We start from the raw sequence: 57,671 nt of genomic DNA on the forward strand, positions 1-57,671 counted from the left end.
CGGCTGAAATGCCCCGGATCCCGCGCCTCAAACGCCGGCGGGGCTGGATTTGGCCGGCACGCGGAGCGCAGCGTGTGCTGGATTGCCCGGAGGTAACTTCAGCCATCCCCAGCCCCGCCGGCGTTTGAGGCGCGGGGGCCCGGGGGCTGGCCCCCGGCAACGGCGCCGCGCACGGCAACGGGTCCGGGGCGGAGCCCCGGGGAACGGGCGAAGGGCGGGTAGGGGACCCAGCCCCGCAGGGCCCACTCAGTCGCACCCGCCCACCGGGCCCCACGCCGGGACGGCAGTGGCGGCAACCCCGCCCAGCCACTGCCGGACGGAGTCCGGCGCAGCGGGGCGATGCCCGCGTAGCGGTGCGAGCTGCGCGTCAAGAAGGAGTGACATGGAGGGATTCAGTCCGTACGCTGCTGAATATGGATATGCACACTGTCGTGGTGGGAACGTCCGGGACCACCGCCGAAGACGTGATCGCCGTCGCCCGCGGCAACGCCCGCGTCGAGCTCTCCGGCGAGGCCGTCGCCGCGCTCGGACGGGCCCGCGAGATCGTGGAAGCGCTCGCCGCGAAGCCCGAGCCCGTCTACGGGGTGTCCACCGGGTTCGGGGCGCTCGCCTCCCGGCACATCAGCCCCGAGCTGCGCGCGCAGCTCCAGCGCAACATCGTCCGCTCGCACGCCGCCGGCATGGGCCCGCGCGTCGAGCGCGAGGTCGTGCGCGCGCTGATGTTCCTGCGGCTGAAGACCGTCGCCTCCGGGCACACCGGCGTCCGGCCGTCCGTCGCGCAGACGATGGCCGACGTGCTCAACGCCGGGATCACCCCGGTCGTGCACGAGTACGGCTCGCTGGGGTGCTCGGGCGACCTCGCCCCGCTCTCGCACTGCGCGCTCGCGCTGATGGGCGAGGGTGACGCGGAGGGTCCCGACGGGACCGTGCGGCCCGCCGGGGAGCTGCTCGCCGAGGCCGGGATCGCCCCCGTCGAGCTCCGCGAGAAGGAGGGCCTCGCCCTCCTCAACGGCACCGACGGCATGCTCGGCATGCTGGTCATGGCCCTCGCCGACCTCGGCAAGCTGTACACCTCCGCCGACATCACCGCCGCGCTGACGCTGGAGGCGCTGCTCGGCACCGAGAAGGTGCTCCAGCCCGAGCTGCACGCCATCCGCCCGCATCCCGGCCAGGGCGCCTCCGCCGCGAACATGGCCGCCGTCCTGAAGGGCTCCGGGCTCACCGGGCACTTCCAGGAGGAGTCCGCCCCGCGCGTCCAGGACGCCTACTCCGTGCGCTGCGCCCCGCAGGTCGCCGGCGCGGGCCGCGACACCATGGCGCACGCCGCCCTCGTCGCCTCCCGCGAGCTGGCCTCCGCCGTCGACAACCCGGTGGTGCTGCCCGACGGGCGCGTGGAGTCCAACGGAAACTTCCACGGCGCCCCGGTCGCGTACGTCCTGGACTTCCTGGCCATCGCCGCCGCGGACCTGGGGTCGATCGCCGAGCGGCGCACCGACCGGCTGCTCGACAAGAACCGCTCGCACGGCCTGCCGCCGTTCCTCGCGGACGATGCCGGCGTGGACTCCGGGCTCATGATCGCCCAGTACACGCAGGCCGCACTCGTGAGTGAGATGAAGCGGCTCGCGGTTCCGGCCTCCGCCGACTCGATCCCCTCCTCCGCCATGCAGGAGGACCACGTCTCGATGGGCTGGTCGGCCGCGCGCAAGCTCCGTACCGCCGTCGACAACCTCACCCGGATCGTCGCGATCGAGCTGTACGCGGCCACCCGCGCCATCGAGCTGCGCCACGGGCTCACCCCGGCGCCGGCCAGCCGGGCCGCCATCGCGGCGGCGCGTGCGGCGGGTGTGGAGGGTCCCGGGCCGGATCGTTTCCTCGCGCCCGACCTGGCCGCCGCGGACGCCTTCGTCCGTTCGGGTGCACTCGTGGACGCCGTCGAGGCCGTCACCGGCCCCCTCGCCTGAGGCGAACGGGTCGAGTAGATAGTCGAGTAAACAAGGGTGTGGTTCGGGGATGGCCCCCGAGCCGCACCCTTCCGCGTGTCCGGCCGCCGTTACGCCGTGCGCGAGCGGCGTACGGAGAAGGCCACGAAGCCGGCCCCGGCGCTCAGGAAGAGCGTGCCGCCGAGCAGGTAGGGCGTGGTGTCGACGCCGCCCGTGTCGGCGAGCTCGAGGGCGGGACCGGTCGCGGAGGCGGCCTGGACCTGGGTGTTCGCGGCGGCGGGCGCGCCGGAGGCGGCCTTCGCGTGCTCGGGCGCGGTGGCGTTGGCCGAGGGGACGAACCACAGGACGGCGAGGAGGGTGGTCGCTCCGAGAGCGGTGACTGTTGATCGGCGTGCGGACACGGTGCGATCCCCCTTGTGGCAGCAGCGAATTGGCCCCGTGCGGTGATGCTACGGAAAGGGGCGGGTCGTGGGAAAGTCGGGGCCGCCACGGGATTACTCTCCGTCGTATGAACCCTTCTGAGACCTCACGATACGTACGCCTTCGGGTGGATTTGGTCCTTGAAGTGCCGGACGTGGACGCGCTCACCGGAGCCGCCCTCGCGCACATCAAGGCCGACGAGTTCATGCCGGACGAGGAGCGCGGCCACGCCGAGGCGGCCGTCCGGGAGGACGAGTCGGAGGCCCTGGCCTACCTGGTGGACCCCACTGACCTGGTCGCGGAGATCCCCGGCGTGGAGCTCGCACAGGCCTCCTGGAGCAGCGAGCCCGTGGAATACGACCCCGAGTCCATGGAGTGGGACCTCGACGAGGAAGATGGGGACCTCGACGAAGAGACTGACAACGCCTGACGGTGGGGTTGACCACATCCCAACGGAATGTGGCAGCACCTCGGGGTGTTATGCGTTGTCAGGATAGGCAGGGGGGTCATGCCCCCTGCCGGGGAATTCGGGGTTCCGGCAACGATGGAGTGGCGTGTGAGGACGGACAGCAAGCGGCGGAGAAGGTCCCTGGTGGCCATATCCGCCGTACTCGGCGGCGTACTGGTGCTCGCGGGATGCGGCGGCGACGACGGCGACGGCGGGAAGACGCCGCAGGCCAGCGGGGAGGCGTCGCCCAAGTCGCAGGCGGACGTGGACGCGGCTGCGGCCAAGGACGCCTCCAAGGCGAAGATAGCCATCACGCCCAAGGACGGCGCCGCCAACGTCGGCCTGAACGACGCGGCCAACGTGGCCGTCACCGAGGGCACGCTCACCCAGGTCGAGCTGAAGAGCTCCGAGGGCACGGCGGTGCCGGGCAAGATAGCCGCCGACGGCAAGAGCTGGAAGCCGGACGGCGCGCTGAAGCGCTCGACCAAGTACGCGCTGTCGGCGACCGCGAAGGACGAGGCGGGCCGCGAGGCGCACGAGAACGCCTCCTTCACCACCGTCTCCCCGCAGAACAGCTTCGTGGGCTCCTTCATCCCGGACGCGGGCCAGACCGTCGGCGTGGGCATGCCGGTCTCGATCACCTTCGACAAGTCGATCAAGGACAAGAAGGCCGTCCAGGCGGCCATCACCGTCACCTCCAGCAGCGGCCAGGAGGTCGTGGGCCACTGGTTCAGCACGCAGCGGCTGGACTTCCGCCCGGAGAAGTACTGGCAGGCGGGTTCCACCGTCACCCTGAAGCTGGCGCTGGACGGGGTCCAGGGCGGCCCCGGGATCCAGGGCGTGCAGAGCAAGACCGTCACCTTCAAGATCGGCCGGAGCCAGGTCTCCACGGTCGACGCGAAGACCAAGAAGATGACGGTCACCCGTGACGGCGCGGTCCTCAAGACCATCCCGATCTCGGCCGGCGCCCCGGCCAACCCCACGTACAACGGCCAGATGGTGATCTCCGAGAAGTTCAAGGAGACCCGGATGAACGGCGCCACCGTCGGCTTCACGGACGACGACGGCAAGGGCGAGTACGACATCAAGGACGTACCGCACGCGATGCGCCTGTCGACCTCGGGCACCTTCATCCACGGCAACTACTGGGGTGCGGACTCGGTCTTCGGCAGTGCCAACACCAGCCACGGCTGTGTCGGCCTGAACGACGCCAAGGGCGCGAACGACCCGAGCCAGCCCGCGGCCTGGTTCTACGACAACTCCCTCATCGGAGACGTCGTCACGGTCGTCAACTCCCCGGACAAGACCATCAAGCCGGACAACGGCCTCAACGGCTGGAACATGAACTGGGCGGAGTGGAAGGCGGGCGCGGCCGTCTGACGCGCCGAGACGACAGCTGAACCCCGCGACGGACGGCGGGGAGCCCCGGCCAGGGGGCTCCCCGCCGTCCGTCTGTGCGTCCGTCTGTGCGTCCGGCTGCGCGCGCGTGCTCCCGTGTGCGTGCGTGTGTCCGTGTGCGTGTTCCTGTGTGTGACCTGTGGCTTTGCGTTCTCATCCGACTCTTATGGACGGCTTATCCGGCCGTCACGGGTGCTGCCTAATTTCGGCCGCATGTTCTTCACCTACCTCCGGCGCGAGCTGCGCCGACGCCGGAAGGCGGCGCTCGTCGTCGCCTCCGGACTCGCTCTGGGCATCGCCCTCGTCATCGTCGTCACCTCCGTCTCGGCGGGCATGGCGCAGGCCCAGGGCAAGGTCCTCCAGTCGCTCTACGGCCTCGGCACGGACATGACCGTCACCAAGGCCCAGACCCCGCCCGCCGAGGGCGACACCGCGGCCCGCCCCCGGTTCAGGTTCGACGCGAAGGGCGAGGGCGACGCGAACGCCGAGGCCGAGCAGAGCAGCGACCTCGTGATGCCCCAGGGCTTCGAGACGCTCGACGCCGCGACCGTGGACAAGGTGTCCGGCCAGGCCGGCGTCGCACAGGCCGTCGGCGGCCTCAGCCTCCAGGTGATGAAGGTCAACGGGCAGTTCAAGCGCGGTGAGTTCAAGCGCGCCGAGGGCGAAACGGGCGGCGGCGCGGCCGCCGAGCCGGGCGCCACCGGCGGCGCCACCGGCGGCACGGGCGGCACGGTCGAGGGCGGCGGCGCCGACTTCGACGTCAACTCCTTCTCCGTCTACGGCGCCGACGTCACCCGGCCCGAACTGGGACCGCTCACCACCTCCAAGATCACCTCGGGCCGCACCTTCGCGGCCGGCGAGACCGACGCGGCCGTCGCCGTCGTCGACAGCGCCTACGCCACGAAGAACAAGCTCGCCCTGGACTCCGAAGTCACCATCAAGAACGCCAAGTTCAAGGTGATCGGGATCGCCACCGCCGACAGCGGCGACGCGGCCGCCAACGTCTACGTCCCGCTCAAGCAGGCCCAGACCCTCGCCGAAACCCCCGACAAGATCACCACGGTCTACGTCCAGGCCGAGGACTCCCAGGCGATCGGCTCCGTCAAGCAGGCCATCCAGAAGAACGTCCCGGACACCACCGTCACCACCTCGGCCGACCTCGCCGACACCGTCTCCGGTTCGCTCTCCACCGCCGCCTCCCTCGCCTCCACCGTCGGCACCTGGCTCTCGTACGCGGTCCTCCTCGCCGCCTTCCTCGTCGCCGGCCTGCTGACCTCCTCCGCCGTGTCCCGGCGCGTCCGCGAGTTCGGCACCCTCAAGGCGCTCGGCTGGAAGAGCGGCCGCGTCACCGGCCAGGTCGCCGGCGAGGCCCTGGTCAACGGCCTCATCGGCGGTGCGCTCGGCATCGGCCTCGGGCTCGCGGCCGCGTACGCCATCACCGCGATCAGCCCGCAGCTGACCGCGCAGCTCGCGGGCGGCGCCGGCCGGCTCCAAGGCCCGGGCGGCGGGGGCGGGGGCGGGGGCAGCGGGATGATGCGCTCCGCCCAGCAGGGCGCCGGCAAGGCCCTCGACATCGCGCTCACCGCGCCCGTCTCGCTCTCCACCATCGGCCTGGCCGTCGCGCTCGCCGTCGCGGGCGGACTGATCGCAGGCGGCTTCGGCGGGTGGCGCGCTTCCCGGCTGAGGCCGGCGGACGCACTGCGCCGCGTCGAATAGCCCGCGGCCCGCAGGCTCGTACGGCTGTGTCTGTGTTCGTGTTCGTGTCCGTGTGTGCAGCCCCGCGTCCGCCTGCCGGCCCGCGTGCCCGCCCGTCCCCCCGCTCCGCAACCCGAGGGAACCAACCAGAGATGTACCAGCTCACCGGTGTCACCAAGCGCTACCAGCGCGGCAAGGAATCCATCGACGCGCTCGCCGGCGTCGACCTGACCATCGAGGACGGCGGCCGGCTCGTCATCCAGGGCCCCACCGGCGGCGGCAAGTCCACCCTGCTCCAGATGCTCGGAGCCCTGGACCGCCCGACGGCGGGACAGATCGTCCTCGACGGACTCGACCTCGCCACCGTCTCCGAATCCCGCCTCACCCGGGTCCGCGCGGAGAGCATCGGCTTCGTGTTCCAGTCCTTCAACCTGATCCCGACGCTCACCGCTCAGGAGAACGTCGAGACGGCCCTCGTCCCGCTCGGACTCAAGGCCCGCGAGCGGCGCGACCGGGCCGCCGAGGCGCTGGACTCCGTGGGCCTCGGCGAGCGGATGGGCCACCTGCCCGGGGAGATGTCCGGCGGCCAGCAGCAGCGCGTGGCCATCGCACGGGCGCTGGTGAAGCGGCCGAAGGTGCTGCTGGCCGACGAGCCGACCGGCAACCTCGACGAGTCCATGCGCGACGAGGTCATGGAACTGCTCGAAGGGCTGTGGAAGGAACACGGCCTGACCTTCGTCATGGTCACCCACGACAGCGCGCTCGCGAAGCGGGCCCCGCGGGTGGCGACGATCCGCCGGGGGAAGGTGACCGTCACCGAAAACGCCTGAGCACCCCGCCGCGCTCCGGATTAGGGTCCGGAGCATGACGATCACCGCGCTCTCCGTGCCCCCGACCGACGCCGAAGTCGACCACTGGTGGGCCGTCCTGGCCGCCGCCCGGACGGCCGACCTGCCGGGGACTCCGCCGCCCTCCCGGACGGAGGTGGCCGGAGCGCTGCGGGTGCCGTCGGCGCGGGGGCGCTCGCTGCACTGGGCCACGGAGGACGCGGTCGCCTCCCTGGTCCTCTTCACGGACGGCAGCAACGACCACACCGCGTTCCTGGACGAGCTGACCGTACGGCCGGACGCGCGGCGGCGCGGTGTGGGAGCGGCCCTGTGGGCGCGGGTCCGCGAGGAGCTGCTCGCGGACGGCCGGACCTCGGTCGCGGCGGAGGTGGACCTGGGGGGTCCGGGGCAGGCGTTCGCGGAGTCGGTGGGGTTCGAGAACGTCCTGTCGATGGCCTGGTACGTCCAGGACGTGCGCGAGGCACGGTGGGTGCAGGGGGCGGCGCAGGCGGCGCAGGCGGCGCAGGCGGCGCAGGCGGGGCAGGGCGGGTCCGGGTCCGTGTCCGCCGCGTCCACGCCGCGCGGCTATGAGCTGCACTGCTGGCCCGGGCTGGTGCCCGACGACCGGGCGCAGGCCGTGGCCGTCGCCCACGGCGCGATGGAGGACGCGCCGATGGGGGAGCTGGACCAGCAGATCCAGACCTGGACGGCGGAGCGGCTGCACGCGGCGCACCGCAAGATCCTGGACCGGGGAGGCGCACTGACCACGGTCGCCGCCGTCACCCCGGACGGCGAGGTGGCGGCCTACACGGAACTGGTCCTCCTCGACCCGGCGGTCCCGCGCGCGCTCCAGTACGACACCGTGGTGGTCCCCGCGCACCGGGGCCACGGCCTCGGCCGCGCGGTCAAGCTCCGCATGCTCGCGGAGGCGGCGACCCTCCACCCGGACCTGCGCACCATCGCCACCTCGGTGGCCGACGACAACACCCCGATGCTCGCGGTCAACGAGGCCCTGGGCTACCGGCGCGAACGCGGGGTCGGGTACTTCCAGCTGAAGCTGTAGCCGGGGCCCCGGCGGTGTCTTACGGGGCGGATTCCTCGACGGGACCCGGGGCGTGCTCCCGGTCGAGGTCCTGGTTCCGGTCCCGGTCGGGGGAGGCGGGTGGCGCGGACCAGGAGGCGAGCAGGCTGAGGGCGTCGGCCGAGGGGGAGCCCGGGGCCGCGTGGTAGGTGACCAGGAACTGCGCCGGGTCGTCGGGGAGGGCCAGGGTCTCGAAGGAGAGCAGGAGCTCGCCGACCAGCGGGTGGCGCAGTCGCTTGACGCCGTGCGTCTTGTTGTCCGCCACCGTGTGGGCCGCCCACAGCCGGCGGAACTCCTCGTTCTTGACGGACAGTTCACCGACCAGCGCGGACAGCCGCTCGTCGTCCGGGAACTGCCCGGCGTACACGCGCAGATTGCTCACCACCTCGCACGCCCGGCATTCCCATTCCGCGTACAGCTCGGCCGTCGCCGGGTCCAGGAACACCAGCCGCACCAGGTTGCGCTCCTGCGCCGGGAGCGTCCCGAAGTCGCCGAAGACCGCCGCGGCCAGCCGGTTCCAGCCGATGACGTCCTGGCGCCGCCCGACCAGGTACGCCGGTACGCCGTCCATCGCGTCCAGCAGCGTCCGCAGCTCCGGCCGGACCTGCTGGGGGCGCGGGGCCTGGCGGCGTCTGCGGGGCTTGGGGCCGGCCAGGCGGCTCAGGTGCGCGCGCTCCGTGCCGTCCAGGCGCAGGGCCTGCGCGATGGCGTCGAGGATCTCCGCCGACACGTTCTGGCCGTGGCCCTGCTCCAGCCGCGTGTAGTACGCGACCGACACGCCCGCCAGTTGCGCCAGCTCCTCGCGGCGCAGGCCGGGGACCCGGCGGTGGCGCCCGTAGTCGGGCAGTCCCACGTCCTCGGGGCGCAGCCGGGCGCGCCGGGAGCGCAGGAACTCGCCGAGCTCGGCTCGCTGATCAAGCTGGTCCATTACCCCAGTATCACCGCGCGGGGGCGTGCGACGGGGGCGGGAGCCTGACCCCGCCAAGGGTAGGTCCGCCAGACCTAGGCAGGGCAGGGGGATGGGTGTCCGGGGCGGCGGAAGGCAGGCTGTGACCACACAGCAGTCCCGCACCGCGGTCCGCACCGCGGTCCGCACCGCGGTCCGCACCGCGGTCCCGCACAGCAGTCTTTCGAGGAGCCCCATCGTGTCCGTCACCCAGGTCGCCGCCTACGCCGCTCCCGCGCCCAAGGCCCCGCTGGAACGCACCACCGTCCCGCGCCGTCCGGTCGGCGCGCACGACGTCCTCATCGACATCAAGTTCGCCGGCATCTGCCACTCCGACATCCACCAGGTCACCGACGGCTGGGGCGAGGGCATCTACCCCATGGTCCCGGGCCACGAGATCGCCGGTGTCGTCGCCGAAGTCGGCCCCGAGGTCACCAAGTTCGCGGTCGGTGACCGGGTGGGCGTCGGCTGCTTCGTCGACTCCTGCCGCGAGTGCGAGCAGTGCCTCGCCGGGCAGGAGCAGTTCTGCGCCAAGGGCATGACCGGCACGTACAACGCCCTCGACAAGAACGGGGAGCCCACGTACGGCGGTTACTCCACGCACCTCGTCGTCGACGAGAACTACACCGTCCGCATCCCCGACGGCCTCGCCCTCGACATCGCCGCCCCGCTCCTGTGCGCCGGCATCACCCTCTACTCCCCGCTCAAGCACTGGCAGGCCGGCCCCGGCAAGCAGGTCGCCGTCGTCGGCCTGGGCGGCCTCGGCCACATGGGCGTCAAGATCGCCCACGCGCTCGGCGCCGAGGTCACGGTCCTCTCGCAGACCCTGCGCAAGCAGGAGGACGGGCTGAAGCTGGGCGCCGACCACTTCTACGCCACGAACGACGAGGCCACCTTCACCGAGCTGGCCGGCCGCTTCGACCTGATCGTGTCCACCGTCTCCGCACCGCTCGCCCTCGACTCCTACCTGGGCCTGCTCAAGGTGGACGGGGCCCTGGTGAACGTCGGCGCCCCGGAGGAGCCGGTCTCGCTGAACCTCTTCTCCGTCATCGGCGGCCGCAAGACCCTGGCCGGCTCGATGATCGGCGGGATCGCCGAGACGCAGGAGATGCTCGACTTCTGCGCGGAGCACGGGCTCGGCGCCGACATCGAGCTGATCCGCGCCGAGGAGGTCAACGAGGCGTACGAGCGCGTCCAGTCGGGCGACGTCCGCTACCGCTTCGTCATCGACACCTCGACCATCTGACGAGTCCTTGATGGCCGCCTGACGAGTGCCTGATGGCCGTCTGACGGGTGCCTGACGGCCGTCTGACGGGTGCCTGACGGCGCCCCCGGGGTGCACATCGCCCCCCGGGGGCCGCCGTCACACGCTTTTCATGCCCCGTGCATGGTCTCGGCGGCCGTCCGCGCGGACGATCTTCCCATCAGCCTTCAGCCGCAGGGGAGTTCGAGATGTCCAGCCGCCGCCACTTCCTCGCGGGTTCCGCGGCCGCCGCCGTCGGCCTCGCGGCCCTCCCGCAGGCCGTCCAGCCCGCGCAGGCGGCCGCAGCCGGGACGGAGGGTCCGCCGAACCTCGTGGTGATCCTGGCCGACGATCTGGGCTACGGGGACCTGGGCGCGTACGGCCAGAAGCTGATCACCACCCCGCGCATCGACCAACTCGCAGCCGAGGGGCTCCGGTTCACTGACGCCTATTCCGCGGCCGCCGTCTGCGCCCCCTCCCGCGCCGCACTGCTCACCGGCCTGCACACCGGCCACGCCGCCGTCCGGGCCAACCCCTCCGGCGGCGGCCAGGGCAGCCTCGGCGCGGGTGACACCACCTTCGCGGAGGTGCTCCGGGCGCGCGGCTACCGTACGGGCCTCTTCGGCAAGTGGGGCTTCGGACCGGAGGCCGGGAACCAGCCCAGCCACCCGGGCGCGCGGGGCTTCGAGGAGTTCTACGGGTACATCGACCACGGGCACGCCCACCAGTACTACCCGGCGTACCTGTGGAACGGCCACGCCAAGGAGACCGTTCCGGCGGGCACCTTCGCCCCCGACGCGATCGCCGCGCGCGCCCTCGGCTTCATCGACGCCCACGCCGCCGGCCCCGCCCCCTTCCTGCTCTTCCTCACCCCGAACCTCCCGCACGCCCCGAGCGAGATCCCCGACGCCGGCGCCTACGCCGACCGGTCCTGGACGCAGGCGAACAAGTCGCACGCGGCGCAGATCAGCCTCCTCGACGCGCAGGTCGGCGCGATCGTCGACCGGCTGAAGGCGCGCGGCGTCGCGGAGCGCACGGTGGTCCTGGTGGCCTCCGACAACGGCCCGCACGAGGAAGGCGGGGTGAACCCGGACCTCTTCGACGCCAACGGCCCGCTGCGCGGCTACAAGCGGAACCTCTACGAGGGCGGCGTGCGCGTCCCCCTCGTCGCCTGGTCCCCGGGCCGGATCGCCCCAGGCACCACCAGCGCCCGCCCCACCCCCCTCTACGACCTCCTGCCCACCCTCGCCGACCTGGCGGGCGGCGCCCCGGCACCCTCCGACACCGACGGGCTCTCGGCGGCCCCGGTCCTGAACGGCGCCCCGGCGCTCGCCCCGGTCCACGACCACCTGTACTGGTACCGCGACGAGCAGGGCGTCACCAGCCGGGCCAACACGCAGGACGGCGGCCGGGCGAAGCAGGTCGCGGAGGCCATCCGCAAGGACCGGTGGAAGGCTGTACGGTTCGCCCCCGCGCGGGACCGGACCGTACCGGACGCGCAGTGGCAGTTCGAGCTCTACGACCTGACGGCGGACCTCGCCGAGAAGCACGACGTGGCCGCCGCGAACCCGGCGGTGGTGGCCTCCCTCACCACCCTGCTCCGCTCCTCCTGGGCCGACGTGTATGCCCGCCGCCCCTGGGGCCTGACCACGACCGCCTCCCCGTCCGCCGGCTCGCTCACCACCACCCTGGCCAACGGAACGGCCCGCCCCTGGGCCGACGCCCGGGTCTCCCTGACCGTCCCGGCGGGCTGGACCGCGACCCCCGCGGGCCCGGTCGCGGCGGCCTCCCTCGCCCCGGGGGCGGCCCTGACGACGGTGTGGACCCTGACCGCCCCGCCGGGGGCCGCCGCCACCACCCTCACCGCGTCGGCCACGGCGGGCGGCTCCGCCTTCACCGCGCAGGCCCCGTACGCCCCGCTGCCCGCCCCGCCCACGCGGGACGGCTACCTCAGCGACCTCCCCTGGGTCTCGGCGGCCAACGGCTGGGGCCCGGTGGAGATCGACCGCTCCAACGGCAAACAGGCGGCGGGCGACGGCACCCCGATCGCCTTCGGCGGGGTCACGTACGCGAAGGGCCTCGGCGTGCACGCCCCGTCGGAGATCGTCTACCACCTGGGCGGCCGCGGGAACCGCTTCACGACCCTGGTCGGCATCGACGACTTCTCGAAGAAGCAGTCGGCGTCCGGAGCCACCCGCGCCACCGTGCGCGGCGACGGGCGGATTCTCGCCACGACGGGCGTCCTGACCGGTGCCTCGGGGCCGACGGCGCTCGACGTGGACGTACGGGGGGTGCGGCTCCTCCACCTGGTGGTCGAGGACGCCAATGCGAACTCCGCCTTCGACCACACCTCGTGGGCGGCGGCGCGGGTGACGGTGGTCTGAGGGAGGCCACCGGAGTCGATGCGGGCCCCCTCCGGTGGGTGGATATGGGGTAATGGCGGCGAATTATCGGAGGTGACAGCGGGTTCACGGCAGTGGATGATGCTCGGAGACTTACGGATCAGTGTGTGCCCGACCGTTGCAGGGGGGAACGGCCGGGCAGCCGTGTGCGGCTCCGTGTCCTTTGGTCCTTCCCCCGCGCTTCTCCGCCGAAGGAACTCTGCCCCGTGCGCCCTACCCGTAGGACGGTCCTGCTCACCGTGGGCCTCGTCACCCTCCTCGGCCTGCCGGCCACCGCGGCGGCCGCCGCGGACCCGGCCGACCTGTACGTGAACAGTGCGGAAGGCTCCCACTGCTCTGACGGCGGTGCCGGTACGAAGGCCGCCCCGTTCTGCTCGATATCGGCGGCCGCGAAGGTCGTCCAGCCGGGCCGGACCGTGTGGATCGCGCCGGACACGACCTACCCCGACGAGGTCACCATCGACCGCTCGGGAGAACCGGGCAAGCCGATCACCTTCGCCGTTACGGAAGGGCGCAACAACTTCCGCTCCTACCTCGACAAGGGCCTGACCGTCGACGGGGCCTCCCACGTGGTGATCCGCAAGCTCCAGGTCCGCGGAGGCACCAAGGTCGTGCGCTCCGGCGACATCGAGCTCGACCGGCTCAACGTCGGGGTCGGCGCGGACCTCAAGGGCCTCGTAGTCGGCGAGGGAAGCACGGACGTGCGCGTCACCCGCAGCGACCTGAGCGGTGTCTGGATCGACGGCGGAGCCCGGGGCACGGTACTCGGCCGGAACGCCATCGGCGGCCTGACCAACAAGACGGCCGTCACCGTGGCGGACGCCCCCGGTACCGCCGTCACCAACAACACGTTCGTCACCGCCTGCGAGGCGGCCCTCGCGGTCAGAGGCGCCTCGGCGGGCTCCTCCGTGTCCAACAACGTGTTCGTCACCTGGGACGATGTCCGCTGCACGTCGCCCGTGCCGCGCACCGGCATCCTGGTGGCGGCGAACGCGGCGGCGGGTGTCCGGGCCGACTACAACGTGATCACCGGCCCCGTGGTCAAGATGGCCCCCTACACGTGGGCCGGCACGGCCTACCCGACCCCGGCGGCGTTCACGGCCGCAACGGGCCAGGGCGCACACGACATCCTGGCCCCGGACTTCGAGGCGGTCGGCCCGAAGGACGGCTCTCCCACCATCGACTCGGGCGACCCGACGGCGCCGGGCGTGATCCCCGACGACTACTACGGGAAGCCCACCGCCGACGATCCGCGGGTCCCCAACTCCGGCAAGAACGGCGGCTACATCGACCGGGGGGCGTACGAGACCCAGGACGACCTGAGCGGCGTCGGGCTGGACGTCGCACCGGCATGGGCGCCCGTCGGCACCAAGGTGAGGGCGACGGCGAAGGCGGCGAGTTCCTGGGCCGCCGCACTCACCTACCGCTACGACTTCGGTGACGGGACGCCCCTGGTGGCCACCAAGGCGACCACCGCGGAGCACGTGTACAGCACACCGTGTGCCTGCGAGGTAAAGGTGACGGCGATCAACGCTGTCGGGAAAGAGGTCTCCGGCTACGGATACACCAAGGTGGCCCCGGCCGGCCCGCTGACCGCCGCGTTCACGGCCGAGCCGTACCTGCCGACGGTCGCCGACCCCCTGGACGGCCCCGGCCCGCTGAGCATCTTGGTCGATACGGCGGCCACCGCGGCGCCGTGGCCGGTGACGAGCATGGACGTGGACTTCGGCGACGGCGCGACCGTTCACAGTGACGACCTGTCCAGAACATGGCACTCCTACAAGTCGCCCGGCGATTACCGGGTGACGCTGACCCTCCAGGACTCCAAGGGCGCGAAGTCCACGGTCGCCAAGACCGTCAAGGCCCGTTATGCACCGTCCGGTTACGTTGCCACCGAGCCCTTCCGGCTGCTGGACACCCGCACGACCAACACCCCCGTCCAGGGCGGGAATCCGATCCCGGTGCGGCTGCCCAACTCAACCGCCATCCCGGGGCACGAGCTCTCGGCCGGCATGGCTTCGGTGGTCCTGAACGTCACGGTCACCGGCGCCACCGAGGACACTCACCTCGGTATCTGGCCTTCGGGGCAGGCCCGTCCGGCGACCTCGAACCTCAACGTTGCTGCCGGCGGCACTTCGGCCAACACGGTCACCGTCCCGGTCGGTGCCGACGGCAAGATCCAGGCGCAGCTGAACTCGGGCCGGGCTTCCCTGATCGTGGACTTCGTGGGCTTCTACCAGCCGAACATCGGGCAGCGTTTCTCCCCGCTCGCCCCGACCCGGGTCCTGGACACCCGTACGACCAGCGGTGCGCTGCCCGGCGGCAAGACCCGCACGGTGAAGGTGGCGGGCGTCAACGGCATCCCGGCGGACGCCACCGCCGTCGCGCTCAACCTCACGAGCACGGGCGCGAAGGAGCAGGCGCACGTCATCGCCTACCCCGACCCGGCGAAGCGTCCCGCGACCTCGAACCTGAACGTGGAGCCGGGCAAGGACAAGTCGAACCAGGCGATCGTCCCGGTCGGCCCGAACGGCGCCATCACCCTCTTCACCAACTCCGGCTCCACCCACCTGATCCTTGACGCGGTCGGCTACTACGGCAAGGACGGCAAGGCCCTCTTCACGCCCGTCGTCCCGAAACGCCTCGCGGACACCCGCACCACGGGCAAGGTCGCCCCGGGCGCCACGACCACCCTCTCCGGCCTCCCGGCCAACGCCATCGGCGCGGTCCTCAACATCACCGCCACCGACTCCACCGCCCCGGGCTTCCTGACCGCGTACGGCTACGGCGGCAAGCTCCCCGGAGCCAGCAGCCTGAACACCCTCCCGGGCCTCACGGTCCCGAACCACGTGATCTCCCCGGTCGGCACGGGCGGCAAGGTGAGCATCTTCAACAGCTACGGCGGCCCCAACCACGTGATCACCGACCTCCTCGGCTACTTCACGGCGAGCTGACGCCCCCGGAACACGACAGAGCCCCGGCTCCCGCGACGCGCGGGGGCCGGGGCTCCTTCGTACGTGGCTCTCGGCCTCAGCCGTCGGCGCGGGCCACGCCGATCGGGCAGGAGACGCCCGTGCCGCCGATGCCGCAGTAGCCGCCGGGGTTCTTGTCCAGGTACTGCTGGTGGTACGCCTCCGCGTTCCAGAACGGGCGCTCCGACGCCGGGAGGACGGCCGTGGTGATCGTGCCGTAGCCGGAGGCGGTCAGGACGCGCTGGTAGGCCTCGCGGGAGGCCTCCGCGGTGGCCTGGTCGGCGGCGGAGTGGGTGTAGACCGCCGAGCGGTACTGGGTGCCGACGTCGTTGCCCTGGCGGAAGCCCTGGGTGGGGTCGTGGGACTCCCAGAAGAGCTTCAGCAGGGCTTCGTAGGAGACCAGGGAGGGGTCGAAGACGACCCGGACCACCTCGGTGTGGCCGGTGCCGCCCGAGCAGACCTCTTCGTAGGTCGGGTTCTCGGTGAAGCCGCCCTGGTAGCCGGCCAGGGTGGTCCACACCCCCGGGGTCTGCCAGAACTTGCGCTCGGCGCCCCAGAAACAGCCGAGGCCGAAGTCCGCGACCTGGAGGTGGGCGGGGTACGGGCCCGCGAGGGGGTTGCCGAGCACGGTGTGCACGGCGGGCAGCCCGAAGAGCGGCTCCGCGCGGCCGGTCAGGGCTTCCTCGCGGGTGGGGAGCTCGGGCGTGCGGCGGTACGAGAACATGGATTCCCTCCTTGTGGTCTACCGATAACGGCGGACGACGGGCCGGGATTCCCTGTTTCTCGTACTGCCCCGGCCGCCGTCAGTGCGGCAGGGTTGCCGGGGAGCCGCCGTTGGCTTCGTAGCCGGCCACTGCCAGGGCGCGGTAGATCGCGTACGAGGCAGCCGGGTCCGGGTCTGCGGACCAGGGGAGGGCGCCCACGTAGCCGTCGACGTGGCGGATCTGGTCCATCGCCTCCGACCAGCGCTCGCCGCCGACCAGGAAGAGGATGAGCAGGTGGCGTACGTGCGCCAGCATCGGGTCGTCGGGGCGCGCGGTGTGGACGGCGTACAGGGCGCCCTCCACCGCCCGGGTCACGGACGCGCTCTGGTGGAAGCTGCGGATCAGGACGACGTCGGGGACGTGCTCGTACAGCGCGAAGAGGGGGAGCGCCGCCAGCAGGGAGCCCTGCGGGGCGCGGGCCGCCGCGTAGTGGGTGAAGGCGTCGGCCTTCTCCCGGGAGCCGTGCCACTTCTCGCACCAGTAGTTCAGCGCCGCCAGGTGCGCGCCCATGTGCTGCGGCGCCCGGTCGATGATCTTCGCCCACAGGGCGTCGTACTCGGGCTCCGAGTAGTGCAGCATGCGGGCCACGGACAGCTCGATGATGTACGGGACCGGGTCGCCGGGGGCCAGCAGCGCGGCCTTCCGGCAGGACTCCCGGGCCTCCTCCGCGATGATCCGTACGTCGGCCTCGCTCATGCCCTCCGGGCGCCGCCACATCTGCTGCGCCAGCAGCTCGGCGTGCACCTGCGCGCCGCCCGCGTCCTTCGGGGCCTCCAGCCGCCACGCCTTCAGCCACCCGGCCCCGGCCCCGGGCTCCTGGGAGAGCTCCAGCGCCGCCGAGCCGGCGAAGGCCTGGACGCGCTGCCAGCGCACCTCGCCGTCCCGGGCGGTGCCGGCCAGCAACTGGGAAGCGGCCTGCCACTGGCCGGTCCGTCGCACGTGGTCGAGGGCGTCCATCAGGTCCTGGTCGGGCCCGGGGATCCGGATGTCGAGCTCCTCCTGGAGGGCGAATCCGTAGTCCGCCGGGTCGGCGGCGTCCGGGCTCCCGGGCGTGACCAGGCGCAGTCCGCCGCGCCTGCGCCGCAGGATCGGTCCGACGGCTGCCAAGAGCAGGGCCATCGCGAGCAGGAACCACAGAATCTCCATCCCCCCAGCGAACCAGACCCACCCCGGGAATGGCCAATAGGAGGCAAAGGAGGGCGCGAAACGGTCTTCCGGCCGAGGCCCCCCGCGACCTGGTCCGCGACCCCCTCCGTGCACCCCGGAGGCGGGGCCGCGGAGGGCCCGGACGGGGCACAAGCGGTCTCGGGGAGGTGGGGCACACTTCCGCGCCGCCCGGCACGGCACCTCGCCGCACTGCCGCATCACCCGAGTACGTCCAGTACGCGGGAGATGCGGCAGCACGCCGAGGCACCGCACCGGACGACGCGGAAGCGCACCCCACCTCCCCGAGACCGCTTAGCATCGGGGCCATGAGCGACGACAGCCACGAGCACCAGAGCTTCGAGACCCGCGCCATCCACGCGGGCAATACGGCGGACCCGCTGACCGGCGCGGTCGTGCCCCCGATCTACCAGGTGTCCACGTACAAGCAGGACGGCGTCGGCGGACTGCGCGGCGGCTACGAGTACAGCCGCAGCGGCAACCCGACCCGTACCGCGCTTGAGGAGAACCTCGCGGCGCTGGAGGGCGGCCGGCGCGGCCTCGCCTTCGCGTCCGGGCTCGCCGCCGAGGACTGCCTGCTGCGTACGCTGCTCTCCCCGGGCGACCACGTGGTCATCCCGAACGACGCCTACGGCGGCACCTTCCGCCTCTTCGCGAAGGTCGTCTCCCGCTGGGGCGTCGAGTGGTCGGTAGCCGACACCTCCGACCCGGCGTCGGTGCGCGCGGCGATCACCCCGAAGACCAAGGTCATCTGGGTGGAGACCCCCTCCAACCCGCTGCTCGGCATTACGGACATCGCCGTCGTCGCCGACATCGCGCGGACGGCCGGCGCCAAGCTGGTCGTGGACAACACCTTCGCGTCCCCCTACCTCCAGCAGCCCCTCGCGCTCGGCGCGGACGTGGTCGTGCACTCGCTGACCAAGTACATGGGCGGCCACTCCGACGTGGTCGGCGGCGCCCTCGTCGCCGCCGACGCGGCGCTGGGCGAGGAACTGGCCTACCACCAGAACGCCATGGGCGCGGTGGCCGGGCCCTTCGACTCCTGGCTGGTGCTGCGCGGCATCAAGACGCTGGCCGTCCGCATGGACCGGCACGCGGAGAACGCGGGCAAGATTGCCGAGATGCTGTCCCGCCACCCCAAGGTCCACACGGTCCTCTACCCGGGCCTGCCCGAGCACCCGGGCCACGAGATCGCCGCCAAGCAGATGCGCAACTTCGGCGGCATGATCTCCTTCCGCGTCACCGGCGGTGAGGAGGAGGCCGTCGCGATCTGCGACCGGACCAAGATCTTCACCCTGGGCGAGTCCCTCGGCGGCGTCGAGTCCCTCATCGAGCACCCGGGCCGCATGACCCACGCCTCGGTGGCCGGCTCGGCCCTGGAGGTCCCGGGCGACCTGGTCCGCCTGTCGGTCGGCATCGAGAACGCCGACGACCTGCTGGCCGACCTGGCACAGGCGCTGGGCTAGTCAGCCCGTAGGACCGAACAGGTCTCCCCGCCCGAGCACGTCCTACCAGGGCGGGGAGACCTCACTCGAAGGCGTCGACCAGGCACCGGTCAGCGAGGCCCACACCACGAAGGCCACCACCGCCGCCCACAGCAGGATCCAGCCGATGCGCTGTACGGTCCTGCGGCGTCGCAGCAGCCGGTCGCCGCGGGCGGCCGCGCCCGCCGCGAGATCGGGCGGCACCGCCGGGTACGGGCCCTCCAGCAGCCGCTTGACCTGGGCTTCCCTGGGATCGGGGGGACTCATGCCGCCTCCCGGTGGCGGGCGCCCGGCCGGGGACCGGGGGCCGCGCCGGGGCGCGAGCGCAGCTCGGCGACGGCCCGGTCGCACAGGCTCCGTACGCGCTCGGGCGCCAGCCCCAGCTGCGCCGCCGTGACTTCCTCCGCGACCCCTTCGTAGAGCCGCAGCACCACGACGAGCCGCTCCAGCGGGCCCAGCCGCCCGAGTACCCCGCTGCCCCCGTGGTGGCGGCGGCCGGTGTGGGCGAAGGCGGCGCACAGTTCCTGGCGGGTGTGGTCGTACGGGTCGTCCCCGCGCAGCCTGCGCCAGTTCGCGTACGTACGGGCCAGTGCGCCGCCGAGCAACGCGCGCGCGGCGGGGGCGTCGGCCGCGGTCGTCGCGGGCTCCGCCGTCAGCAGGATCGCGACGCGCAGGAGCCGCCCCGCCGCGCCCGCGACGAAGGCTTCGAACTCCGCGTAGGGGCCCGGCCCGTGGTCCACAGTCCACATAGTGCGGCCGGAGGGACCGCCTCGGAAGGGGTCGGACGTCAGGAGGCGGGGCCGGCCTCGGAACCTGGCTCGGAGCCGGCCGACATCAGCTCGGACAGCGAGACGTTGAAGCGGGTCAGCAGCGCGGTGAACGACTCGCGCTCCTCCTCGTCCCAGCCGTCCGTCACCCGGGCCATCAGCTCGCGCCGCGAGGAGCGGACCTCCTCCAGCCGCGCCAGCCCGCGCGGGGACAGCGCGAGCACGACGGCCCGTCCGTCCTCGGGGTGCGAGGTCCGCTTGACCAGGCCGCTGTCGACGAGCGGGGCGACCTGGCGGGTGACGGTGGAGGAGTCGATGCCCATGCCGCCGGCGAGCGCCTTGACGCCCATCGGGCCTTCCAGGTCGAGCCGGTTCAGCAGCAGGTACGCGGCCCGGTCCATGGAGTTGCGGGCCTGGCCGACCCCGCCCAGGCGGGTCTGCTCGGCGCGCCGGGCGAAGACCGCCACCTGGTGCTGGAGCGCGTCGAGGAGACCGGCTTCGGCGGGTGCGCCGGCCGGCGCGGGCAGGTCGGAACTGGCCGGGGTGGAGGGCATGGCCGTGGGCTCTCTTCGCATGGGGCCGACAAGGATGGGGGACAGAGTACGCGGCCGTGCGACGGCTCGTACTCCTCGTACAAGAACTGATACGGCAGCGGTGAAACGGCGACTACGAGCCGTCCCGCATGGCGAGATTCCGACGCTCCCGCACCTTTCCCGCGAGCCCCTCCCGCCCCACCACCCGGCCCCGCCGGCGCCCCTCCCCGAGGCCCGCCGCCGCCCCTCCCCGCGCCCCGCCCCTCACCCGTCCCGCCCAGCGCAGCGCAGCGCGCCACGGACCGGCTGCGAGACTGGCCGCATGAACTACCGCGTGCCGCAGCCCGTCCCGCAGGTCATCCTCGACGACATCCGGGGGGCCCAGAAGATGCTGTCCGGCGTCTCCCGGGTGACCGCGATGGAGGGCAGCCGGTACCTCTCCTCGCTGACCGGCTCCCCGGTCCACTTCAAGTGCGAGAACCTCCAGCGCACCGGCTCCTTCAAGCTGCGCGGCGCGTACGTGCGCATCGCGGGCCTGCGCCCCGAGCAGCGGGCCGCCGGCGTCGTCGCCGCCAGCGCCGGCAACCACGCCCAGGGCGTGGCGCTGGCCTCCTCCCTCCTCGGGGTCCGCTCGACCGTGTTCATGCCGGTCGGGGCGCCGCTGCCGAAGGTGGCCGCGACCCAGGACTACGGCGCCGAGGTGCGGATGCACGGGCAGGTCGTGGACGAGACGCTGGCCGCGGCCCAGGAGTACGCCGACCGCACGGGCGCGGTGTTCATCCACCCCTTCGACCACCGCGACATCATCGCGGGCCAGGGCACGGTCGGCCTGGAGATCCTGGAGCAGTGCCCCGAGGTGCGCACGATCCTGGTCGGCATCGGCGGCGGCGGGCTCGCCGCCGGGGTGGCGGTCGCGGTGAAGGCGCTGCGCCCCGACGTCCGGGTGATCGGAGTCCAGGCGGCGGGCGCGGCCGCGTACCCGCCCTCGCTGAAGGTCGGGCACCCGGTGTCCATCGACAACCCGAACACGATGGCGGACGGCATCAAGGTGGGCCGGCCCGGGGACATCCCCTTCAAAATCATTGGCGAGCTGCTCGACGACGTCCGTACGGTGTCCGAGGACGCGCTCTCCAGCGCCCTGTTGCTCTGCCTGGAGCGGGCGAAGATGGTGGTCGAGCCGGCCGGGTGCAGCCCGGTGGCCGCGCTGCTGAGCGAGCCCGAACTGTACGGGGACGGCCCGGTGGTGGCCGTGCTGTCCGGCGGCAACGTCGACCCGCTGCTCCTGCAGCGGATCCTTCGCCACGGCATGGCGGCGGCCGGCCGCTACCTGTCGCTGCGGCTGCGGGTGACCGACCGGCCGGGGGCGCTGGCCGGTCTGCTGGGGGAGTTGTCAGTGGTGGATGCGAACGTGTTGGACGTGAGCCACGTGCGGACGGACCCGCGCCTGGGGCTCACGGAGGTGGAGGTGGAGCTGCACCTGGAGACGAAGGGGCCGAAGCACTGCGCGGAGGTCGCGCGGGCGCTGCACGGCGCGGGGTACAAGGTCATGGGCTAAGACTTGATCCGTAGGTCACCAGAGGGTGAGCTGCGGACTGCACGCGGGGCGGGGACCGGGCTTTCCGGCGTGGCCACGCGAGCGTGACTCATCCGGGGTCGCTCGGTGCCGCTGTCCGGCGGTTCGGGGAGCAGAGGTCTCGCGGCATTGCCGTGGGACTGCCACGCGACCCGACCGCCGGAGCAGTTTCGGGCTCGGTGTGGTTGACTCCCGCAGCGCTTCTTCCAGCGCTTGCGCGTAGGTGATCTGTGCGTGCCGGGACATGGTGGCGTCCAGGTACGCGGTCTTGGGGTCGTCCACGTCGGTGAAGCGGACGAACGCGGCCAGCGCGGCGGATACGAGGTCCCGCTTGCCGGTGAGGCCGCACGCGGTGCACCTGTGCTCGCGGTCTCGCAGGGTCTTGGAGACGTGCTCGCCGCACAGGCAGTGCTGGGACAGGGCCGTCGACCACGTAGAAGCCCGGACCAGCCGGCCTCCTGCCGCCTCGCACTCCACCTTGAGGGCGGAGATCAACATGCCCGGCGTGGTCTGCGACAGACGCTTGCCCCACAGCCGGTACCAGGTGCGGATGTCGCAGTCCTCGACCACGAGCACGGGACCGTGGGCAGCAATGATCTCGCGGGCCACCAGCCGAGCGCGGTGGCGGCGGTGTTCAGCGATCCCGGCAGCCTGTTCGGCCTGGCGGGCGCGCGTCTCCCGGTAATGGGCAGAGAGCCGGTCACGGCGGAACGCCTGCTTCGGTACTCCGTCGGACCGGGCGGCCCGGGCACCACCGGGGACGGTCACGGCCTTGGGCTTGAGGCCCCGCGCTTCCCTCCGGGCAGCGTGCTTGGCCTGCTTCTTCGACAGCCCGTACTGCGCGGCGTTCGTCGCACGACGGGAGCGCTCCAGTGCCCGCGTGCGATCCCGCCGCTTCTTCGCCTGCTTCTCCAACAGGGCCCGCCCGGCTTCGGTGAGCGTGACCTCGGTGGAGACGGGCTTGCCGCTGGTGAGATCGGCGGGGAAGGAGACGACTGAGAGATTGGAGACGTTGCCGTCCACACCGCCGACACGATCGAGCTGGGCGGCACGGTCGCGCATGGCCCGCACGCCGGGCGCGGTGTATCGGGGGCCGAGCATCATGAGGTGCGCCTCGTACACCCAGCCGCCCGGTGCGTAAGCCTTCCGGCGGCGGACGAGGTCCACCTTGTGCCAGCGGCCGGGATGGGAGAGGAAGTGCTGTGTACGCGCCCACTGGCCGGGCTGCTGCGGGATACGTACGGGAAGCACGAGGTCACCACGGCCACTGTCGGGGCCCCCGGCGAACACCACGGCGAGGGGGCCGGTGTGGTCCCACCACGTCGCCTTACGGGTGGCGGGCTTGCCTGAGGCGCTGACCTTGCCCGTGGGCACGCGGTCCGGGGTCGTGGGCTTGGGCATCCGGAGCGGCTGCGTCAGCGCGTGCCGGCCGCCGCCGGTGTAGGCCATGGCGTGGCCGTGGAGGGTGCCGGTCAGGCGGAAGGTTTCCCACTTGTTGTCGGTCGTGTGGGAGCGGGCGCGGCCAGGAATGCGGGTGAAGTCGTGCCAGTTGCCTGCCTGCGGACGGCCGAAGCGTTGGCCGGTGTAGTCGGGGAAGAGGTGCCGCTGCACCCCGTTCCACACCTCATCGGCCATGTGCATGGCCAGGGCCTTACTCACATGGTGCTTCAGGTGCCCGGAGTCCTCCAAGTGCTTGTACGCACAGCGTTCCAGACCCTCACGGGACAGACCGAGGCGCTGGCGGGCGGACTTGCCCTTGTCGCGCTCGCGTTCATGCTCCGAGGCCCAGTAGGCGTCCACCTTGGCGCGGGCGTCACGCCGGACGGCGCGCTTGATCGACCACATTGCCCCGAACAGCTTCTCCAGCCGGGCGATGTCGGCGGGGCCGGTGACGGTCAGCGGCAGCACCATCACCGACACGACCCCGTCGTCGGGCTTGGTCCATTTCGGTGCCTTGTTCTTTCCCCGGAACTTCCGCGCCTGGGCAGCTTGCATTACCGTCACCTCCCATCACTAGTAGCTGACCTACGGCACAATATCTGATGAGTTGAGCTAAGACAGCTGAATGGAACGGGTTCATGGCAGCAACGATTCCTGGATATGCAGATGCCCGACAGGCGGCGGAGCGGCTCAAAGTGACCGTTCAGCACGTCTACAACCTCAACAGCAGCCGCGCCGACTTCCCGGCTCCCGTCTACATCGGCCGAACTCCGCTGTGGCCCGTTGACCAGCTGGATGCCTGGCGTGAAGCCCACCCCCAGCACGGAAAATAGCCGACCTGTCACCGAGTAGGGGAAAGCCGGCCCCGGGGTCGGGTGCAGCGGTCGCTCGCGCTGGGAGTCGCCCCATGTGTGCATCCAGGAGTCCTCGTACGCCCGTGCGGTCGGGGATATTCCGTAGCGGGACGCGATATAGCGCGTTACGGTGGCGCTCGGACGGCGGGTCCAGGCCCCCGCCCATAGGATTCGCGTAGAAATGTAACGATTCAGCCGGTTCGATTCGCACTGGGAGTACCCATATGCCAGGCGCCATCTACGCCGAAGGTCTGGTCAAGACCTTCGGCGACGTAAGGGCTCTGGACGGCGTTGACCTCGATGTACCCGAAGGCACGGTCCTCGGTCTGCTCGGCCCCAACGGCGCCGGCAAGACCACGACCGTCCGCGTCCTGACCACCCTCCTCCAGCCCGACAGCGGCAAGGCGGTAGTGGCCGGGATCGACGTCCTCAAACACCCCAACGAAGTCCGGCGCGCGATCGGCCTCTCCGGCCAGTTCGCCGCCGTCGACGAATACCTCACCGGCCGCGAGAACCTCCAAATGGTCGGCCAGCTCTACCAGATGGGCGCCAAGGCGGCCAAGGCCCGGGCCGCCGAACTGCTGGAGCGCTTCAACCTCGGCGACGCCGCGGACCGCACGGCCAAGACGTACTCCGGCGGCATGCGCAGGCGACTCGACCTCGCCGCGGCCCTCGTCGTCAGCCCGCCCGTGATGTTCATGGACGAGCCCACCACCGGTCTCGACCCGCGCAACCGCCAGGCGCTGTGGGCCATCATCCAGGAGCTCGTCGCGGGCGGCACCACCCTGCTGCTCACCACGCAGTACCTGGAGGAGGCCGACCACCTCGCGCACGACATCTGCGTGGTCGACCACGGCCGGGTCATCGCACGCGGCACTTCCGACCAGCTCAAGGCCCAGACGGGCGGCGAGCGCGTCGAGGTCGTCGTGCACGAGCGCGAGCACATAGCCACCGCCCGCGAGGTCCTCGCCGGCTTCGGCAAGGGCGAGACCACCGTCGAGGAGCACACCCGCAAACTGACCGTGCCGGTCTCCGGCGGTGCCAAGCTGCTCGCCGAGGTCATCCGCGAACTCGACGGACGCGGCATCGAGATCGACGACATAGGCCTGCGCCGTCCCACCCTGGACGACGTGTTCATCTCCCTGACCGGCCACGCGGCGGAGCTGATCGCCGAGGAGAACGGAGAGGCCCCCGCCGACGCGAAGGCCGCAAAGGCCGCGAAGTCGACGGGCAGCCGCAAGGACCGCAAGGAGGCGGCGAAGTGACCCTCACCTCCACGACCCCGGAGCTGGCGGCGCCCCGCCCGCGCGGCGGCATCGTCCAGGGGATCAACGACTCGCTGGTCATGGCCAAGCGCAACCTGATCCGCATGTCCCGCATCCCCGAGATGATCATCTTCGGGGTGATCCAGCCGGTGATGTTCGTCGTCCTCTTCAGCTACGTCTTCGGCGGCTCGATCTCCGTCGGCGGCAACACCTCGCCCGCCGCCTACCGCGAGTTCCTGATGGCCGGCATCTTCGCCCAGACCGTCACCTTCGCCACCGCCGGCGCGGGCGCGGGCATCGCGGACGACATGCACAAGGGGCTCATCGACCGCTTCCGGTCCCTGCCCATGGCGCGCGGCGCGGTCCTCACCGGCCGCACCCTCGCCGACCTCGTGCAGACCACCCTCACGCTCGTCGTCCTGGCGATCGTGGCGCTGCTCGTCGGCTGGCGCACCCACACCAACATCGGCGAGGTCCTGGGCGGCTTCGCCCTGCTGCTCCTGCTCGGCTACGCGTTCTCCTGGATCGGCGCCCTGATCGGCCTGTCGGTGCGCACCCCGGAGGCCGCCACCTCGGGCGGGCTGATCTGGCTCTTCCCGCTGACGTTCATCTCGAACGCCTTCGTCCCCTCCGACAACATGCCGACGTTCCTGCGGCACATCGCGGAGTGGAACCCCTTCAGCGCCACCGTCCAGGCCGCCCGCGAGCTCTTCGGGAACCTTCCGCCGGGCTACCCGACCCCCGAGGCGTGGCCGATGCAGCACCCGGTCATCGCGTCGATCCTCTGGTCGGTGCTGATCATCGTGGTCTTCCGCACCCTGGCGGTGCGCAAGTACCGCTCGGCGACGGTGTAGCCGCCGCAAGCACCGCAGAAAACACCTCGCCCCGCCGGGCAGCAGCCCGGCGGGGCGAGGTGTGAAAAGAAGGGGGGTGATCAGCCGGTGAAGGGCTTGACGTCGAGGATCTTGACCGAGGCCTGCTTGCCGTTCGGCAGCTCGTACTGGGCGTCCTCGCCGATCTTCTTGCCCATCACGCCGGAGCCCAGCGGGGACTGCGGGGAGTAGGTCTCGAAGTCCGAGGAGGCGTACTCGCGCGAGGCCAGCAGGAACTCCATCGTGTCGTCCTCGTCGCCGTCGAAGGCGATCTTGACCAGGGTGCCGGGGGCCACCACGCCGTCGGAGGCGGGGGCCGTGCCGACCTTGGCCTTCTCCAGCAGCTGCGTGAGCTGGCGGATGCGGAGCTCCTGCTTGCCCTGCTCCTCCTTGGCCGCGTGGTAACCGCCGTTCTCGCGGAGGTCACCCTCCTCGCGGGCGGCCGCGATCTTGATCGTGATCTCCGACCGTGCGGGACCAGAGAGGTACTCCAGCTCGGCCTTCAGCTGGTCGTACGCCGCCTGGGTCAGCCAGGTGACGCTCTCGCTCGTCTGGGTCACGGGTGCTCCTCGTCGGTACAGGGACTGCAAAGCCGCCAGCGGCGGACGAAACCACGAGCCTAACAATTCGGGAAGAAAAGGGGGAGGACGCCAAGTGTGTGAACTGCGTCAGGTCAGCCCGCGGAACCGGCCACGCGGCAGCCGACCAGCTCGATCATCGTGGCGCGGCCGGTGGTCTTCAGCGTGACCATCTGGTCCACGCGCTTCTGCGGCTCCGCGAAGGTGAAATCGGCGCGGCCCACCTCGCCGTGCCCCTCGTCCTGCGAGCTCAGCGTGCACACCCCGGTGTCCGAGGCGCCCTTGCGCACCTCCAGGTGCACGTCGACCGCGGTGTCGGAGACGACCTTGAACTTGATCACCTCGGCGCTCACGCTCTGACCGGCCACGTAGTCCCAGCCGATCCAGCCGACCACACCCAGCAGCCCGACGCCGAGGACCGACCCGATGACCTTGAGCTTGCGGTCCGCACGCTCGTCCGCCGACCGGCCGTAGCGGCCCTCGGGCAGCTCTTCGCGCACCGCGCTCATCGATCGTTCCCTTCGAGGTGGGCGAACCACGGAAATCCCAGCCCGGGGAGGGCGGTCCCGCCATCGTAGACGCGGAGTGCCCCGGTTCTCTTCGCACCTGCCGTGATCTGCGCTTTCCGGCATTGTCAGTGGGCTCGGCTAGGTTGATCGCATGACGGCACGACAGGAGAAGGAGGAGACCGGGCTTGCTCGGTTCACCTACCGGCTTCGCGTGTCTTCCACCGCGCTCGCCGCGTTGTCGGGTGAGTGGGCGCGGTGCCGGTGGGTCTGGAACGAATGCTGTGCCCGGTCGCGGAAGGCCCGGGCTGAGAATGAGGAGTGCGGTCCGGCCCGGCTGGACAAGATGCTGACTGAAGCCCGCAGCCGCAACACCTGGTTGGGTGACGGCAGCAGCGTTCCGCAGCAGCAGCTGGTGCGGGACTTCGGGAAGTCCCGCACCAAAGCCTTGAAAGACATCAAGGCCCGGTTGCCGATTCGGCAGCGGGCGGGAATGCCCAAGTACAAGAAGAAGGCCAAGGCCGATCCGAGCCTGAACTACACCCGGCGCGGTTTCCGGATCAAGGACGGCCGCCTGCACCTGGCGGGCGGCATCAGCCTCACCGTGGTGTGGTCCCGCGCACTTGCGGCGGCCCCGTCGAGCGTGCGGATCTACCGCGACACCCTCGGGCACTGGTACGCGTCCTTCGTAGTCCCCGCCGAAGCCCAGCCGCTCCCGGGAACGGGCGCGGTGATCGGCATCGACTGGGGCGTAAAGGAGACCGCGACCACCACCAGCGACTCCCATGACCTCCCACACGCCGAGCACGGCAAGAAGGCCGCTGCCAGGCTCGCGCGCTATCAGCGGATGATGGCCCGCCGGAAACCGGCGAAGGGCAGGCGCGGGTCGAGGGGCTACCGGGCGGCGAGGAAACTGGCGGCGAAGCTCTACAAGCAGGTGGCCCGGCAACGCCGGGACGGCGCCCGAAAGTGGGCCAAGACGGTCGTCCGCGACCACGACGCCCTTGCTGTGGAGGACTTCCGCCCGAAGTTCCTCGCCAAGTCCGCCATGGCACGTAAAGCGGCCGACGCCGCGATCTCCGCCACTAAGCGTGAGCTGATCAACATGGCTCGCAAGCACGGGCGTATCGTGCACCTGGTCCATCCCGCGCACACCACGATGGACTGCGCGCAGTGCGGAGCGAGAACCAAGCACGCACTGCCTCTCTCGGAACGTACCTACACCTGCACCGCGTGTGGAGCCGTGTCCCCCAGGGACAAGAATTCCGCCCGCGTGATGCTGGTCCGGGCTGGTCTCAACCCGGCTGGTGCTGATCGTGTAAGAGCTGAGGGGCCGCAGGCCCACAGCCAACGTGAGCCAGGAATCCCCGGCCCTCAGGATCGGGGAGGATTCAATATAGGAGGCGCCCGCCTGAACGACTCAAAGAGGATCCTGTCTTGACCGAGCAGCTTCGACTGATGGCCGTCCACGCCCACCCCGACGACGAGTCGAGCAAGGGCGCGGCCACCATGGCCAAGTACGTGTCCGAGGGGGTGTCGGTGCTGGTGGTGACCTGCACCGGCGGTGAGCGCGGCTCCGTCCTCAATCCCAAGCTCCAGGGCGACAAGTACATCGAGGAGCACATCCACGAGGTGCGCGCCAAGGAGATGGACGAGGCGCGCGAGATCCTGGGCGTCGACCAGGAATGGCTGGGATACGTCGATTCCGGTCTCCCCGAGGGCGACCCGCTGCCGCCGCTGCCCGAGGGCTGCTTCGCGCTGGCCGACGTCGACGAGGCGGCCGGCCGCCTGGTGAAGAAGATCCGCGCCTTCCGGCCGCAGGCCGTCACCACGTACGACGAGAACGGGGGCTACCCGCACCCCGACCACATCATGACCCACAAGATCACGATGGTGGCCTTCGATCACGCGGCCGACACCGAGAAGTACCCCGAGGCGGAGTTCGGCCCGGCGTACCAGCCGCAGAAGCTCTACTACAACCAGGGCTTCAACAAGCCGCGCACCGTCGCACTCCACGAGGCGCTCCTCGCCCGCGGCCTGGAATCCCCGTACGGGGAGTGGCTGCAGCGGTGGAAGGAGTTCGAGCGCACGGAGCGGACCCTGACCACCCACGTGCCCTGCGCCGAGTTCTTCGAGATCCGTGACAAGGCGCTCATCGCGCACGCCACGCAGATCGACCCGGACGGCGGCTGGTTCCGCGTCCCAATGGAGATCCAGAAGGAGGTCTGGCCGACGGAGGAGTACGAGCTCGCGAAGTCCCTCGTGGACACTTCCCTCCCCGAGTCCGACCTCTTCGCGGGCATCCGGGAGAATGCGTAGCTATGAGCGCTACGCAGGAAGCAATCACCCAGCTCCTCCCGCTGGCCGGCGACACCTTCGACAAGAACAAGGTGACCCCCGGCCTCCTCGGCTTCGTCGTCTTCGCGGCTCTCGCCCTCGGGGTGTGGGGCCTGATGAAGTCGATGAGCCGCCACATGGGCCGGGTCGACTTCAAGGAAGCCCCCGAGCCCGCCCCGACGGAGGGCACGCGCGCCCCGTAGGGGCCGTCCACGTGCGGTGACCGCCGCCCCGCCGTTCAGGGCCGGGGCGGCGGCTTCCCGCGCGCCCTACGCGGAGGGCAGCGCCACCGGGACGCCCATGATCTCCCGCGAGTGCAGGTTCGGTACGAGCGAGAGCCGCCACGCCTGCCAGCCCTCCGCCGGGTCCACCCCGCGCCCCAGGATCACCGTGTAGGACTCCAGGCAGTCCTCCAGCCGCCCGTCCCGCATCGGGTGCGGGGCCGCCGCCAGCCGCGACAGCTCCGTCCGCGCCTCGTCCGGGGCCGCCGGGAGCGCGTACGGCAGGAGCGTGCAGCGCAGGAAGCGCGCCCAGTCCTCCCCGCGCCGGTCCCCGTAGGAGATGAACAGCCGCACCGCCTCCTCGCACAGGTCCAGCGCCTGCGAGGTCCGCCCGTTGCCCGCGTCCACCACCGCCAGCTCCAGACAGGTCCAGGCCTCCCCGTGGGCCAGCCCGATCCGGCGGAAGTCCGCCCGCGCGTCCACCAGGAGCTGGCGGGCGAACCCGGAGTTCTTCAGGTTCCCCGTCTGCGCCGCCCGCTGGTCGCGCGTGACCCGGCCCGAATGGTGGCGGGCGTGCGCCAGCCCGTACACGTCCCGCATCCGGGAGAACATCGTGCGGGCCCGCTCCAGCTCCCGTACCGCCCGGTCCCGCTCCCCGGCCTCCTCCAGCGCCTGCCCCAGGTAGTACAGCGTCCACGCCTCGCCGCGCGCGTCCTCCGCCTCCCGGTGCCGGGCCAGCGCGTCCCGCAGCCGGTCCAGGGCGGGCCCCGGATCCCCGTCGACCACCCGGGCCCGGCCCAGCTGGGTCAGCGCCCAGGCCTGGCCGCGGTCGTCCCGCGTGCGCCCGTACAGCTCCAGCGCCAGGCGCAGCTCCGCCTCCGCGCGCGGGACCTCGCCCAGGCGCAGGTACACCTGGCCGAGCTGCAGGTGCGCCCAGGCCTCGCCGTGCACGCTCTCGCTCTCGCGGTGCAGCACCAGCGACTCGCGCAGCAGCCGCAGCGCCTCCGCGAGGTGCGCGCGGTCGCGCTCCACCGCGCCGAGCGCGTGCAGGCCCCAGGCCCGGTCGCCCGCCAGCTCGTCCGGGGCCTGGAGCACCAGCGCCTCGCGGATGCGGGCCGAGGCCTCGGGGAGGTTGCCCTGGTGGTGCAGGGTGATGCCGAGCGAGACCAGGGCCATGCCCGCGCCCGCCTCCTGCCGGGCCTCCATGTACTGGTCGACCAGCGAGGTCAGCGTGGTGCGGGACTTGTCCAGCTCGCCGAGCTGGCGGGCCGCGATGCCCGTACGCCACTGCACCGAGCGGACCAGCAGCCCCTGGTCGACGGCCTGGGTGAGCTCGTTGATCTCGCCGAGTCGATACAGGTCCCCGCGCAGCAGGCAGAAGTCGCAGAGCGCGCCCAGCAGATCGAGTACGGCCTGCTGGTCCACGCCCTCCGAGTGCCGCAGCGCCGCCGTGATGAAGCTCGACTCGTCGTCCAGCCAGCGCAGGGCCGCGTCCAGGGAGACGAAGCCGTGGCCGCCGACCGTGCTCGCCTTGGACAGGGCGTTCGCCCGCGTGGACATCTTCCCGTCGACCATCCGGATCACCGAGTCGGCGAGCTGCGCGTACGTACGGATCAGCCGCTCGTGCGCGGCCGAGGCGCCGGCCCGGTCCTCGTCCTGGGCCAGCCGCGCCGCCGCGTACGCGCGCACCGCGTCGTGCATCCGGAACCGGTCCCCGCGTACGTGGTCCAGCAGCCCGGCCCGCGCCAGCTCGCGCAGCAGCCGCCCGGCCTCCACCTGGTCCGCGTCGATCAGCGCCGCCGCGGCCGCCGCCCCGAGCGAGGCCCGGCCGGCCAGCGTCAGCCGGCGCAGCAGCCGGCGCCGCTCCTCGGGCAGGGCCGCGTAGGCCAGGTCCAGGGCGGCGTCCAGGGAGCCGCCGGGCTCCGGGGACGCCCCGACCTCCCCGAGGGGGGCCAGCACGCGCAGCGCCAGCGGCAGGCCGGCGCCGAGCGCGAGCAGTGCCCGTACGGTCTCCTCCGGGTACGGGGCTGCGGGCGCGGCCGCGTCGGCGGGCGGCTCCGCGGCTCCGGCCGCCGGCCCGCCGGCTCCGGTGGCCCCGGCTCCCTTCCCGGCGGCTCCCGGCCTTCCTGCTCCCGTGCCCGCTGCCACCGTCCCCACGGCCACGGTCCCCGCCGGGTCCGCGCCCGCCGCCCGGACCAGCTCCGCGCCGGCCTCCTCCGCCAGCCGGGTCACCGGCAACTGGTACACCCAGGCCGCCAGCTCGGCGGGCAGCTCCAGCGGCTCCCGGGCCGTGACCAGCACCAGGCTCTCGGAGCGCTCGGGCACGAGCATCCGTACCTGTGCGGCGTCCACGGCGTCGTCCAGGACCACCGCCACCGGGGTGCCCTGCACGTGCTGGTGGTACAACTCTCCCAGCCTGCGAACCTGTTGCTCCGCCGACGAGCCCTCGCGGAACAGCAACTGCTCGCGGGGCGCGCCGAGCCGGTTCATCAGGTGCAGCAGCGCCTCGCGGGTCGGCAGCGGGCTCTCGGAGGCGCCGCCGCCGCGCAGGTCCACCACGCAGGCACCCCTGAACTGGTCCCGCAGCGCCTGCGCGGCATGCAGCGCCAGCGTGGTGCGGCCGACCCCGGGCTCCCCGTGCAGCACCACGACCACCGGACGGGTCTCGGTGCTCGCCCGGGCGCTCTGCACCCACTGGGCGATCCGGGCCAGCTCGGCCCGACGGCCGACGAACGCGCCCTCCAGTGCCGGGAGTTGGCCGAAGGACTGCTCCAGCATGGCCCGCCGGCGGGCCTCTGCGCTGCGATTGGCGCCGCGCAGCTGGAGGGCGTTGCCCCCGTTGCCGGTCCCGTTCACCTTGTGCGGGGCGTGCTGCGCCGCGGCCACCTTGCGCTGCTGCTCCAGGAAGGGGCGTATCCCGCGCACCTCCAGCGCCGACAGCCACTGCAGTTTGAGCTGCTCCGCGCCTCCCGGCCGGCCCGCCTCCCCGGCGCGCCGGTTCGCCGCGGGCAGGTGCAGGGCGGTCACCTTGACCACGGTCGCCGTGGCCCCGGCCACGCCCACGATGGCGCCGGTGGTCAGCGCCGTGCCGACCGCCACGCTGAAGGCCAGGTCGGCCACGATCGCGGCAGCGGCCGCGACCCCCGTCACCAGGAGCGCCGTCGAGGTGTTCGCGCGCCGGAAGGCCTCGCCGAGCGATTCGTCCCCGGCCGCCGCCTCGTCCAGGGCGCGCGTGTACGCCTCGTACTCGGTGGCGGCGCTCGCCGCGAGCGCGTCCAGTGCCTGCTTGCCGCGCGCCAGCAGTGCCGCCTTGGCCTCCGGAGTGCCGGCCGCTCCGCCCGCTCCCCGCCGGGACTCCTCCTCCACGGCCCGCCCCAGCAGCCGCTCGGCCTCACCGCGATGACTGTCCCGCATCGGCATCCCCCTCAGAGAGCTCCGGCACCGTGCCACAAGTGTCCTTCGGGACGGTCGCAAGCGCGAGGGAATCTGAGCTAGTTCAGAGGGAGTTGGTCGGCAACCGGTCGCTTGTGGTCTGCGGCGGGCGGAGATCGAGTCCCTCCGGAACCACGCGCGACGGCAATGACCTCTCGCTTCCAGCCTCCTCGGCCGACCACCCCGACCCGTACCGCCCGGCCGCTCTGGTGTCGCCGTGGGTAGGCAGGAGTGGTCATTGATGATCCAGTGAAGTCAATTTCGTACTCTTGTGGCAACTTCGACCATCAAATCGTATTGCAGGGATATCTTGGTTCTGTGCAGCTCCGATATAACTACCGGGTTTATCCGGATGCATCCCAGCAAGTTTCTCTGGCGCGGGCGTTCGGGTGTGCTCGTGTGGTGTGGAATGACTGTTTGCGCGTCCGCAAAGAAGCGCATGCGGAGGGGCTGCCGTATCCGGCTTCGGCGGTGATGTCCAAGGTCCACATAACCCAGGCGAAGCGCACGGAGGAGAGGTCCTGGTTAGGTGAGGTCTCTGCAGTCGTACTGCAGCAGTCGCTTCGAGATCTGGATGCTGCGTTCAAGTCCTACTTTGACTCGATCGCGGGCAAGCGAAAGGGTAGGAAGGTCGGCCCGCCGCGGTTCAAGTCGAAGAAGGACACGCGGCAGTCCATTCGCTTCGCCTCCGGTGCTTTCCGGCTGAAGGGTAACGGGCTGCTGAGCGTGGCAAGGGTCGGTGACCTCAAAGTCGCTTGGTCGCGGGTCCTGCCGGCGGCTCCAACCTCCTTGACGGTTGTCAAGGATTCGGCAGGTCGGTACTTTGCGAGTTTCGTCGTGAACGTGGATGCCGATCCACTGCCGGAGACGGATGGTGAGACGGGTATCGATCTGGGTCTGGCAACGTTCGCGGTGCTCTCTGACGGCAGCAAGGTTGTGGCCCCCAAGTTCCTTCGACGTGCGGAGAAGAAGCTCAAGAGGCTGCATCGGGACCTGTCGCGTAAGGCGAGGGGGTCAAGGAACCGGGTGAAGGCGCGGATCAAGGTCGCCCGGCAGCATGCACGGGTGGCTGACCAGCGTAGGGACTGGCATCACAAGGTGTCGACACGGATCATCCGCGACAATCAAGCGGTGTACGTGGAAGACCTCGCGGTGTCCGGCCTTATGCGCACCCGGCTTGCCAAGTCGGTTCACGACGCGGGCTGGTCGACGTTCGTGGGCATGTTGGAGTACAAGGCCGCCAAGCATGGCAGGTACTTCGGGAGGATAGGCCGCTTCGAACCGACCACCCAAGTCTGCTCCCGCTGCGGACACAGGGATGGTCCAAACCCTTGAACGTCAGGAAATGGACCTGCGAGCAGTGCGGGGCTGTGCATGACCGGGATGAGAACGCAGCAATCAACACCCTGGCCGCCGGACGGGCGGACAGGCTAAACGCCTCGTGGAGCGCAGGTAAGACCGGATCGAGGGGTCCGGCGCGGCGTGATGAAGCAGGAAGCCGCCGAGACGGTCGTGTGGCCGTGGCAGGAGTCCTTGTACTACAGCGGCAGATCATGTGACTGCTGATCGGTTGTGTCGTTGAGCGGTCATGCTGGCTGTTGTGACTGAGGAGCAACTCGGTGAGTGGGCCGAGGAGTTAGCGGTCTTCCTGGCTGGTCTCGGGCACTTGTTCGCGCGGCCGGAGCCGCGGGAGGTGTTCGCGGACCTGGTCGAGGGGCTGCTGTCGGACCTGCGCAGGAAGAACGCGTGGACGATGTCCGCACGCGCGGGCCACGTCACGCCCTCGCGGATCCAGAAGTTCCTGAACGCGGCCTCGTGGTCGGCGGACGCCCTGCTCGGCGAGCTGTGCGCCTACGTCGCCGAACACCTGGGCGACCCGGCCGCGACGCTCGTCCTGGACGACACACAGGTGCAGAAGAAGGGGACCAAGTCGGTGGGGGTCGCCAGGCAGCACTGCGGGGTGACCGGCGACGTACGGAACTGCCAGGTCATGGTGATGCTGACCTACGCCGCCCCTGGCGGGCACACCTACATCGACCGCCGCCTGTACCTGCCCGCGGCCTGGACCCGCGACCGGGCCCGCTGCCGCGAGGCCGGGGTACCCGACGCGGTCGCGTTCGCCACGAAGCCGCAGCTGGCGGTTCGCATGCTCGAACAGGCCTTGGCCGAGGGGGTGCTGTTCTCCTGGGTCGTGGCCGACTCCGGTTACGGCCGCGATGGCGGCCTGCGCGACTTCCTGCATCGCGAACGCCTGTCCTACGTGCTGGCGGTCCCGGTCACTCTGCCGCTGGCCGGCCCGCCCGGCAGCCCCGCCCCGGGCACCGCGAGGATCAAGCGCGCGGACCACCTGCTGCCCTACGCGAAGCGCCGTGACCAGTGGGAACGCCGCTCCTGCGGGGAGGGTTCCAAGGGCCTGCGCTACTACGACTGGACCCTGTTCGCGGTGAAGGCCACCGGACAGGAACCGGCCGACGGATTCGAACACCATCTGCTGATCCGCCGCTCCACCCACAAGAAGCAGCTCGCCGGCGGACGGTTCGACTACGAGTACGCCTACTTCCTCGTCCACGCCCCCATGGGCACCCCGGCCGGTGCGGCGATCGGGCAGGCCGGCGTGAGATGGCAGATCGAGGAGGACAACGAGCAGGGAAAACAGCTCACCGGTCTGGACCAGTACCAGGTCCGCAAGTGGACCCCGTGGCACCGCAGCGTCACCTGCACGATGCTCGCCCACGCCTTCATCACCGTCCGGCGCGCCCGGCACCCGGGCGATGTTCCCGAGCTCCCGCACGACACAACGAGCCTGGCCGAAGCCGCCCCCGCGCCCCCCGGGGCGGCTGCGGTCCCGACCTCCCGCGCGCGCGAATCCGGCCCGATGGTCCGGCTGACCCTCTCGGCCATCGCCGGACTCCTCGCCCTCACCGGCCTGGCCGTCCGCCACGACGACGCCGAGCTCCTGCGCCAGCACCACTGGCGAGTCGAACACCAGACCGCAGCCGCCATCAGCCACTACCAGCGACGCGGCGACCCCCTGCCCGCACACCTTCGCCCAACCAAACCGACCCGATCACATCAGCAAGATCCGCCGCTGTAGTACAGGCCAGGTGATCACGGACCTGAAAGACGTCAGCCTGCTCCACCAGCGGTATGCCAAACTTCGCATCCAGGCCCTCAATCCCACGGACAGTGCGGGCCTGTTGATGCGGCGAGGTCACGGGCGCGCGCCCGTAGCGTGAGGAGCCCTTGTAGACTCACCAGGTTTTGGTGATCTCCTCAGAGGGGTGGCACGAGTACGTGCAAGCGATTCGAAGAACACTGGTGGCCGGAGTCGTGCTCGCGGCGGGTCTGTTCGCCGGTACGGCGGCGGGCCCGGCCGTCGCGGCGGGGACCGCCCCCGCCGGGAAGCCGGTGAGCCTGATCTCGTACAACGTGTGCGGCGCGTCGACGTGCAAGAGCAGCGCGGCGGACGAGGACGTGTGGGCGGACGAGGCGCTGCAGAAGGTGCCTGACCTGGGAGCCACCGATGTGGTCATGCTTCAGGAGCTGTGCGCCGGCCAGTACGAGAAGCTGATGCAGAAGCTGGGCGCGGGATACTCCGGCCATTTCACGGCCAAGCTCAGCAGCTCCGGATGCGACCAGTGGAGCACCACGGCCACGCCGACCACTGATTCGACCCGGCTCGGACAGGCCGTCATCCTGCGGACGAGCGCGGGCGTCGTCGGATCGTCCGTCCAGGTCACGGCGAACGACACGCGGCTCGCGGTGTGCGCGAAGGGTCCGGTCGCCGGCCGCCACACCCTGGCCTGCAGCGTCCACCTGTCCGCCAGTACCTCGGCGGGCGATATGCACGAGCTGTTCGGGCACATCGAGGCGAACGCGGGCGGCGCCGCCGTGATCCTCGGCGGCGACTTCAACGCAAGGCCCGACGTCGTGGATCCGACGGTCGGCCCGGGCAGGCCCGTGACGGGCCCGCTCGTGGAAGCGGACGCCGGGCCGAAAACCCCGACGGCGGGGTGGAACTCCACCACCAAGGCCTACACGGCGAAGTTCGACCACGCGTTCTTCAGCTCGGAGGACTTCGAGACCCCGTCCGCGTCCGTCGCGGACGTGCAGCTCGCCGGAACGAAGGACCACGCCCTCCTGCGGGCGAAGACGGTCACCCGGGCCCCCGTGGACGGCGATCTCACCGGAGACGGCCGCCCCGACCTGCTCGCCGTACGCAAGGACGGGACGCTGCGCCTCTACCCGGGCATCGGCGCCGGCCGGTTCGGCTCCCCTCAGCTGATGGGAAGCGGTGGCTGGCTGGGGGCCGTGGTCAGTCACCGCGGCGACTGGACCGGCGACGGGCGCGAGGACGTGGTGGCGCGGATCGGCGACAACCTGTGGGTCTACCCCAACGTGGGCGGCGGAACGCTGGGCGAGCGCGTAGCCGTACTCAACCGGGAAACCGGCTGGACGGGCACCGTCCCGCTCGCCGCCGGAGACCTCGACGGCGACGGCCAGAGCGACCTGGTCGTCAAGAGCGCGAGCGGCAGCCGCCTGTGGCTGCACCGGGGCGGCACCCCGGCGACCGGCCCCTCACTGCCCCGCGCGGCGATCGAGCTGCTGCCCACCGAGGGGGACTGGGCGGATCACGACGTCCTCACCCCGGGGGACGTCACTGAGAACCCGGCCGAGACCGGTGACGAGAACATGGCCGACCTGTGGGCACGCAACCGAACCACGGGTGAGCTCAAGGAGTTCCGCTCCAAGGGCGCGGCCGGCCTGGCCGCGCCCCAGACGATCGGCGGCGACACCTGGACCGCCGCACAGCGCCCCCTGGCCGTCTCCCTCGGCGACGCGGACGCCGACGGCCGCGCCGACCTCTGGGTCACCACGAAGTACGACGCGACAACGGCCACGGGCGGCGACCTGTGGTTCCGCCCGGGCACCACGGGCACCTTCGGCACCCCGGTCCGAGTCGGCGAAGGCGGCTGGGCCTACATCGAGTCCCTCGCCTGAGAAACACCGGAGCCCCGGCGCGACACTGCGCGTCGGGACTCCCAAGCCGCCGGCCCGTCTCCCCAGGGGGGAGGCGGGCCGGCGGTCATTGGTCAGTGGTCTGGGCTAGCCGGTGGCTCCGAGGGGTGAGGCGAGGCCGGAGGCGTACCAGCGTTGCGCGTTGGAGACATTGCAGTCGAACAGTTCGAGCTGGGTGCCGTTGTCGATGCGGGCGTACGGCAGGTCGAGGCAGCGGCCGGACTGCGGGTTGTAGAAGCCGCTGGTGGCGGTGGGGAGCCATTGCTGGCCGCCGGCACCGTTGCAGGTGTTGAGCTGGATGAGCGTGCGGTTGGCAGTGCCTCCGGCCGCGACGGTCAGGCACTTGCCTACCACGCGCAGTTCGCCGTTCTCGCGGACGTTGAACGTCTGGGAGGCGCCGGGGTCGGCGTTGCAGTCGTGGATGTAGATGCGGTCGCCTTCGGCATTGCTGCCGTAGTCGTCGTCCGCGCACTTGGTGCTGCTCACTGCGGACACGAGGGTGGTGCTGGTCGCGGAGGGGACGGTGGAGTGGTCGTAGACCGCCACGTTGCTGATGCGTCCCATCCAGAAGGAGGACGGCTGACTCTGGTTCTTGAAGCGGCCGAGGACCATCGGGCCAGTGGCGCTCCAGACGTTGGCCTTGGGGTGGTGGCCGGTGCCGGCGAGGGTGCCGTTGACGTACAGGGCGATCAGGCCGGTGGTCTCGTCGTAGGTGGCGGTGAGCTGGGTCCACTCGTTGATGCGGACGTTGGCGGCGTCGCTCATGGTGGTGGTCTGGTTGTAGTCCCAGCCGTCGTCGTCCCTCGCATGACCGCTCAACGACACAACCGATCAGCAGTCACATGATCTGCCGCTGTAGTACTTGGCTCGCGGGCCAAGGTGCATGTCAAATGAACGAGCACTTCGTAGTGGTGGGGCCGTACCCCTTGCGCCGATCGTGGGCTGGGGCGGCCGGTTCGCGTGAGCGACGTGGCAGGTCGTCCGGGTGGACTTGCTGCGCATAGATTTGGCCCCATGCCGAACCGCCTCGCGAACGAGACCTCCCCTTACCTGCTCCAGCATGCCGACAACCCCGTCGAGTGGTGGCCCTGGTCCCCGGAGGCCTTCGCGGAGGCACGGGAGCGTGGTGTACCCGTTCTGCTAAGCGTTGGGTATAGCTCGTGTCATTGGTGTCATGTCATGGCCAACGAATCCTTCGAGGACGAGCTGACGGCCGCCTATCTCAACGAGCACTTCGTCAACGTCAAGGTCGACCGCGAGGAGCGGCCCGACATCGACGCCGTGTACATGGAGGCCGTGCAGGCCGCCACCGGGCAGGGTGGCTGGCCCATGACCGTGTTCCTGACGGCCGACGCCGAGCCGTTCTACTTCGGGACCTACTTCCCGCCCGAGCCCCGGCACGGGATGCCCTCCTTCATGCAGGTGCTCGAAGGCGTGCGCACCGCGTGGGTCGGGCGGCCCGAGGAGGTGGCGGAGGTCGCGCAGCGGATCGTACGGGACCTCGCGGGGCGGCAGCTCGACTACGGGAAGGCCGGCACCCCCGGGCCCGAGGAGCTCGCGCAGGCGCTGCTCGGGCTGGTGCGGGAGTACGACTCCACGCGCGGGGGGTTCGGCGGGGCGCCGAAGTTCCCGCCGTCCATGGTGCTGGAGTTCCTGCTGCGCCACCACGCCCGGACCGGGTCCGACGGGGCGCTGGAGATGGCGGCCGATACGTGTGAGGCCATGGCGCGGGGCGGGATCTACGACCAGCTCGGGGGCGGCTTCGCGCGGTACTCCGTGGACCGGGAGTGGGTCGTGCCGCACTTCGAGAAGATGTTGTACGACAACGCGCTGCTGTGTCGGGTCTACGCCCACCTCTGGCGCACCACCGGGGACGATCTCGCGCGCCGGGTCGCCCTGGAGACCGCCGACTTCATGGTCCGCGAACTGCGCACCCACGAGGGCGGCTTCGCCTCCGCCCTGGATGCCGACAGCGAGCACCCGGAGACCGGCAAGCACGTGGAGGGGGTCTACTACGCCTGGACTCCGGCCCAGTTGCGGGAGGTGCTGGGGGAGGAGGACGGGGATCTGGCCGCCGCCTGTTTCGGGGTGACGGAGGAGGGGACCTTCGAGCACGGCATGTCCGTACTCCAACTGCCCGCGCAAGGGCCGGACATCGGTGACGAGCGGCTCGCCGGTTTCAAGGAGCGGCTGCTCGCCGCGCGGCAGGCGCGGCCCGCGCCCGGCCGGGACGACAAGATCGTCGCCGCCTGGAACGGGCTGGCCATCGCGGCCCTCGCCGAGTGCGGGGCCTTCTTCGACCGGCCCGACCTGGTCGAGCGGGCCACCGAGGCCGCCGATCTGCTCGTACGGGTCCATATGGATGGGCGGGCGCGGCTCGCGCGGACCAGCAGGGACGGGCGCGTCGGGGTCAACGCCGGGGTGCTGGAGGACTACGGGGACGTCGCCGAGGGGTTCCTGGCGCTGGCGGCCGTCACCGGTGAAGGGGTCTGGCTGGAGTTCGCCGGGTTCCTCGTCGACCTGGTCCTGGACCGGTTCACCGCCGAGGACGGCTCGCTGTACGACACCGCGCACGACGCGGAGCGGCTGATCAGGCGGCCGCAGGACCCGACCGACACCGCGGCCCCCTCCGGCTGGACCGCCGCGGCCGGCGCCCTGCTCTCGTACGCCGCGCACACCGGTTCGCAGGCGCACCGTACGGCGGCCGAGCGGGCGCTCGCCGTGGTGCACGCGCTCGGGCCGCGCGCTCCGCGCTTCATCGGGCACGGGCTGGCGGTCGCCGAGGCGCTGGTCGACGGGCCGCGCGAGGTCGCCGTGGTCGGCCATCCGGAGGATCCGGCGCGGGCGGAGCTGCACCGGGTGGCGCTGCTGGGGACGGCTCCCGGGGCGGTCGTGGCGACGGGCATGCCGGGGGCGGAGGACGGCAGCGGCGGGGAGTTCCCCCTTCTGGCCGAGCGCACGCTCATGCGCGACCTCCCGACGGCGTATGTCTGTCGACATTTCGTCTGCGCGCGGCCTACGACCGATCCGGTCGAGCTGGCGGAGCAGTTGGGTACGGTTCGTCCCTGAAAGCACTGGAGTAGCGTCAATTCCGGTTGTCTGAAGGTCACTTCGGCAACGTGGTTTTTATCTGGAAAGCGCCTACGCGTCATGTTTGCTGCCTAGTCTCGTGACTTCGGAGTCACCGATCAGTCACGGACAGCGCCCTCGGGCGCCGGGGGAGCGCGCACCGGGGGTTGCGCAGGCGGGGGAATCGGGGGTGGGGCGAGGACGGCGGGCTGGGGAGCCCGCCGCGCGTCCGCCCCCGGGGGGTTGAAGGATCGCCGCCTGGGGTTGCGGCATGTCTGTGGGGGGCGCTTTGTTCATATCCATATTCATCTGCGTCGTATCGCTCGCGCTCTTCTGGATGGCGGCGTTCACGCTCTGGTGGCAGATGCACGCGTGGCGGACGCCCGAGACGCTCGCCTCGACCCGTTTCGACCGCCCCGACGGCGGCGGCCGGCTGGCCTTCTCCCTGCTGCTGCCGGCCCGCCACGAGCAGGCCGTGCTGGAGCACACCATCGAGCGGCTCCTGGAGTCGAGCCACCGCGACTACGAGATCATCGTGATCGTCGGCCACGACGACCCCGGGACCGCGGAGGTGGCCGAGCGCGCCGCCGCCCGCGCGCCCGGTCTCGTACGCGTCATCACCGACCACCACGAGGTCAAGAACAAGCCGAAGGCCCTCAACACCGCCCTCCCGCACTGCCGGGGCGACATCGTCGGGGTCTTCGACGCCGAGGACCAGGTCCATCCCGAGCTGCTGTCCCACGTGGACCACGCCTTCCGCGCCACCGGCGCCGACGTGGTCCAGGGCGGGGTCCAGCTCATCAACTTCCACTCCAGCTGGTACAGCCTGCGCAACTGCCTGGAGTACTTCTTCTGGTTCCGCTCCCGGCTGCACCTGCACGCCGAGAAGGGCTTCATCCCGCTCGGCGGCAACACCGTCTTCGTGCGCACCGAAGTCCTGCGCGAGGCCGGCGGCTGGGACCCGAACTGCCTCGCCGAGGACTGTGACCTGGGCGTACGGCTGTCCTCCGTCGGCAAGAAGGTGGTCGTCGCCTACGACTCCGACATGGTGACCCGTGAGGAGACCCCGGGGTCGCTGGTCAGCCTCCTCAAGCAGCGCACCCGCTGGAACCAGGGCTTCCTCCAGGTCTACCGCAAGAAGGACTGGCAGCAGCTGCCCGGCCGCGGTCAGCGCTGGCTGGCCCGCTACACGCTGATGACCCCGTTCATGCAGGCCACGTCCGGGGTCGTCATCCCGGTGAACTTCGCCGTGGCCGTCTTCCTCGACGTGCCCGTCGGCGTCGCGATCGTCACCTTCCTGCCGATGATCACCGCGATGGTGACCTTCGTCTTCGAGGTGGTCGGCCTGCACGACTTCGGCCGCCAGTACGGGCTGCGGGTGCGCTTCACGCACTACGTCAAGCTCGTGGTCGGCGGCCCGTTCTACCAGGTGATGCTGGCCGGCGCCGCGATCCGCGCGGTCTGGCGCGAGCAGCGGGGACGCAACGAGTGGGAGCTCACCAGCCACACCGGAGCCCACCTCGCGTCCGCGTCCGCGTCCGGTGAAGCGGGCACACCCGTCATCCGCGGCAGTGCCGGCGCCCCGAGCACCCTCACCCGAGAGGACAGCCCCCATTGAATCCTCCCCTCCCTGAAGGGAGGGGAGTCCTCGCCCTCCAGGGCTGATCGGGGATTTCTAGCTCACGCTGCCAGGCCAGGCAGCGCCTGGTCTGGTCTTACGCGATCAGCACTAGCCGGGTTGAGACCAGCCCGGACCAGCATCACGCGGGCGGAGTTCTTGTCCCTGGGAGACACGGCTCCGCACACGGTGCAGGCGTAGGTACGTTCCGAAAGGGGTAGTGCGTGCTTGGTTCTCGCTCCGCACTGCGCGCAGTCCATGGTGGTGTGCGCGGGGTGGACAAGGTGCACGGTCCGGCCGTGCTTTCGGCCCATCTCGATCAGGGTCGTCTTCGTCGCGGAGATCGCCGCGTCGGCCGCCTTCCTGGCCATGGTGGACTTGGCGAGGAACTTCGGGCGGAAGTCCTCAACCGCCAGGGCGTCATGATCGCGGACCACGCGCTTGGCCCACTTGCGGCCGGTGTCCTGGCGTTGCCGGGCCACCTTCTTGTGCAGCTTCGCGACGTGCCTTTTCGCCGCCTGGTATCCCTTCGACCCGGGTTTGCCCTTCGCCGGTTTCCGGCGGGCCATCATCCGCTGATGGCGGGCGAGCCCAGCAGCCGCCTTCTTGCCGTGCTCGGCGTGCGGAAGGTCGTGGTCGTCACTGGTGGTGGTCGCGGTCTCCTCCACTCCCCAGTCGATCCCGATCACACGACCGGTCTCAGGCAGCGGCTCGACCTCGGCGGGGACGATGAACGAGCAGTACCAGTGCCCAAGACTGTCCTGATACACGCGCACGCTGGACGGGCCCGCGGGAAGGTTCCGCGACCACACCACACTCAGCACGATCCCGCCCGCCAGGTACAGGCGGCCGTCCTTCAAGCGGAAACCGCGCTTGGTGTAGTTCAGGGACGGCAGTGCTTCCCGCTTCTTCTTCCACTTCGGCATCCCGGCCCGCTGCCGCACTGGCAACCGGTCCTTGACGTCCTTCTGCGCCTTGGCGCGGGACTTCCCGAAATCCCGGATCAACTGCTGCTGCACAACCGACGACCCATCCCGCAGCCAGACGATCCGGGTCCGGGCCTCGGTCAGCATCTTGTCGAGCTGCGCCGGGCCACAGGTCCGCTTGTCCGCCCCCTCAGGCCGAGCCTTGTTCCACAGATGCGTCTGCTTCGACTTCGCGCAGCACTCGTTCCACACCCACCGGCACCGGTCCCACTCACCCATCAGGGCAGTGAGCGCGGTAGACGACACGCGGACGCGGAAGGTCCACCGGGCATGCCCGGCATCCCCCACGATCGGTGTCGTCCTCATCCCAACAACGTAGCCCCGCCCACTGACAACAGCCGGAAGAGCAGGTCAGACCAGATGCGAACCGAACTCCGGCGCTCCGCGCCTCCACCCCAAGGACCCATTCCTCCTCGGCCTGAAGGCCGGAGCCTCCTGGGAGAAATCCGGTGACCACCACTCTGCCCGCGGCCACTGATCCCCAGCCCGGTGCGGCCATCACCGACGCCACTGCCCATGCCTCCGGCACCGCGACCGCTCTCGTCCCGCGCCAGCGGACCGGCGGACTCGGCGTCCGCCCGCCCGCGCCGGCCCGGCCGCTCGTCCGGTTCCGTTCCTCGCGCCCCGACCTGTTGCTCTGCGGGGTGCTGCTGCTCGCGATCCTCCTCGTGCAGGGCTGGAACATCACCAACTTCCCGACCCTCAGCGACGACGAGGGCACCTACCTCGCGCAGGCCTGGGCCGTCCAGGAGGGCCGGGGACTGGCCCACTACACCTACTGGTACGACCACCCCCCGCTCGGCTGGATCCAGATCGCGGGCCTGACCTACCTGCCGTCCCTGTTCGTGCCCGAGTCGATGACCGTCGCGCCGATGCGGTTCTCGATGCTCGTGGTCTCCGCCGCCAGCGCGGTCCTGCTGTACGTGCTCGCGCGCCGGCTCTGGCTGCCGCGCTGGGCGGCCGGCCTCGCCATGGGCCTGTTCGGCCTCTCCCCGCTCTCCGTCGTGCTCCAGCGGGAGATCTTCCTCGACAACATCGCCGTGATGTGGATGCTGCTGGCCTTCTGCCTCGCCGCGTCCCCCAGCCGCCACCTGTGGCACCACTTCGCCTCCGGCCTGGCGGCCGCAACCGCCGTGCTGACCAAGGAGACGATGCTGGTGGTGCTCCCGGCGCTGCTGGTGACCATGTGGCGCCACAGCCACCGGGACACCCGCAAGTTCGCCGTCACCGGGGCCATCACCGCCTGCGTGCTCATCGGGGTGACGTACCCCCTGTACGCGCTGCTCAACGCCGAGCTGCTGCCCGGCTCCGGCCACGTCTCGCTCATCGGCGGGATCGTCTACCAGATGGGCCGGGCCGGCTCCGGCTTCATCCTCGACCCCGGCTCCGGCTCGCACGGGGTCTTCGAGTCCTGGCTGTACTACGACACCGTGCTGCCGCTCGGCGGACTGGCCGGCGCGGTCCTGCTCCTCGTCACCATCCGCTGGTCGGTCACCGCCCGGGCGCTCGCCGGCCCGGCGCTGGCCGTGGTCATCCTGGGCCTCGTCGCGCTGCGCCCCTCCGGCTACCTCCCGGCGATGTACGTGATCCAGGCGCTGCCGTTCCTGGCGCTGGTCCTCGCCGGGGGCGCGGCCAGCGTCACCCACGCCGTGCTGCGCCGCCGCCGGGCGCCGGGGGAGCGGCGCGCCCTGGCCTACGGGCGGTGGGCGCTGGTCGGCGTCCTGGCCGCCGCGGCCGCCGTGTACCTCGTCCCGCGCTGGTACGACGGCAACCGCACGGCGCTCACGGTCGACGCGAACGCCCCGTACCGGGAGGCCGCGGCCTGGCTCGGACGCGAGGTGAGCGACCCCGCCACGACCCGGGTGCTGGTCGACGACGCACTGTGGCTGGACGCCGTCCACCACGGGTTCGACCCGGGGCTCGGCGCCATCTGGTTCTACAAGGCCGACCTGGACCCGGCGGTCACCAAGACCCTGCCGGGCGGCTGGCGGGACATCGACTACGTGGTCTCCTCGCCCACCGTCCGGCGCGACGCGGCGCAACTGCCCAACGTGAAGGCCGCGTTGGAGCATTCGACGCCGGTCGCCGTCTTCGGTACGGGCGAGGACCGCATCGAGATCCGCCGCACCGACCCCACGGCCCGCACCGTCAACGGGAGTTGATCCGGCATGACCGAAGACCTGTGGGTCCCGCACCCCCTGCGCGCACCGTACGCCCCGCGCGCACCACATGCCCCGCACCTGCCGGAGGACGTCGCCGAGGCGCCCGCCCCGGGCAGTGTCACCCTCATCATCCCGACCTTCAACGAGGCCGGGAACATAGCCGAGTTGCTGCGCAGGCTGGCCATCGCGCTGCCCGCGCACCTGCCCTGCTCGGTGCTGTTCGTCGACGACTCCACGGACGACACCCCGGCCGTCATCGAGAAGGCCGCCCTGGAATGCGCCTTCCCGGTGGCGGTCCTGCACCGCGAGACCCCCGCCGGAGGGCTCGGCGGGGCGGTCGTGGAGGGCATCGCGCGGGCGGACACGGACTGGATCGTCGTCATGGACGCCGACCTCCAGCACCCGCCCCACCTGGTCCCCGAGCTCGTCGGGGAGGGCGCGCGCACCGGCGCCGACCTGGTCGTGGCCTCCCGCTACATCGCCGGGGGCAGCCGGGCCGGGCTCGCCGGGAGCTACCGGATCGCCGTCTCGCGCGGAGCGACCTGGCTGACCAAGGGGCTCTTCCCGCGGGCCCTGCACGGGATCAGCGATCCGATGAGCGGGTTCTTCGCGATGCGCCGCTCGGCGGTCACGGAGGAGGCGCTGAAGCCGCTGGGCTACAAGATCCTGCTGGAGCTGGCCGTGCGCTGCCGGCCGGCGCGGGTGGCCGAGGTGCCCTTCGTCTTCCAGGACCGCTTCTCCGGGGAGTCCAAGTCCACCGCCCGCGAGGGCCTGCGCTTCCTGACCCACCTCGCCTCGCTGCGCTCCGCGACCCCGCTGGCCCGCATGATCGGCTTCGGGCTGGTCGGGCTCTCCGGCTTCGTACCGAACCTGGCCGCGCTGTGGATGCTCACGCACACCGGGATGAACTACCTGCTCGCCGAGGTGGTGGCGAACCAGGCCGGGGTGCTGTGGAACTTCCTCCTCATCGAGACCCTGCTCTTCCGCGACCGGCGCCGGCACCGCCGCTGGGCCGACCGGTTCGGGCGCTTCACGCTGCTGGCCAACGCCGATCTGCTGCTGCGGATCCCGCTGATCGCGCTGCTCGTCGGCACCTGGGGCTTCGGGGTCCTGTCCGCGACCGCGCTCGCGCTGGTCACCACCTTCGTCCTGCGGTTCGCGGCGACGGAGGCACTCGTCTACCTCCCGCGCAAGGCGGGCTCCACCCGCACGAGTTGAACCGTACGAGAACCGCACGAGTTGAGCCGCACGAAGGGATGCTCCCCATGCGAAGGAAGATCCGGCGCAGGGCAGGGTGGCGGGCCGCTCTGCTGGCCGTCGGGGCGATGACCGCGGGCCTGCTGCTGACCGCACCGCAGCAGGCCACGGCCGGACCGCCCAACCTGCTCACCAACCCCGGTTTCGAGACCGCCGGCCCGGCCGGCTCCGACATGCCCTCCTGCTGGTCGAAGTCCGGCTGGGGCGACAACGACTTCAGCTTCACCACCGTCGCCGACGCGCACTCCGGCACCAAGGCGATGAAGGTCTCGCTCACCCGCCGGGTGGACGGCGACCGCAAGGCCCTGGTCACCGAGAACGGCACCTGCGCCCCGACGGTCGTACCGGGCCGCCAGTACGACCTCTCGGCCTGGTACAAGTCGAACACCCCGGACGTGTCGGTGACGGTGTTCCGCCACGACACGACGGCCGGCTGGCAGTACTGGACCGATCTGCAGAACCCGCCCGTCAGTGCCGCGTGGGCGCGCACGGAGGTCCGTACGCCGGCGGTCCCGCCGGGCACCGACAAGATCGTGTGGGGTCTGTCCGTCTACGGGGTGGGCACGCTCACCACCGACGACTACGCGCTGGAGGAGGTGGCCGTGCCCCCGCCGCCGGCCACCTGTACGGGCACGGCCACGGAGTGCGCGAAGGGCAAGTGGGAGGTGATCGCCGCCAAGAACCCGGTGCGCTCCATGCACGCCGTCGTGCTGAAGAACGGCAAGGTGCTGCTGATCGCGGGCTCGGGCAACGACATCGCCCAGTTCAACGCGGGCACCTTCACCTCCGCCGTCTACGACCCGGCGAACGGCTCGTTCAAGACGATCCCGACGCCCGTGGACATGTTCTGCTCCGGGCACGTCCAGCTGTCCGACGGCCGGGTGCTGGTGATGAGCGGCAACAAGGGCTATCCCTCGGCGGACGGCACGATCGGCTACCAGGGGCTGAAGGACTCGTACACCTTCGACCCGGCGACCGAGAAGTACACGAAGACCAACGACATGAACGGCGGGCACTGGTACCCGTCGGCGACGATCCTCGGCAACGGCGACGTGATCTCCTTCGGCGGACTGAAGGAGGACTCCACCGGCAACGTGACCGCGGAGAAGTTCTCGGCGGCGCAGAACAAGTGGCTGCCGATGAACGAGGTCAACCAGACCTGGTCGTACTGGGGCCTGTACCCGTCGATGATCCTCATGCAGGACGGCCGGCTCTTCTACTCGGGCAGCCACACCTTCGGCAACGGCACCCCTGGCACCGGCGCCTCCGTCTACGACTACGCCGCCAACACCATCACCGACGTGCCGGGCCTGCGCAACAAGGACCAGCGCGACGAGTCGGCGAGCGTGCTGCTGCCCCCGGCACAGGACCAGCGGGTCCTGACCATCGGCGGCGGCAACAACGAGACCAACCCGGCCGCGAACCGGATCACCGACATCATCGACCTGAAGCAGCCGAGCCCCGCCTACACGGCCGGCCCGGACCTGCCGCAGGGCCTGGTCGACCAGGGCGCCGGCAAGCGCCCGCAGACCGGCGCCGAGGGCAAGATGTACGTGTCCGCCGTGCTGCTCCCGGACGGCAAGGTGCTGGAGACCGGCGGCGCCCTCCACGACCGGGCCGACCCGGTGTACGAGGCCTCGTTCTTCGACCCGACCACCAACACCTACCAGGCGGGCCTGGCCACCGACCCGATCCCGCGGGGGTACCACTCGGCGTCGTTCCTGATGCCGGACGGCCGCGTCATGTCGGTCGGGGACAACCCGGGCAACGGCACGTACAACCACAACGTGTCGATCTACACCCCGCCGTACCTCTTCAAGGGGGCGCGCCCGCAGATCACCTCGGTGATCGACAAGCAGTGGGTGTACGGGGACACGCAGCGCATCACCGTCAACCGGGCGGTCGCCAAGGCGGAGCTGATCCGTCCGGCGGCGGTCACCCACTCCTCGGACCCGAACCAGCGGTTCGTGGACCTGCCGCTGACGGTCGTCAACGGCACCACCATCGACCTGAACGTCACCAGCAACCCGAACCTGGCGCCCCCCGGCTGGTACATGCTCTTCGCGGTCGACGCGAACGGCGTCCCGTCGATCGCGCAGTGGGTGCACCTGGGCGGCCCGTCGGCCCTGGCGGCCACCGCGGAGCCTCCGACCGCGCACGAGCACACCTTCGCGAACGAGCTGGCGGCCCCGAAGCAGAACCCCGCGAAGCGGGACTCGGCCCCGGTGGCCCCGAACGTGGCCGGCTGCGACCGGCACTACGGCACGGCCAACGTGTGCGTGCCCACGCGGTTCCCGGCGGAGGTGAAGCCGACCACGAAGGCCCGCTGTGACTGGCTGGCCGCCCACAAGTACCCGGCCCGACTGAAGGTCAACGGCAGCGACCCGCTGCGCCTGGACCCGGACGGTGACGGCTACGCCTGCACGTAGGTGCGTGTACCGAGTCGGGGCCCCGCCGCACGTGGAAGCACGCGCGGCGGGGCCCCGGCCCGTCTACTGCGAGTAGGCCGCCAGCGAGATGCCCACGTAGTGGGCGACGAATGCGGCCAGGGTCAGGGAGTGGAAGACCTCGTGGAAGCCGAAGAAGCGGGGTGAGGGGTCCGGGCGCTTCATGCCGTAGATGACGCCGCCGACGCTGTAGAGCAGGCCGCCGACGATGATCAGGACCAGGACGGCGATGCCGCCGGAGCGCATGAAGTCGGGGAGGAAGAAGACCGCCGCCCAGCCCATGGCGATGTAGCAGGGCGTGTACAGCCAGCGCGGGGCGCCGACCCAGAAGACGCGGAAGGCGATGCCGGCCGTGGCCGCGATCCAGACCGCCCACAGCAGGGTCCGGCCGGTGGAGTCCGGCAGGAGCAGCACGGTCAGCGGGGTGTACGTGCCCGCGATGATCAGGAAGATGTTGGCGTGGTCGAGCCGCCGCAGGATGGCCTCGCCGCGCGGGCCCCACGTACCGCGGTGGTAGACGGCGCTGACTCCGAAGAGCAGGCACGCGGTGAGGATGTACACCCCGCACGCCACCCGGGCCCGGGTCGAGTCGGTGAAGGCCATCAGGACGAGGCCGGCGATCACCACGGCGGGGAACATGCCGGTGTGCAGCCAGCCGCGCATGAGCGGCTTGGCCTCCTGATCGGCGGGTTCGACCACCGGAGCGGCCACGGCAGCGGCGTCAGAAGTCATGGCGGCCATGCTACCTACGGTTGCGTAGGTTTCCGTTAGTGCGCTTTACGGAAGATTGACCGGAGTGGCGATGCTCACGTGAGAGGCCCCCTGGACATATGCGCACACGCACCGGATGATCAGATGAGTGCGGTCGACACCGGATGAGCGGAGCGCGAAGCGTCCGGGTCGCGGCCCCCACGGGGCAATCACAAATCAAACCCCTCAACAAGGAGCGATCGTGGCGCGCGACATCGCGGCTGGCACCACTTCCGACGTCCCCACCAAGCACCAGGAGCTCGCCTCCTGGGTCGAGGACATCGCTGCCCTCACCCAGCCGGACCGCATCGTCTGGTGCGACGGCTCCGAGGCCGAGTACGAGGCCCTCTGCGAGGAGCTCGTCTCCAAGGGCACCTTCAAGAAGCTGGACCCGGCCAAGCGCCCGAACTCGTACTACGCCGCCTCCGACCCCTCCGACGTCGCGCGCGTCGAGGACCGGACCTTCATCTGCTCCGAGAAGGAGGAGGACGCGGGCCCGACCAACCACTGGAAGGCCCCTTCCGAGATGAAGGAGCTGTTCGCGGGCAAGGGCGAAGAGGGCGGGATCTTCCGCGGCTCCATGAAGGGCCGCACGATGTACGTCGTCCCCTTCTGCATGGGCCCCCTCGGCTCGGAGCTCTCCGCGATCGGCGTCGAGATCACCGACTCCGCCTACGTCGCGGTCGCCATGCGCACCATGACCCGCATGGGCCGGGCCGTCCTCGACGAGCTCGGCACCGACGGGTTCTTCGTCAAGGCGGTCCACACCCTCGGCGCTCCGCTCGCCGAGGGCCAGGCCGACGTGGCGTGGCCGTGCAACACCACCAAGTACATCTCGCACTTCCCCGAGACCCGCGAGATCTGGTCCTACGGATCGGGCTACGGCGGCAACGCCCTGCTCGGCAAGAAGTGCTACGCCCTGCGCATCGCGTCCGTCATGGCCCGCGACGAGGGCTGGCTCGCCGAGCACATGCTGATCCTCAAGCTCACCCCGCCGGCCGGCGAGGCGAAGTACATCGCCGCCGCCTTCCCGAGCGCCTGCGGCAAGACCAACCTGGCCATGCTGGAGCCGACCATCCCCGGCTGGACCGTCGAGACCGTCGGTGACGACATCGCCTGGATGCGCTTCGGCGAGGACGGCCGCCTCTACGCGATCAACCCCGAGGCCGGCTTCTTCGGCGTGGCCCCCGGCACCGGCGAGCACACCAACGCCAACGCCATGAAGACCATGTACGCGAACACCGTCTTCACCAACGTCGCGCTCACCCCCGACGGCTCCGACGTCTGGTGGGAGGGCATGACCGAAGAGGCGCCCGCGCACCTGGTCGACTGGAAGGGCAACGCCTGGACCCCGGAGTCCGACACCCCGGCGGCCCACCCGAACGCCCGCTTCGCCGTCCCCGCCTCGCAGTGCCCGACGATCGCCCCCGAGTGGGAGGACCCCAAGGGCGTCCCGATCTCCGCGATCCTCTTCGGCGGCCGCCGCGCCTCCGCCGTGCCGCTGGTCACCGAGTCCTTCGACTGGAACCACGGCGTCTTCATCGGCTCGAACATCGCCTCCGAGAAGACCGCCGCCGCCGAGGGCAAGGTCGGCGAGCTGCGCCGCGACCCCTTCGCCATGCTGCCGTTCTGCGGCTACAACATGGGCGACTACATGGGTCACTGGGTCGACGTGGCCAAGGGCAAGGACCAGGCCAAGCTCCCGAAGATCTACTACGTGAACTGGTTCCGCAAGAACGACGCGGGCAAGTTCGTGTGGCCCGGCTTCGGCGAGAACAGCCGCGTCCTGAAGTGGATCGTCGAGCGCCTCGACGGCACCGCCGAGGGTGTGGAGACCCCGATCGGCATCCTGCCGACCGTCGCCTCCCTGGACACCGACGGCCTGGACCTGCCGGCCTCCGACCTGGAGTTCCTGCTCACGGTCGACAAGGAGGTCTGGCGCGACGAGGCCTCGCTGGTCCCCGCCCACCTGAACACCTACGGCGACCACACGCCGAAGGAGCTGTGGGACCAGTACGAAGCGCTCGTCGAGCGCCTGGGCTGAGCCTGCCACCGGGCTGATCAAGCCCCCACCGAACCCCTGCGGCCGGCTGTCCCCGGCCACGGGCTGACGCGGGATTCCCCGACCTAGGATTCCCTGCGACCTTCCAAATAGGTCGTGTGCGTCTGCTGACGGCGGGCCTCCGTTTCACGGAGGTCCGCCGTCATGCGTTCCGCTTCCTCCCGCAGCAGCGTCAGCTGCCGCTCCAGGTGGCGCTCGGGCGATTCGCCGCCCGCCGTGAGCCGGGTCCACCAGCGGGTCCGGTTGTAGGTGTCCACGCACTCCGGCACGTCCGTGCGGATGGCCCGGGTCAGCGCGTGCACCGCCTCCGGGTCGGCGGCCAGCACGCCCGCCACCCAGCCCGGCTCCAGCATCGCCGCGTACAGCCCCAGCAGCCCGGCCAGCACCTCGGCGGGCTCCGCCGGCAGGTCCACCTCGCCGACGTACTCCTCGAGCCGCGCGAAGTCGTCCCGTACGAAGCCCAGCTGCTCGGCGGGCTCCGGCGGTACCGGCGGCGCCGGCACCTCCGGCGGGGCGACGAGCGCGCCCGCCCCGTACAGCCCGGCGACCACCACCGGCCAGTACGTGCCGGCCACCCCGGTGAGGGTCAGGCCCACCCCGACCACCCCGCAGGCGCTGCCGGCCAGGTTCTTCTTCGACTCCAGGTACGCGAGGAGCCGCGCGCCGACCGGCCTACTGGTAGCCACGGATCTCCTCGAAGGCTCCGTCCAGCGAACCGTTGCCGTCGGTGGCGTCGAAGAGCCGCCCGCCGGTCAGTTCGGTGATGTGCGCGAGCTCCTTGCGGTCCGAGTCGCCGAACAGCACCGCGAAGACCGGGGTGTGCTTCTGCGCCTCGGGCAGTCCCGCGTAGAAGGCGTCGAAGTGCTTGGCCCCGACGCCCGCGGTGTTCTCGCCGTCCGTCATCAGCACGATCGAGGTGAAGGCGTCCGCGTTGCCCTTGCCGAGCTGCTGGTACGCCGCCTCCAGGCTGCTGTAGATCGCCGTGCCCCCGTCCGGCCTCAGCGCCTTCACGTCCCCCCGGATCGCGTCCAGGGCGGGACCGGGGTTGCCCGGCTCGACCGTGTGCGTCAGGACCTTCTTCACCTTGTCGCCGAAGGGCAGCAGCGTGACCTCCTCGCGGTCCCGGAACCGCTCCCCGGTGCCCGAACTCCCGGTCCCCGTCAGGTCGGTGAGCGCCGACTTCAGCCGGCCGATCCGGTCCTCCTCGGCCATCGACCCCGAGGTGTCCAGCACGTACACCGTGCGCGAGGGCCGGCGCAGCTCGTTCTCGTAGCTGGCCAGCAGCCCGTCCGCCACCGACCGGGTGCCCGGGAAGGGCAGCTCCCGCCGCTTGTCCGGGTTCAGTCCGGCCGCCGGGGTCACCCCGGCGGCGACCGGCCGCCGGAAGGTCTTCTCGGTGATCGCCTTCTGCGCCTCGGTGCCGCGCAGGTACTCGGTCAGCGCGCGCCCCGACTCGCGGGCCCCGGCCGGGGCCGAGGTCAGCAGGGTCAGCGGGTAGTGGGCCGTGACCACGCCGTCGAGCGGCCGGATCACCGTCAGGCCCGTCTTCGCGTCCCGGTTCATGGACAGCAGCACCGACTCGTAGTTCACCAGCGCGTCCACGTCCCCGCGCTGGCCGTACGCCGTCGCCAGCCAGCCCGAGGAGCCCGAGGTCAGCTTCTGCCCGGTGAAGAACTCCTTCAGCTTCGGCTGCGCCTTCGCCACGTCCGCGTCGGTCAGCGCCGCCTGTGCGCCCGAGAGCCCGGAGGCCACCGAGACCAGGGCGGAGAAGCCGGAGTTGGAGCGCACCGGGTCGGTCATCCCGTACGTCAGCTTCCCGGCGGCCACGGCCTCGTGGACCGCCGACCAGGTGACCGACTCGGGCTTCCAGCCCAGCCGGGCCAGCGCCTCGGGCTTCACGCCGAGGGCGACGGGCGAGGACATCACCGGGGTCTCGCTCGACAGCTTGCCCGCGGCCTCGGGCCGCAGGCGCAGGTAGTCGTTGGAGGAGAGCCAGACGGCGTCGAACTTTCCGTCCGCCGTGCCGGAGGCGATCTGCTCGACCGCGTCGAGGGTGCCCGACATGGTCAGCTCCACGGCGACCCCGGTGGCGGCCTTCGCCGCCTTCAGCACCTCGTCCATGTCGGACAGCTCGCTGGAGGCCAGTACGCGGAGCTTGCCCTCCTGGTACGCGGTCCGCTCCGGCTTCGTGTGGGCGGGATCCTCCGTGCACGCGCTCGCCCCGAGCAGGGTCGCGGCGAGCGCCACCGCCGCGGCGAGCCGTCTGCGCATCACAGCGCTGCGGATGCTCATGCCGTTCATCGGGCGTCGCCGCCTTCCAGGGCGCTCGCGGTGCGGGTGCGCGCCAGGTACGCGGAGGCGTGTCGGAGTTCGCCGGTCAGGGATTCCACGGTGGCGGCCATGTTCTCGGTGGCCTGCACCTTGAAGGTGTCGATGGTGTCGAGCGTCTTGTAGATCTGGGCGAAGGCCGTCCGCAGCGTCTCCGCGCCGACGGCCGGGTCGGCGGCGATCCGCTGGATCTCCCCGCTCTGCGTGGACAGCATCTCCGCGTTGCCGCGGATCAGGCCCTCGGTGGTGTCGCGCAGGCTGTTGATCTGCTGGATCACCTCGCCCTGGGTGTTCAGCGCCTGCGCCAGCATCACGGCGATCCGCAGCGCGGACACCGTGGTGGTCGCGGCCCGGTCGACGCCCTTGATCAGCTCTTCGTTGTTGCGCCGGACCACGTCCATCGCGAGGTAGCCCTGGGCGCAGACGGCCAGCTGGGTCAGCAGGTCCTGGTGCTTCTGCCGTACGGGGAACAGCACGTCCACGCGCAGCGCGTCGGCCTGCTGCGGGTCGCTCTGGCCGGCGATCCGCTGTTCGACGGCCGCGTCCAGGGCTTCGGTGAGCACCGCGTACTCCTGGAGCTTGCCCATGGTCTCCCACAGGCGGGCGCGCTCGGTGTGCAGGGCGGCGTTGTCGCGCCGCAGCTCGTCCTGGCCGCCGCGCAGCGCGCCGACGATCCGGTTGAGGGTGGCTTGCGAGGAGGCGTACTTGGCCACGTGGTCGCGGAACTTGTTGCCGCCGGGCAGCTTGGAGATGAGCTTGCGCACGCCCCTCACCGAGCCGGCCGAGCCGCCTGAACCTTCGCTCGGGTCCAAGTCCTCGACGGTGCGGCGCAGTTCGACCAGCGAGCCCGCTACGCGGGCCTGGGCGTCGCCGCCGCCGTCCGCGGCGAGGGAGCGTACGGCCCGCTCCAGCATGCGGTTGGACTGCTGGGCGGCGCCGCGGATGTCGGCGGAGCCGAGGCCGGCGATCTCCCCGATGCGGTGCGCGAACTCGGGGGAGCGGCTGTCGACGCCGGCCAGCGAGCCGACGTACTCCCCGGCCCGGCGGGCCATCTCCTCGCGCACCCCGTCCTGGAGTGGTACCAGGCCGGAGGCCTGCTCCCGCTGGACGGGGGCCACGGGCTCGGGAGCGGTGAGGACGAGCGGAGCGTTCTCGGGTGGAGTCAGTGTCATGCTGATCGGTCCCCCTATCCCTTGGCGCGGGCGGCGAGCGCCATCAGGACCTTGACGGTCGGTGCGCTGACCTGGCGGATGCCGGTCAGCCCCGGGTTGAGGTACGCGGTGTGCGGCGCGGTGGCGGCGGTGAACTCGGTCAGGCCCTCCGTCGGCCGGAACCCGTGGCGGACCGCGAGCGCGCGCAGCTTCGGGTCCTCGGCGAGCAGGGAGCCGAGCTCCCCGGCCTTCTCGCTGATCGGCACGAAGGTGTGCGGGGAGTTGACGGTGGTGTCCGGGTAGAGCACGACCATGTCGCCCGGATCCTGCTTCTGCTGGAGCAGGCTGGCCACCTGGGACTCGTAGGCGAGGATGAGCGGTTCGCCGCTGCCGCTGATGAAGGAGCGGAAGGGGTCGTCCGTGCTCTGCTCCAGGGCGCCCTGGACGGAGATCAGCTTCTTCATCAGGGGCGCGGTCCGCTCGATGGCGGCGTCGTCGGAGACGACGGCCGAGCTGTTGGCGACGTTCGAGGTGGTGGCGAGGAAGAGCGCGCCCGAGTTGGAGGTGGTGGGGTCGGTGGTCTTGATGAACACCGTGCCGGCCAGCTCGGGGTAGGCGGTGGTGCCGCCCTGGAGCTCCTGCCACTTCTCGTCCTCGGCGGCGGCCTTCAGGAAGGGGCCGAGGAGGAGGGTGCCGGAGTTCTTGCCGGTCATCTTCGCGAGGCCGTGGTCGGTGAGGACCTTGGCCGCGTTGGCCCGGGCGATGACGACGAGCGGGGAGAAGAAGGGCTTGGTGTTCTGCGCGCCCTTCACTCCGGCCGCCGCCTCGATCTCCTTGGCCGGCTCATTGCTGCTGGGGAAGGCGAAGTCGAAGTCCTTCAGGGCGAGTTGGTCCATCGCCCAGGAGCCCGAGGTTTCGGTCTTCACGGTGTAGCCCTTGTCTGCAAGGGCCTTGACGACGTCGGGGTCGCGGAAGAACTCGGACTTCTCCGAACCGATGACGCCGCGCACGGTCTTCGTTGCCGTGCCCTCCGGCTTCTTTCCTCCGATGGCGATGACGGCTATCACGCCGCCGACCAGGAGGACCGCCAGGGCGATTCCTAGGATGCGTCTCACGGGTGCAGCGTGCTCGCGGAAACCCACATTCCGCGCGGAGTTGGGTGAACGCGAGGTGACGAGGCGGTCCCACTTCGAAATGCTGTGTGGGCCCGTGGGTGCTGGTGACCGGGGCGGGCTGCCGGGAGGATCGTTCCATGGGCGTGAGCGCGTTGAAGTGGCAGGGCTGGCTGGTCGCCCTGGTGTTCGTGGCGGGACTGCTGGTCTTCGCCCCGCTGGGGCTGTACGTGTGGGCCGGCGGCGCTCCCGCTGCGCGGCCGGCGGGGGCCGCGCGGGCCGACGTGCGGATCACCGGCTGCCGGATCGACCCGGCGAGCCGCCGCGTGGTCGCCTCCGTCGAGGCGGTCAACGGCTTCCCGGAGCCGGGGGCTTACGTGGTCACGGTGGAGTTCCGCGAACAGCCGCCGCCGGCCGCGCGGGGCCCCCAAGCGCTGGTGAAGGTCCCGGGTGTCGGTCCGGCTGCGCCGGAGCACGCGGAGGCCGTCGGCCCGGTCTGGCCCCCGGCCACGACGCCTTGGTGCGGCATCGCCGCAGCTGTCTTCGCC

The 57,671-nt window shown here is 71.2% G+C and carries 44 protein-coding genes and 1 pseudogene (1 of these 45 running past the window's edge); 27 read left to right on the top strand and 18 right to left on the bottom strand.

The window, feature by feature from the left end:
- Positions 1–419: 419 nt before the first annotated feature.
- Positions 420–1,961 carry a histidine ammonia-lyase gene (gene hutH, locus AC061S_RS29490; protein ID WP_243340698.1) on the top strand — a complete coding sequence of 514 codons (1,542 nt, stop codon included), beginning with the start codon at positions 420–422 and terminating at the stop codon, positions 1,959–1,961.
- 89 nt (positions 1,962–2,050) lie between these two features.
- On the opposite strand, the gene AC061S_RS29495 is transcribed toward hutH, so the two are convergent.
- The gene (locus AC061S_RS29495) at positions 2,051–2,341 is read right to left on the bottom strand and encodes a hypothetical protein (protein ID WP_478688938.1); all 291 of its coding nucleotides are present in this window, start codon (positions 2,339–2,341) and stop codon (positions 2,051–2,053) included.
- A gap of 107 nt (positions 2,342–2,448) precedes the next feature.
- Here AC061S_RS29495 and AC061S_RS29500 point away from each other — a divergent pair, with 107 nt between their 5' ends.
- The 5 genes from AC061S_RS29500 to AC061S_RS29520 all read left to right on the top strand — a co-directional run bounded on the left by AC061S_RS29500 (position 2,449) and on the right by AC061S_RS29520 (position 7,791).
- A complete protein-coding gene (locus AC061S_RS29500; RefSeq protein WP_478688939.1) occupies positions 2,449–2,790 on the top strand; it encodes a hypothetical protein in 342 nt (113 codons plus the stop codon).
- Between the two features lie 114 nt (positions 2,791–2,904).
- On the top strand, positions 2,905–4,188 hold the full coding sequence (locus tag AC061S_RS29505; protein WP_478688940.1) for a L,D-transpeptidase: 1,284 nt from the start codon (positions 2,905–2,907) through the stop codon (positions 4,186–4,188).
- A 231-nt stretch (positions 4,189–4,419) separates the two neighbouring features.
- Positions 4,420–5,922: an ABC transporter permease gene (locus AC061S_RS29510; RefSeq protein WP_478688941.1), complete on the top strand. Its 1,503-nt coding sequence runs from the start codon at positions 4,420–4,422 to the stop codon at positions 5,920–5,922.
- A gap of 131 nt (positions 5,923–6,053) precedes the next feature.
- Positions 6,054–6,731: an ABC transporter ATP-binding protein gene (locus tag AC061S_RS29515; protein WP_266880775.1), complete on the top strand. Its 678-nt coding sequence runs from the start codon at positions 6,054–6,056 to the stop codon at positions 6,729–6,731.
- Between the two features lie 34 nt (positions 6,732–6,765).
- The gene (locus AC061S_RS29520; RefSeq protein ID WP_478688942.1) at positions 6,766–7,791 is read left to right on the top strand and encodes a GNAT family N-acetyltransferase; all 1,026 of its coding nucleotides are present in this window, start codon (positions 6,766–6,768) and stop codon (positions 7,789–7,791) included.
- A 19-nt stretch (positions 7,792–7,810) separates the two neighbouring features.
- Here AC061S_RS29520 and AC061S_RS29525 read toward each other — a convergent pair whose 3' ends face one another.
- Positions 7,811–8,737: a helix-turn-helix transcriptional regulator gene (locus AC061S_RS29525; RefSeq protein WP_478688943.1), complete on the bottom strand. Its 927-nt coding sequence runs from the start codon at positions 8,735–8,737 to the stop codon at positions 7,811–7,813.
- 217 nt (positions 8,738–8,954) lie between these two features.
- Between AC061S_RS29525 and AC061S_RS29530 the strand changes: the two genes are divergently transcribed.
- The 3 genes from AC061S_RS29530 to AC061S_RS29540 all read left to right on the top strand — a co-directional run bounded on the left by AC061S_RS29530 (position 8,955) and on the right by AC061S_RS29540 (position 15,354).
- Positions 8,955–10,001, top strand: a complete 1,047-nt coding sequence (locus AC061S_RS29530; protein ID WP_478688983.1) for an NAD(P)-dependent alcohol dehydrogenase — start codon at positions 8,955–8,957, stop codon at positions 9,999–10,001.
- 206 nt (positions 10,002–10,207) lie between these two features.
- Complete coding sequence (locus AC061S_RS29535; RefSeq protein WP_478688944.1) at positions 10,208–12,382, top strand: sulfatase family protein; 2,175 nt, start codon at positions 10,208–10,210, stop codon at positions 12,380–12,382.
- A 224-nt stretch (positions 12,383–12,606) separates the two neighbouring features.
- On the top strand, positions 12,607–15,354 hold the full coding sequence (locus AC061S_RS29540) for a PKD domain-containing protein (RefSeq protein WP_478688945.1): 2,748 nt from the start codon (positions 12,607–12,609) through the stop codon (positions 15,352–15,354).
- Between the two features lie 76 nt (positions 15,355–15,430).
- On the opposite strand, the gene msrA is transcribed toward AC061S_RS29540, so the two are convergent.
- Together msrA and AC061S_RS29550 are read right to left on the bottom strand one after the other, a co-directional pair.
- Positions 15,431–16,096, bottom strand: coding sequence for a peptide-methionine (S)-S-oxide reductase MsrA (msrA, locus tag AC061S_RS29545; RefSeq protein ID WP_478688946.1), 666 nt, complete (start codon positions 16,094–16,096; stop codon positions 15,431–15,433).
- A gap of 79 nt (positions 16,097–16,175) precedes the next feature.
- Positions 16,176–17,282: a hypothetical protein gene (locus AC061S_RS29550; RefSeq protein WP_478688947.1), complete on the bottom strand. Its 1,107-nt coding sequence runs from the start codon at positions 17,280–17,282 to the stop codon at positions 16,176–16,178.
- 326 nt (positions 17,283–17,608) lie between these two features.
- Between AC061S_RS29550 and AC061S_RS29555 the strand changes: the two genes are divergently transcribed.
- Entirely contained in the window at positions 17,609–18,766 is a 1,158-nt protein-coding gene (locus tag AC061S_RS29555; protein ID WP_250751601.1) for a cystathionine gamma-synthase, read from the top strand.
- A 42-nt stretch (positions 18,767–18,808) separates the two neighbouring features.
- Here the strand turns inward: AC061S_RS29555 and AC061S_RS29560 are convergent, their stop codons facing one another.
- Genes AC061S_RS29560 through AC061S_RS29570 form a run of 3 tightly spaced genes read right to left on the bottom strand, consistent with a single transcriptional unit; the run spans position 18,809 to position 20,105 of the window.
- A complete protein-coding gene (locus tag AC061S_RS29560) occupies positions 18,809–19,051 on the bottom strand; it encodes a hypothetical protein (RefSeq protein WP_478688948.1) in 243 nt (80 codons plus the stop codon).
- The gene (locus tag AC061S_RS29565) at positions 19,048–19,524 is read right to left on the bottom strand and encodes a sigma factor-like helix-turn-helix DNA-binding protein (RefSeq protein ID WP_478688949.1); all 477 of its coding nucleotides are present in this window, start codon (positions 19,522–19,524) and stop codon (positions 19,048–19,050) included. The genes AC061S_RS29560 and AC061S_RS29565 overlap by 4 nt, the downstream gene beginning before the upstream one ends.
- Before the next feature lie 47 nt (positions 19,525–19,571).
- Positions 19,572–20,105 (bottom strand): MarR family winged helix-turn-helix transcriptional regulator, encoded by a 534-nt coding sequence (locus tag AC061S_RS29570; protein ID WP_478688950.1) that lies wholly within the window; start codon positions 20,103–20,105, stop codon positions 19,572–19,574.
- Positions 20,106–20,406: 301 nt separating this feature from the next.
- Between AC061S_RS29570 and ilvA the strand changes: the two genes are divergently transcribed.
- Complete coding sequence (ilvA, locus tag AC061S_RS29575; protein WP_478688951.1) at positions 20,407–21,639, top strand: threonine ammonia-lyase; 1,233 nt, start codon at positions 20,407–20,409, stop codon at positions 21,637–21,639.
- A gap of 15 nt (positions 21,640–21,654) precedes the next feature.
- Here the strand turns inward: ilvA and AC061S_RS29580 are convergent, their stop codons facing one another.
- Positions 21,655–23,652, bottom strand: a complete 1,998-nt coding sequence (locus AC061S_RS29580) for a zinc ribbon domain-containing protein (protein WP_478688952.1) — start codon at positions 23,650–23,652, stop codon at positions 21,655–21,657.
- A 140-nt stretch (positions 23,653–23,792) separates the two neighbouring features.
- Between AC061S_RS29580 and AC061S_RS29585 the strand changes: the two genes are divergently transcribed.
- From AC061S_RS29585 to AC061S_RS29595, 3 genes are all read left to right on the top strand, one after another.
- Entirely contained in the window at positions 23,793–23,930 is a 138-nt protein-coding gene (locus tag AC061S_RS29585) for a hypothetical protein (protein WP_243340627.1), read from the top strand.
- A gap of 245 nt (positions 23,931–24,175) precedes the next feature.
- On the top strand, positions 24,176–25,216 hold the full coding sequence (locus AC061S_RS29590; RefSeq protein WP_478688953.1) for an ATP-binding cassette domain-containing protein: 1,041 nt from the start codon (positions 24,176–24,178) through the stop codon (positions 25,214–25,216).
- Positions 25,213–26,070, top strand: a complete 858-nt coding sequence (locus AC061S_RS29595; protein WP_478688954.1) for an ABC transporter permease — start codon at positions 25,213–25,215, stop codon at positions 26,068–26,070. The genes AC061S_RS29590 and AC061S_RS29595 overlap by 4 nt, the downstream gene beginning before the upstream one ends.
- 80 nt (positions 26,071–26,150) lie before the next feature.
- Here the strand turns inward: AC061S_RS29595 and greA are convergent, their stop codons facing one another.
- Positions 26,151–26,648: a transcription elongation factor GreA gene (gene greA, locus AC061S_RS29600; RefSeq protein WP_478688955.1), complete on the bottom strand. Its 498-nt coding sequence runs from the start codon at positions 26,646–26,648 to the stop codon at positions 26,151–26,153.
- 113 nt (positions 26,649–26,761) lie between these two features.
- Positions 26,762–27,175, bottom strand: coding sequence for a DUF4307 domain-containing protein (locus AC061S_RS29605; RefSeq protein WP_478688956.1), 414 nt, complete (start codon positions 27,173–27,175; stop codon positions 26,762–26,764).
- A 151-nt stretch (positions 27,176–27,326) separates the two neighbouring features.
- Here AC061S_RS29605 and AC061S_RS29610 point away from each other — a divergent pair, with 151 nt between their 5' ends.
- The 3 genes from AC061S_RS29610 to AC061S_RS29620 are packed head-to-tail and all read left to right on the top strand — an operon-like array spanning position 27,327 to position 29,712.
- Entirely contained in the window at positions 27,327–28,613 is a 1,287-nt protein-coding gene (locus tag AC061S_RS29610; protein ID WP_478688957.1) for an RNA-guided endonuclease InsQ/TnpB family protein, read from the top strand.
- A complete protein-coding gene (gene mca, locus AC061S_RS29615; RefSeq protein ID WP_478688958.1) occupies positions 28,610–29,491 on the top strand; it encodes a mycothiol conjugate amidase Mca in 882 nt (293 codons plus the stop codon). Before AC061S_RS29610 ends, mca begins: the two co-directional genes overlap by 4 nt.
- A 2-nt stretch (positions 29,492–29,493) precedes the next feature.
- The gene (locus AC061S_RS29620) at positions 29,494–29,712 is read left to right on the top strand and encodes a hypothetical protein (protein WP_478688959.1); all 219 of its coding nucleotides are present in this window, start codon (positions 29,494–29,496) and stop codon (positions 29,710–29,712) included.
- 66 nt (positions 29,713–29,778) lie between these two features.
- Here AC061S_RS29620 and AC061S_RS29625 read toward each other — a convergent pair whose 3' ends face one another.
- Positions 29,779–33,144, bottom strand: coding sequence for a tetratricopeptide repeat protein (locus tag AC061S_RS29625; protein ID WP_478688960.1), 3,366 nt, complete (start codon positions 33,142–33,144; stop codon positions 29,779–29,781).
- Between the two features lie 336 nt (positions 33,145–33,480).
- On the opposite strand from AC061S_RS29625, the pseudogene AC061S_RS29630 reads away from it, so the two are divergent.
- From AC061S_RS29630 to AC061S_RS29640, 3 genes and pseudogenes are all read left to right on the top strand, one after another.
- A pseudogene (locus AC061S_RS29630) lies at positions 33,481–34,721 on the top strand (RNA-guided endonuclease InsQ/TnpB family protein).
- 41 nt (positions 34,722–34,762) lie between these two features.
- Entirely contained in the window at positions 34,763–36,256 is a 1,494-nt protein-coding gene (locus AC061S_RS29635; protein WP_478688961.1) for an IS701 family transposase, read from the top strand.
- 224 nt (positions 36,257–36,480) lie between these two features.
- Entirely contained in the window at positions 36,481–38,163 is a 1,683-nt protein-coding gene (locus AC061S_RS29640) for an FG-GAP-like repeat-containing protein (RefSeq protein ID WP_478688962.1), read from the top strand.
- Between the two features lie 105 nt (positions 38,164–38,268).
- Here AC061S_RS29640 and AC061S_RS29645 read toward each other — a convergent pair whose 3' ends face one another.
- Positions 38,269–39,000, bottom strand: coding sequence for a ricin-type beta-trefoil lectin domain protein (locus AC061S_RS29645; protein ID WP_478688963.1), 732 nt, complete (start codon positions 38,998–39,000; stop codon positions 38,269–38,271).
- A gap of 195 nt (positions 39,001–39,195) precedes the next feature.
- On the opposite strand from AC061S_RS29645, the gene AC061S_RS29650 reads away from it, so the two are divergent.
- Both AC061S_RS29650 and AC061S_RS29655 read left to right on the top strand, forming a co-directional pair.
- Positions 39,196–41,250 (top strand): thioredoxin domain-containing protein, encoded by a 2,055-nt coding sequence (locus AC061S_RS29650; RefSeq protein ID WP_478688964.1) that lies wholly within the window; start codon positions 39,196–39,198, stop codon positions 41,248–41,250.
- Between the two features lie 271 nt (positions 41,251–41,521).
- Complete coding sequence (locus tag AC061S_RS29655) at positions 41,522–42,868, top strand: glycosyltransferase (RefSeq protein WP_478688965.1); 1,347 nt, start codon at positions 41,522–41,524, stop codon at positions 42,866–42,868.
- A 62-nt stretch (positions 42,869–42,930) separates the two neighbouring features.
- Here the strand turns inward: AC061S_RS29655 and AC061S_RS29660 are convergent, their stop codons facing one another.
- Entirely contained in the window at positions 42,931–44,160 is a 1,230-nt protein-coding gene (locus AC061S_RS29660; RefSeq protein WP_478688966.1) for an RNA-guided endonuclease InsQ/TnpB family protein, read from the bottom strand.
- Positions 44,161–44,303: 143 nt separating this feature from the next.
- Here AC061S_RS29660 and AC061S_RS29665 point away from each other — a divergent pair, with 143 nt between their 5' ends.
- Genes AC061S_RS29665 through AC061S_RS29675 form a run of 3 tightly spaced genes read left to right on the top strand, consistent with a single transcriptional unit; the run spans position 44,304 to position 49,702 of the window.
- Positions 44,304–46,016, top strand: a complete 1,713-nt coding sequence (locus AC061S_RS29665; protein WP_478688967.1) for an ArnT family glycosyltransferase — start codon at positions 44,304–44,306, stop codon at positions 46,014–46,016.
- A 6-nt stretch (positions 46,017–46,022) separates the two neighbouring features.
- Positions 46,023–47,234 carry a glycosyltransferase gene (locus AC061S_RS29670; RefSeq protein WP_478688968.1) on the top strand — a complete coding sequence of 404 codons (1,212 nt, stop codon included), beginning with the start codon at positions 46,023–46,025 and terminating at the stop codon, positions 47,232–47,234.
- A gap of 47 nt (positions 47,235–47,281) precedes the next feature.
- Positions 47,282–49,702: a galactose oxidase-like domain-containing protein gene (locus AC061S_RS29675; protein WP_478688969.1), complete on the top strand. Its 2,421-nt coding sequence runs from the start codon at positions 47,282–47,284 to the stop codon at positions 49,700–49,702.
- 63 nt (positions 49,703–49,765) lie between these two features.
- Here AC061S_RS29675 and trhA read toward each other — a convergent pair whose 3' ends face one another.
- Positions 49,766–50,452 carry a PAQR family membrane homeostasis protein TrhA gene (gene trhA / locus AC061S_RS29680; RefSeq protein ID WP_478688970.1) on the bottom strand — a complete coding sequence of 229 codons (687 nt, stop codon included), beginning with the start codon at positions 50,450–50,452 and terminating at the stop codon, positions 49,766–49,768.
- Between the two features lie 220 nt (positions 50,453–50,672).
- Here trhA and AC061S_RS29685 point away from each other — a divergent pair, with 220 nt between their 5' ends.
- Positions 50,673–52,514, top strand: a complete 1,842-nt coding sequence (locus AC061S_RS29685) for a phosphoenolpyruvate carboxykinase (GTP) (protein WP_478688971.1) — start codon at positions 50,673–50,675, stop codon at positions 52,512–52,514.
- A gap of 83 nt (positions 52,515–52,597) precedes the next feature.
- Here AC061S_RS29685 and AC061S_RS29690 read toward each other — a convergent pair whose 3' ends face one another.
- From AC061S_RS29690 to AC061S_RS29705, 4 genes are read right to left on the bottom strand one after another with little or no spacing between them, the layout of a single operon-like run.
- Positions 52,598–53,218: a hypothetical protein gene (locus AC061S_RS29690; RefSeq protein ID WP_478688972.1), complete on the bottom strand. Its 621-nt coding sequence runs from the start codon at positions 53,216–53,218 to the stop codon at positions 52,598–52,600.
- A complete protein-coding gene (locus AC061S_RS29695; protein WP_478688973.1) occupies positions 53,205–54,824 on the bottom strand; it encodes a substrate-binding and vWA domain-containing protein in 1,620 nt (539 codons plus the stop codon). The genes AC061S_RS29690 and AC061S_RS29695 overlap by 14 nt, the downstream gene beginning before the upstream one ends.
- Positions 54,825–54,829: 5 nt before the next feature.
- A complete protein-coding gene (locus tag AC061S_RS29700; protein WP_478688974.1) occupies positions 54,830–56,032 on the bottom strand; it encodes a toxic anion resistance protein in 1,203 nt (400 codons plus the stop codon).
- Positions 56,033–56,046: 14 nt separating this feature from the next.
- A complete protein-coding gene (locus AC061S_RS29705) occupies positions 56,047–57,126 on the bottom strand; it encodes a hypothetical protein (protein WP_478688975.1) in 1,080 nt (359 codons plus the stop codon).
- Between the two features lie 143 nt (positions 57,127–57,269).
- Here AC061S_RS29705 and AC061S_RS29710 point away from each other — a divergent pair, with 143 nt between their 5' ends.
- Positions 57,270–57,671 carry the 5' portion of a hypothetical protein gene (locus tag AC061S_RS29710; protein ID WP_478688976.1) on the top strand. The gene runs 180 nt beyond the window's last position, so 402 of the gene's 582 nt are visible here — the first part of the coding sequence; it begins with the start codon at positions 57,270–57,272; its stop codon lies beyond the right edge, outside the window.

It is taken from the genome of Streptomyces sp. CA189 (assembly GCF_056428985.1).

What these genes read in the sequence shown, in the direction of transcription:
- hutH (WP_243340698.1), top strand. Translation starts at nt 420, where the DNA reads ATGCACACTGTCGTGGTGGGAACGTCCGGGACCACCGCCGAAGACGTG.
- AC061S_RS29500 (WP_478688939.1), top strand. Translation starts at nt 2,449, where the DNA reads ATGAACCCTTCTGAGACCTCACGATACGTACGCCTTCGGGTGGATTTG.
- AC061S_RS29505 (WP_478688940.1), top strand. Translation starts at nt 2,905, where the DNA reads ATGGAGTGGCGTGTGAGGACGGACAGCAAGCGGCGGAGAAGGTCCCTG.
- AC061S_RS29510 (WP_478688941.1), top strand. Translation starts at nt 4,420, where the DNA reads ATGTTCTTCACCTACCTCCGGCGCGAGCTGCGCCGACGCCGGAAGGCG.
- AC061S_RS29515 (WP_266880775.1), top strand. Translation starts at nt 6,054, where the DNA reads ATGTACCAGCTCACCGGTGTCACCAAGCGCTACCAGCGCGGCAAGGAA.
- AC061S_RS29520 (WP_478688942.1), top strand. Translation starts at nt 6,766, where the DNA reads ATGACGATCACCGCGCTCTCCGTGCCCCCGACCGACGCCGAAGTCGAC.
- AC061S_RS29525 (WP_478688943.1), bottom strand. Translation starts at nt 8,737, where the DNA reads ATGGACCAGCTTGATCAGCGAGCCGAGCTCGGCGAGTTCCTGCGCTCC.
- AC061S_RS29535 (WP_478688944.1), top strand. Translation starts at nt 10,208, where the DNA reads ATGTCCAGCCGCCGCCACTTCCTCGCGGGTTCCGCGGCCGCCGCCGTC.
- msrA (WP_478688946.1), bottom strand. Translation starts at nt 16,096, where the DNA reads ATGTTCTCGTACCGCCGCACGCCCGAGCTCCCCACCCGCGAGGAAGCC.
- AC061S_RS29550 (WP_478688947.1), bottom strand. Translation starts at nt 17,282, where the DNA reads ATGGAGATTCTGTGGTTCCTGCTCGCGATGGCCCTGCTCTTGGCAGCC.
- AC061S_RS29555 (WP_250751601.1), top strand. Translation starts at nt 17,609, where the DNA reads ATGAGCGACGACAGCCACGAGCACCAGAGCTTCGAGACCCGCGCCATC.
- AC061S_RS29560 (WP_478688948.1), bottom strand. Translation starts at nt 19,051, where the DNA reads ATGAGTCCCCCCGATCCCAGGGAAGCCCAGGTCAAGCGGCTGCTGGAG.
- AC061S_RS29570 (WP_478688950.1), bottom strand. Translation starts at nt 20,105, where the DNA reads ATGCCCTCCACCCCGGCCAGTTCCGACCTGCCCGCGCCGGCCGGCGCA.
- ilvA (WP_478688951.1), top strand. Translation starts at nt 20,407, where the DNA reads ATGAACTACCGCGTGCCGCAGCCCGTCCCGCAGGTCATCCTCGACGAC.
- AC061S_RS29580 (WP_478688952.1), bottom strand. Translation starts at nt 23,652, where the DNA reads ATGCAAGCTGCCCAGGCGCGGAAGTTCCGGGGAAAGAACAAGGCACCG.
- AC061S_RS29590 (WP_478688953.1), top strand. Translation starts at nt 24,176, where the DNA reads ATGCCAGGCGCCATCTACGCCGAAGGTCTGGTCAAGACCTTCGGCGAC.
- AC061S_RS29605 (WP_478688956.1), bottom strand. Translation starts at nt 27,175, where the DNA reads ATGAGCGCGGTGCGCGAAGAGCTGCCCGAGGGCCGCTACGGCCGGTCG.
- AC061S_RS29610 (WP_478688957.1), top strand. Translation starts at nt 27,327, where the DNA reads ATGACGGCACGACAGGAGAAGGAGGAGACCGGGCTTGCTCGGTTCACC.
- AC061S_RS29620 (WP_478688959.1), top strand. Translation starts at nt 29,494, where the DNA reads ATGAGCGCTACGCAGGAAGCAATCACCCAGCTCCTCCCGCTGGCCGGC.
- AC061S_RS29625 (WP_478688960.1), bottom strand. Translation starts at nt 33,144, where the DNA reads ATGCGGGACAGTCATCGCGGTGAGGCCGAGCGGCTGCTGGGGCGGGCC.
- AC061S_RS29650 (WP_478688964.1), top strand. Translation starts at nt 39,196, where the DNA reads ATGCCGAACCGCCTCGCGAACGAGACCTCCCCTTACCTGCTCCAGCAT.
- AC061S_RS29655 (WP_478688965.1), top strand. Translation starts at nt 41,522, where the DNA reads ATGTCTGTGGGGGGCGCTTTGTTCATATCCATATTCATCTGCGTCGTA.
- AC061S_RS29660 (WP_478688966.1), bottom strand. Translation starts at nt 44,160, where the DNA reads ATGAGGACGACACCGATCGTGGGGGATGCCGGGCATGCCCGGTGGACC.
- AC061S_RS29670 (WP_478688968.1), top strand. Translation starts at nt 46,023, where the DNA reads ATGACCGAAGACCTGTGGGTCCCGCACCCCCTGCGCGCACCGTACGCC.
- AC061S_RS29675 (WP_478688969.1), top strand. Translation starts at nt 47,282, where the DNA reads ATGCGAAGGAAGATCCGGCGCAGGGCAGGGTGGCGGGCCGCTCTGCTG.
- trhA (WP_478688970.1), bottom strand. Translation starts at nt 50,452, where the DNA reads ATGACTTCTGACGCCGCTGCCGTGGCCGCTCCGGTGGTCGAACCCGCC.
- AC061S_RS29695 (WP_478688973.1), bottom strand. Translation starts at nt 54,824, where the DNA reads ATGAGCATCCGCAGCGCTGTGATGCGCAGACGGCTCGCCGCGGCGGTG.
- AC061S_RS29700 (WP_478688974.1), bottom strand. Translation starts at nt 56,032, where the DNA reads ATGACACTGACTCCACCCGAGAACGCTCCGCTCGTCCTCACCGCTCCC.